46 protein-coding genes (1 of these 46 running past the window's edge) are annotated in these 57671 nt (G+C 48.7%); 18 read left to right on the forward strand and 28 right to left on the reverse strand.

From position 1 onward, the window contains the following. Nucleotides 1-846 precede the first annotated feature (846 nt). Nucleotides 847-1290, forward strand: a complete 444-nt coding sequence (locus FTO70_RS08300; RefSeq protein ID WP_255335282.1) for an NUDIX domain-containing protein — start codon at nt 847-849, stop codon at nt 1288-1290. Nucleotides 1291-1499: 209 nt separating this feature from the next. Here FTO70_RS08300 and FTO70_RS08305 read toward each other — a convergent pair whose 3' ends face one another. Further along, complete coding sequence (locus FTO70_RS08305) at nt 1500-2426, reverse strand: HEAT repeat domain-containing protein (protein ID WP_255335283.1); 927 nt, start codon at nt 2424-2426, stop codon at nt 1500-1502. Nucleotides 2427-2726: 300 nt separating this feature from the next. On the opposite strand from FTO70_RS08305, the gene FTO70_RS08310 reads away from it, so the two are divergent. Continuing rightward, complete coding sequence (locus FTO70_RS08310; protein WP_255335284.1) at nt 2727-4355, forward strand: aminoacyl-histidine dipeptidase; 1629 nt, start codon at nt 2727-2729, stop codon at nt 4353-4355. A gap of 721 nt (nt 4356-5076) precedes the next feature. Here the strand turns inward: FTO70_RS08310 and FTO70_RS08315 are convergent. Together FTO70_RS08315 and aqpZ are read right to left on the reverse strand one after the other, a co-directional pair. Then, on the reverse strand, nt 5077-5538 hold the full coding sequence (locus FTO70_RS08315) for a YqhA family protein (RefSeq protein ID WP_255335363.1): 462 nt from the start codon (nt 5536-5538) through the stop codon (nt 5077-5079). Between the two features lie 95 nt (nt 5539-5633). Further along, nucleotides 5634-6380 (reverse strand): aquaporin Z, encoded by a 747-nt coding sequence (gene aqpZ / locus FTO70_RS08320; protein WP_255335285.1) that lies wholly within the window; start codon nt 6378-6380, stop codon nt 5634-5636. A gap of 458 nt (nt 6381-6838) precedes the next feature. Here aqpZ and FTO70_RS08325 point away from each other — a divergent pair, with 458 nt between their 5' ends. Continuing rightward, entirely contained in the window at nt 6839-6997 is a 159-nt protein-coding gene (locus tag FTO70_RS08325) for a hypothetical protein (RefSeq protein WP_255335286.1), read from the forward strand. A gap of 8 nt (nt 6998-7005) precedes the next feature. On the opposite strand, the gene FTO70_RS08330 is transcribed toward FTO70_RS08325, so the two are convergent. From FTO70_RS08330 to FTO70_RS08395, 14 genes are all read right to left on the reverse strand, one after another. Further along, complete coding sequence (locus FTO70_RS08330) at nt 7006-7569, reverse strand: YqhA family protein (protein WP_255335287.1); 564 nt, start codon at nt 7567-7569, stop codon at nt 7006-7008. Nucleotides 7570-7848: 279 nt separating this feature from the next. Further along, the gene (locus tag FTO70_RS08335; RefSeq protein WP_255335288.1) at nt 7849-9174 is read right to left on the reverse strand and encodes a DUF1254 domain-containing protein; all 1326 of its coding nucleotides are present in this window, start codon (nt 9172-9174) and stop codon (nt 7849-7851) included. Nucleotides 9175-9264: 90 nt separating this feature from the next. Continuing rightward, entirely contained in the window at nt 9265-11622 is a 2358-nt protein-coding gene (locus FTO70_RS08340) for an arylsulfatase (protein ID WP_255335289.1), read from the reverse strand. 410 nt (nt 11623-12032) lie between these two features. Continuing rightward, on the reverse strand, nt 12033-12950 hold the full coding sequence (locus tag FTO70_RS08345) for an HAD family phosphatase (protein WP_255335290.1): 918 nt from the start codon (nt 12948-12950) through the stop codon (nt 12033-12035). 303 nt (nt 12951-13253) lie between these two features. Further along, on the reverse strand, nt 13254-14744 hold the full coding sequence (locus FTO70_RS08350; RefSeq protein ID WP_255335291.1) for an arylsulfatase: 1491 nt from the start codon (nt 14742-14744) through the stop codon (nt 13254-13256). A gap of 85 nt (nt 14745-14829) precedes the next feature. Next, nucleotides 14830-16188, reverse strand: coding sequence for an anaerobic sulfatase maturase (locus tag FTO70_RS08355; protein ID WP_255335292.1), 1359 nt, complete (start codon nt 16186-16188; stop codon nt 14830-14832). Nucleotides 16189-16337: 149 nt separating this feature from the next. Next, the gene (locus tag FTO70_RS08360; protein WP_255335293.1) at nt 16338-17474 is read right to left on the reverse strand and encodes an AI-2E family transporter; all 1137 of its coding nucleotides are present in this window, start codon (nt 17472-17474) and stop codon (nt 16338-16340) included. Nucleotides 17475-17498: 24 nt separating this feature from the next. Continuing rightward, nucleotides 17499-19853 (reverse strand): arylsulfatase, encoded by a 2355-nt coding sequence (locus tag FTO70_RS08365; RefSeq protein ID WP_255335294.1) that lies wholly within the window; start codon nt 19851-19853, stop codon nt 17499-17501. A gap of 196 nt (nt 19854-20049) precedes the next feature. Continuing rightward, nucleotides 20050-20484 carry a DUF1269 domain-containing protein gene (locus FTO70_RS08370; protein ID WP_255335295.1) on the reverse strand — a complete coding sequence of 145 codons (435 nt, stop codon included), beginning with the start codon at nt 20482-20484 and terminating at the stop codon, nt 20050-20052. An 831-nt stretch (nt 20485-21315) separates the two neighbouring features. Continuing rightward, nucleotides 21316-21864: a DUF1269 domain-containing protein gene (locus FTO70_RS08375; RefSeq protein ID WP_255335296.1), complete on the reverse strand. Its 549-nt coding sequence runs from the start codon at nt 21862-21864 to the stop codon at nt 21316-21318. Between the two features lie 1079 nt (nt 21865-22943). Continuing rightward, nucleotides 22944-24095 (reverse strand): AI-2E family transporter, encoded by a 1152-nt coding sequence (locus FTO70_RS08380; protein ID WP_369694350.1) that lies wholly within the window; start codon nt 24093-24095, stop codon nt 22944-22946. Between the two features lie 114 nt (nt 24096-24209). Beyond that, complete coding sequence (locus FTO70_RS08385; RefSeq protein WP_255335297.1) at nt 24210-25523, reverse strand: sodium:proton antiporter; 1314 nt, start codon at nt 25521-25523, stop codon at nt 24210-24212. 121 nt (nt 25524-25644) lie between these two features. Then, nucleotides 25645-26556 (reverse strand): bile acid:sodium symporter family protein, encoded by a 912-nt coding sequence (locus tag FTO70_RS08390; RefSeq protein WP_255335298.1) that lies wholly within the window; start codon nt 26554-26556, stop codon nt 25645-25647. 61 nt (nt 26557-26617) lie between these two features. Beyond that, a complete protein-coding gene (locus tag FTO70_RS08395) occupies nt 26618-27145 on the reverse strand; it encodes an LURP-one-related/scramblase family protein (RefSeq protein WP_255335299.1) in 528 nt (175 codons plus the stop codon). Between the two features lie 506 nt (nt 27146-27651). Between FTO70_RS08395 and FTO70_RS08400 the strand changes: the two genes are divergently transcribed. From FTO70_RS08400 to anfO, 4 genes are all read left to right on the forward strand, one after another. Beyond that, nucleotides 27652-28041, forward strand: a complete 390-nt coding sequence (locus FTO70_RS08400) for a phage holin family protein (protein WP_255335300.1) — start codon at nt 27652-27654, stop codon at nt 28039-28041. Nucleotides 28042-28231: 190 nt separating this feature from the next. Beyond that, the gene (locus tag FTO70_RS08405) at nt 28232-28519 is read left to right on the forward strand and encodes an acylphosphatase (RefSeq protein ID WP_255335301.1); all 288 of its coding nucleotides are present in this window, start codon (nt 28232-28234) and stop codon (nt 28517-28519) included. Between the two features lie 174 nt (nt 28520-28693). Continuing rightward, nucleotides 28694-29173, forward strand: a complete 480-nt coding sequence (locus tag FTO70_RS08410; RefSeq protein WP_255335303.1) for a hypothetical protein — start codon at nt 28694-28696, stop codon at nt 29171-29173. Nucleotides 29174-29553: 380 nt separating this feature from the next. Continuing rightward, nucleotides 29554-30183, forward strand: coding sequence for a Fe-only nitrogenase accessory protein AnfO (gene anfO / locus FTO70_RS08415; RefSeq protein WP_255335305.1), 630 nt, complete (start codon nt 29554-29556; stop codon nt 30181-30183). 52 nt (nt 30184-30235) lie between these two features. On the opposite strand, the gene FTO70_RS08420 is transcribed toward anfO, so the two are convergent. Beyond that, nucleotides 30236-31216 (reverse strand): cation diffusion facilitator family transporter, encoded by a 981-nt coding sequence (locus FTO70_RS08420; protein ID WP_255335306.1) that lies wholly within the window; start codon nt 31214-31216, stop codon nt 30236-30238. Nucleotides 31217-31413: 197 nt separating this feature from the next. Then, nucleotides 31414-32931: an alkaline phosphatase family protein gene (locus FTO70_RS08425; RefSeq protein WP_255335307.1), complete on the reverse strand. Its 1518-nt coding sequence runs from the start codon at nt 32929-32931 to the stop codon at nt 31414-31416. A 341-nt stretch (nt 32932-33272) separates the two neighbouring features. Here FTO70_RS08425 and FTO70_RS08430 point away from each other — a divergent pair, with 341 nt between their 5' ends. From FTO70_RS08430 to FTO70_RS08455, 6 genes are all read left to right on the forward strand, one after another. Continuing rightward, nucleotides 33273-34154, forward strand: a complete 882-nt coding sequence (locus tag FTO70_RS08430; RefSeq protein ID WP_255335308.1) for a DUF89 domain-containing protein — start codon at nt 33273-33275, stop codon at nt 34152-34154. Between the two features lie 729 nt (nt 34155-34883). After that, nucleotides 34884-35072: a CooT family nickel-binding protein gene (locus FTO70_RS08435; protein ID WP_255335309.1), complete on the forward strand. Its 189-nt coding sequence runs from the start codon at nt 34884-34886 to the stop codon at nt 35070-35072. 433 nt (nt 35073-35505) lie between these two features. Further along, a complete protein-coding gene (locus tag FTO70_RS08440; RefSeq protein ID WP_255335310.1) occupies nt 35506-36513 on the forward strand; it encodes a type II glyceraldehyde-3-phosphate dehydrogenase in 1008 nt (335 codons plus the stop codon). A gap of 72 nt (nt 36514-36585) precedes the next feature. Continuing rightward, complete coding sequence (locus FTO70_RS08445) at nt 36586-37389, forward strand: bifunctional fructose-bisphosphatase/inositol-phosphate phosphatase (RefSeq protein WP_255335311.1); 804 nt, start codon at nt 36586-36588, stop codon at nt 37387-37389. A 1-nt stretch (nt 37390) separates the two neighbouring features. Further along, the gene (locus tag FTO70_RS08450) at nt 37391-38215 is read left to right on the forward strand and encodes an NAD(+)/NADH kinase (protein WP_255335312.1); all 825 of its coding nucleotides are present in this window, start codon (nt 37391-37393) and stop codon (nt 38213-38215) included. A gap of 406 nt (nt 38216-38621) precedes the next feature. Further along, on the forward strand, nt 38622-39842 hold the full coding sequence (locus tag FTO70_RS08455) for a homocitrate synthase family protein (protein WP_255335313.1): 1221 nt from the start codon (nt 38622-38624) through the stop codon (nt 39840-39842). A 493-nt stretch (nt 39843-40335) separates the two neighbouring features. On the opposite strand, the gene FTO70_RS08460 is transcribed toward FTO70_RS08455, so the two are convergent. The 7 genes from FTO70_RS08460 to radC all read right to left on the reverse strand — a co-directional run bounded on the left by FTO70_RS08460 (nt 40336) and on the right by radC (nt 48680). Next, a complete protein-coding gene (locus FTO70_RS08460) occupies nt 40336-42765 on the reverse strand; it encodes a DUF3160 domain-containing protein (RefSeq protein WP_255335314.1) in 2430 nt (809 codons plus the stop codon). A 133-nt stretch (nt 42766-42898) separates the two neighbouring features. Beyond that, nucleotides 42899-43132, reverse strand: coding sequence for a hypothetical protein (locus tag FTO70_RS08465; protein ID WP_255335315.1), 234 nt, complete (start codon nt 43130-43132; stop codon nt 42899-42901). Between the two features lie 66 nt (nt 43133-43198). After that, nucleotides 43199-43492: a hypothetical protein gene (locus FTO70_RS08470; RefSeq protein WP_255335316.1), complete on the reverse strand. Its 294-nt coding sequence runs from the start codon at nt 43490-43492 to the stop codon at nt 43199-43201. A 520-nt stretch (nt 43493-44012) separates the two neighbouring features. After that, the gene (locus tag FTO70_RS08475; RefSeq protein ID WP_255335317.1) at nt 44013-45689 is read right to left on the reverse strand and encodes an indolepyruvate ferredoxin oxidoreductase subunit alpha; all 1677 of its coding nucleotides are present in this window, start codon (nt 45687-45689) and stop codon (nt 44013-44015) included. A 180-nt stretch (nt 45690-45869) separates the two neighbouring features. After that, a complete protein-coding gene (mmp11, locus tag FTO70_RS08480) occupies nt 45870-46790 on the reverse strand; it encodes a methanogenesis marker protein 11 (RefSeq protein WP_255335365.1) in 921 nt (306 codons plus the stop codon). 449 nt (nt 46791-47239) lie between these two features. Further along, complete coding sequence (locus FTO70_RS08485) at nt 47240-47818, reverse strand: flavodoxin family protein (RefSeq protein WP_255335318.1); 579 nt, start codon at nt 47816-47818, stop codon at nt 47240-47242. A 172-nt stretch (nt 47819-47990) separates the two neighbouring features. Continuing rightward, on the reverse strand, nt 47991-48680 hold the full coding sequence (radC, locus tag FTO70_RS08490; RefSeq protein ID WP_255335319.1) for a DNA repair protein RadC: 690 nt from the start codon (nt 48678-48680) through the stop codon (nt 47991-47993). A 426-nt stretch (nt 48681-49106) separates the two neighbouring features. Here radC and FTO70_RS08495 point away from each other — a divergent pair, with 426 nt between their 5' ends. From FTO70_RS08495 to FTO70_RS08505, 3 genes are all read left to right on the forward strand, one after another. Next, a complete protein-coding gene (locus FTO70_RS08495) occupies nt 49107-49943 on the forward strand; it encodes a molybdopterin synthase (protein WP_255335320.1) in 837 nt (278 codons plus the stop codon). A gap of 69 nt (nt 49944-50012) precedes the next feature. After that, entirely contained in the window at nt 50013-50687 is a 675-nt protein-coding gene (locus FTO70_RS08500) for a molybdenum cofactor guanylyltransferase (protein WP_255335321.1), read from the forward strand. 391 nt (nt 50688-51078) lie between these two features. Further along, nucleotides 51079-53637, forward strand: coding sequence for a COR domain-containing protein (locus FTO70_RS08505; protein WP_255335322.1), 2559 nt, complete (start codon nt 51079-51081; stop codon nt 53635-53637). Between the two features lie 217 nt (nt 53638-53854). Here the strand turns inward: FTO70_RS08505 and FTO70_RS08510 are convergent, their stop codons facing one another. Further along, entirely contained in the window at nt 53855-54385 is a 531-nt protein-coding gene (locus FTO70_RS08510) for a hypothetical protein (protein ID WP_255335323.1), read from the reverse strand. Nucleotides 54386-54933: 548 nt separating this feature from the next. Here FTO70_RS08510 and FTO70_RS08515 point away from each other — a divergent pair. Next, nucleotides 54934-55713: a DUF975 family protein gene (locus FTO70_RS08515; protein ID WP_255335324.1), complete on the forward strand. Its 780-nt coding sequence runs from the start codon at nt 54934-54936 to the stop codon at nt 55711-55713. A 92-nt stretch (nt 55714-55805) separates the two neighbouring features. Here the strand turns inward: FTO70_RS08515 and FTO70_RS08520 are convergent, their stop codons facing one another. Continuing rightward, on the reverse strand, nt 55806-56714 hold the full coding sequence (locus FTO70_RS08520) for a TIGR00269 family protein (RefSeq protein ID WP_255335325.1): 909 nt from the start codon (nt 56712-56714) through the stop codon (nt 55806-55808). A gap of 366 nt (nt 56715-57080) precedes the next feature. Here FTO70_RS08520 and FTO70_RS08525 point away from each other — a divergent pair, with 366 nt between their 5' ends. Next, on the forward strand, nt 57081-57671 hold the 5' portion of the coding sequence (locus tag FTO70_RS08525) for a pirin-like bicupin family protein (protein ID WP_255335326.1). 174 nt of this gene lie beyond the right edge of the window; 591 of the gene's 765 nt are visible here — the first part of the coding sequence; its start codon is at nt 57081-57083; its stop codon lies beyond the right edge, outside the window.

The raw sequence follows: 57671 nt of genomic DNA on the forward strand, positions 1-57671 counted from the left end.
AACATTTCCCGAAGAGAGTCTTCGAGAGTAGATTGGGGATGAGGCGACATAGACGTACTATTATTAAGTTTGTTAATATAAAAACACACACCGGGATGCTTGTCTAACGCTTAACCGATGACGCATGTATTTAAATTACGAATAATAGCATTGGAGTGACTGAAGAATACCGCTGCACAATGAAAAAGATCACTCTGGTAACTGACCTGATACATTTTCACAACTAAAAAGATCATTCTGATAACCAGTAAATACACCTGGACAACGGAAAAAATTGTAAATATTTGTATCCTTTTTTCATGTCGTGATTTTCTTTGTGGCAGCAAGTCGAAAGCAGAATGTTGAGAGCAGGATAGAAAACCAGAGTGAGGTGCTCTTTTTTCAATAGTTCTTTTCACCATTTTATTTTGCAAGCAATCTAGGACTATACGCACTTGAAATGTAAAATCAGGCACATGCGGACTCGTCAACACGATTTGGGTTTATACAGTTAAGTCTTTTCAGCTTGGGGTTTTCAGTCCAACTGCGTAAGTCATACAATCTTTCCCATTGAATTCGGAAAAGGCCGCCCGCTGAGGCGGGCGGTGAGTGCCTTGGGAATATTAAAAGATAACGACTGGCCTTAACCCGGGTCAGGAATTGCCACAATCGGGGGACCTTTTCCATAATACAACAGGATTTCTACGGATATGTATGTTGAACTGGATGATATTTTGAACTGGATGATATTTTGAACTGGATGATATTTTGAACTGGATGATATTTTGAACTGGATGATATGTTGAACTGGATGATATGTTGAAATTGATTTTTCCCTATCGTATGCTTTAAATAGTTACTAAAAAAATGTCAATAGATAATATATCTGGAAAATGTGATCTTTTCAAGGGGGTGACACGTATTTCCAGCGCATACGATACTCGTAGAGGTTCGGTAATAGTTGAAACTGATAAGGGAATTTTGCTCGTAAGCAGTTCGGGAGGTTTCTATCGGCTTCCCGGAGGAAAACCGAAAGAAGGGGAAGCAAGCATCCAGGCGGCAATCCGGGAGCTTCGGGAAGAGACGGGACTGCGGGCGCATGAGGTGAAGTATCTGTTCAAGTTTCATGCGTCCAAGATTTTCAGGATCAAGGCCAAAGGGGAACCGGTGCCGAGCAGCGAGATACATCACTTCGCGTTTTTCAAGCCCGGAAAGGATATGAAATTGAAGGTTTCCTATAATACATTAAAAATATTGGATAAGTATGATGGATTAAGAGAAAGGGGTAAAGAAATGGATAAAGAAATGTGAACGGAAATGGATAAAGAAATGTGAACGGAAATGGATAAGGAAATGAATACATAAATAGGGTATAAATAAGAGGTTATGTTTCAGTCGGGGATCAGCATCTGTCCGGAGATCAGGTTTTGGCTCTTCGCCGTTCTCTGTGGGTAAGATGGAGCCCAATTCAAGACCGTGTTGGTTTTTGTAAGGATAACCACTCAAAAAAGCGAGGTGCCTCAGTTTTTATCCGGGGCCAGAAGGTTCAGGTCTTCTCTTGCCTGTTCTTTATCCGGTACGTATTGAAACACATCTTTCAGGGCTTCGATGGCTTTTGGCTGCATATCCAGGTTGTTGTTTGATGCAAGGCCTGTAAGGTCTTTCCAGGCTTTTTGTTTGTCAGGGACGTGTTGAAATGCTTCTTTTATGCCCCGGAAGGCACTTATCCTCACATGGCCGTAGTCGTCTGCGGTCAGTTTGAGGAGGTCTTCCCATGCCTGCTGTTTATCGGGGGCATGTTGGAATGCCGTTCCCAGCACATCTGCTGCTCTCAGGCGTACATCCTGATCTTTTTGTGAAAGCAAGCGGCGCAGTTTCCTCCAGGCTTTTTGCCTGTCCGGGACATATTGGAGTGCGGTCCCCAGCACCTCTGTTGTCCTGCGTAATACCTGGAGATTTTCAGTTGAGTTTGGTTTGATAGCAAGGAGTAATCTGATCAGGTCTCCCCAGGCCTCCTGCTTTTCAGGGATCTGCTGGAATGCATCTTCCAGTTTCCCTGCTGCTATTTTGTTTACAGGGAATTCTTTTGAAGCCAGTTCAATCAGGTCTGCCCAGGCCTGCTGCTTTTCAGGTACGTGTTCAAATGCCTTTGGCAGAGCCTCTGCTGCCTTCCATCTTATATATAAATTTCCATCATATGCCATTCTACGCAGGTCTTCCCATGCCTTCTGTTTTTCGGGTATGTGTTCAAATGCCTCTTCCAGTGCCTCTGTTGCCTCGACTCTCACGCAATTGTCTTCGTCTGTGGTCAGTTTGAGGAGGTCTTCCCATGCCTGTTGTTTATCCGGTAATAAACTGAAGTTCTCTTTGAACTGGTTTGCGGCCTCCAGGCGTTCCCTCCGGTCACAACTAAAACATTTTTTATTAATTTCGTTCTGGTTCACCACAATCCACACCTTTAATGTTTTAGTATGCAAACATCTAAATCCCACATCTTTGTGCTTTAATTTACAAATATCTAAATCCCACACCTTTAATGTTTTAATGTACAAACATATAAAATAATTTTTCTATCACTTCTCCCACGCCTTAACTTTCAACTTTATCACCCTGTCCCCACAAAGGAGTAATAATTAATATTAATTAACTGTTCTACAATTTTCCCATAAATTAGTCCTAATTTTGGAAAGCATACCTAATTAAGGTATGATGCCAACTTTAATAAAAAGACTGAAAATTGATCTCCTATGCACCCGAAAACCAGGCAAATCCTTGAAACTTTTGAAGAAATCAACAAAATCCCGCGCTGTTCCAAACATGAAGAAAAAATCTCCCTCTGGCTGCAGGACCGGGCAAGAGCTAACGGCTTTGAGGTTAAGACCGATGCTGTCGGCAATGTCTTAATCAAAGTTCCCGCAAGCTCCGGGTATGAAAACTCTCCTACCCTTGTCCTGCAGGGGCACATGGACATGGTCTGTGAGAAGAAAAAAGACTCAAACCATGATTTTTCCAGGGACCCGGTTGAGTGTGTGTATGAAGGGGACTGGCTGATAGGAAACGGCACAAATATCGGGGCGGACAACGGGATTGCACTTGCCATAGGGCTGGTTGTGGCGGAGTCCGGAAAGGCGGGGGAAATCGGGCACCCGCCTCTTGAGCTGCTTTTTACGGTGGACGAGGAGACGGGGCTTACAGGGGCCCTGGCGCTGGAACCCGGGTTTTTTGATGGGAGAATCCTGCTTAACCTGGACTCCGAGGAAGAAGGGGTCTTTCTCGTCGGGTGTGCGGGAGGAAAGAATTCAAGACTCGCGCTGCCTGTGAAGTACGAGCATTTCGAGTACGGGAAAGAAGGGTTCAGGCTTTTCAAGCTCAGTGTGGAGGGATTAAAAGGCGGGCACTCGGGAGTCGAGATCCACAGCCAGAGGGCAAATGCAATCGGGATAGTTGCTCGCAGCCTTGACCTTGTAAGGAAGGAAGTTGGGACCTGGGGGTTCGGTTTGGTCATGGTTTCCGGGGGGAGTACCCATAATGCGATCCCTAATTCTGCGGAAGCGTATTTTGTGCTCGAGAGAAAGTGGGCTAAAAAAGTAGAAGAGCTTGTCTCAAAATTCGAAAAAACGCTCCTTAGCGAATTTGCAGAAAACGACCCGGAACTCAGGCTAAAAATTGAAGAAGCCAGGATGGATGCCGTGAGTGGTACGGGGACTGTAGCTGATCCGAAGGCCGCTTTCGAAACCTCCGAAAAGAAGGCTGCCGGGAATGTGTTTCCGAAAACGTTTCCGGAAAACCGGGTACTTACGGCCGGGAGTACGGAAAAAGTTCTCAACCTGCTCCTCGCCCTGCCCCACGGGGTCTACAGGATGTCGGACAGGATCCCGGGGCTCGTGGAAACCTCTAACAACCTGGCGACCGTCAGGACCGAAGAAAACGAGCTCAAAGTCCTGTCCAGCCAGCGCAGTTCCGTCATGAGCCGGCTTGCCGAAATCACCGGGAAAGTGGAAGCCGTGGCAAAACTTGCAGGGGCGGAAGTCCTGCACGAGCATGGGTACCCTGCCTGGGAAGCTGACCTTGAATCCGAACTCCTTGCCAGGTGCAGGGAAGTCTACGCCGCCACCTTCGGAAAAGAGCCGGTAATCGAAACCGTGCATGCAGGGCTAGAATGCGGGGTCATCGGCTCGAAGTGCGGCAGCCGGGTCGGAAGTGATGATGTCGGTGATAGTGGCGGAGAGGGTGGTGACAGCGGTGACGGTGGCATTGAGATGATATCCATGGGGCCGACTATCAAGTACCCCCACTCCCCGGATGAGAAGATCTATATCCCTTCCATCGAAAAAACCTGGACATTCCTTGAAAACCTGCTTAAGAGTTACCGCTAATTAATCAGCCTTTAAAAGTTGCGGTTAAAAGGATCTTTTTAAACGGTTCCGTAGAAATCCTGTTGTATTGTGGAAAAGGTTCCCGGGATGTGGCCGATTCCTGACCCGTGTAAGGCTGGTCTGTGTAAGGCTGGTTTTTATCTTTATATCGTTCCCGGGGCTCTCACCGCCCGCCTCAGCGGGCGGCCTTTTCCGAATTCACTGAGATAAAATGCTTGAAAAATAAACTGCTGGCGTAGGATGCCTGCACTCTGATTTTCCATCCTGCTTTCTCTGTTCTGCTCTCAACATTATGCTTTCGACATCCTGTCCCAGAGAAGATCACGACATGAAAACCAGGGGACAAATTAATGCAAAAGTTTTTTTAATTGTCCGTATGCTTTTCATTCAGTTATCGCAATGACTTTTTAAGTCATCCTGCTGTACTTTATTCAGTCACCACAGTAACTTTTTAAGTCATCCTGCTGTACTTTATTCAGTCACCACAGTAACTTTTTAAGTCATCTTGCTGTATTTTAGCAGTCACTGTAATAACCTTTTAAGTCATTCTGCTATACTAGACATTTTAATACTAATTTTTGTCATTAAAATTATTTTGTGGAAAAGCCGGTCGTCGAAGACGACCGGTGAGAGTGCCGGTACCTGAAAAACAAATTGAAAAAAAGGTTTACAGTGATAGCTCGTATAAAGGGGAATTACAGTTGCTCTGCCTGGATTATTTTTATTTTGAGTGGAAATTGTTTTCCCTTTTTCCGGTTTTTTCTTCTTTAGAGGGATAACTGGAAATTCCGGCTTCATCTCCTTTTTTGTACAACACCCAGTTCCCTTCACTGGCCTGAGATTTCATTTCGCTGCTTGTCGGCGGTTTTTCTCTCTCGCTGTCCTTTGTCTTCGAGCGTACCTTTATGAAGTAAGCCAGGGCTGCAATGGGCAGGGCGTAGCCTATTCCGTATAAAGCAAGGTTGTCATCCTGCTGTTCAAGGACCGCGCTCAGGAAGTTGACTGCAAGCACCACTGCCGTGAGCCCCACCAGGTTCAGCTCCAGTTCCTCTATGTCATTTATCTCCAGCCAGCCCGGTAAAGGGAGCGGCTGGATAAACAGCTGGTAGAGGCCGAATGAGATGAGGAAGAGTACTGTCCCGACCAGGAAAAGATGGACGATCTCCACAAGTTCGATGATGATGACACTTTTCGTATCCGCCTCCTCTGTTCCGGCAAGTAATTAGTCTCAATCTACTTTCTTCATTCCTTTTGAGAACCGGGACTGTCTTCTGAACCTTATCCTTCCGTACCCGATTCAGCCTCAGCTCCGACTGCACGATATGCGATGCCGGCAAGAGCCCCTCCGACTAGCGGTGCCAGCCAGAACAGCCACAGCTGCTGAATTGCCCAGCCGCCGACGAACAGCGCCTGCGATGTGCTGCGGGCCGGGTTCACCGAGGTGTTTGTCACCGGGATGCTGATCAGGTGGATAAGGGTCAGCCCAAGCCCTATGGCAATCGGTGCAAAACCCGGTGGGGCGCGGATGTCAGTCGAGCCGAGAATGATGAAGAGGAACATGAAGGTCATCACAAGCTCGCAGACCATTGCTGAGGACAACGAATACCCGCCGGGTGAGTGTTCCCCGTAACCGTTGGCCGCAAAACCGCTCTCAACCAGATCGAAGCCGGGCTGGCCGTTTGCGATAATCGATAGTACGAACGCAGCGATGATGGCCCCTGCCAGCTGTGCGATGATGTACGGGACGATGTCCTTTGCAGGAAAGCGGCCGCCTGTGAAGAGGCCGATCGTGACAGCCGGGTTGAGGTGGCAGCCCGAGATGTGTCCGATCGCAAAAGCCATCGTCAGGACGGTCAGTCCGAAAGCCAGGGCGACGCCGGCAAAGCCGATGCCCAGCTCAGGGAAGCCAGCCGCCAGAACTGCGCTGCCACAGCCCCCGAGGACCAGCCAGAAAGTACCTATAAGCTCTGCTGAGAATCGATGTATTAAGTTCATGAGAACCCCCCTTTTGATTATGAATGCCAATAGCTGTCTGGTTATGTAATTTCAGTCAACTGGATCCAGGAGATAAACACTTTGAACCTGCTTTACAATCTTGAGCACCGATTATCATAGGTCAGGTCTGGATGCTACCTGTCGATTTGGGCTCGGCAGGTGAGGGCTTGTCAAATGTTCTCCCGATAACGCACGGAAGAGGTATTTCGGGCCCATGTCCTATAAATTCAGGTATGTATTATCCCCCACTCTATTGGAACCTGCAAGACCACCCTCCCTGGCTTGAGGTTCAGCGCTTCGATCTTTACATTATTTGCTTTAATTTAATATAAATCCGTTATTATATATTCACTTGTATGCCTATTGGCATATTTCTCCAGTGTTTCTATTGCTCTCTGCTCCAGAAGACCGTTACAAGTTCTCTCGCCATATCTTTATCAGTTGACCGTAATCAGTTGACCGTAGTCTGAGAAATTGAATAATTCGATATGAAGGATTCCTTCTGCAGAAAGGAAAAAGACTGGTTCATCCAGCACTCAAAATATGATCTGGATTTTTCCGGAAAATTTATTGAAAAGGTATCATTGATTAAACATGGAAGCAAGGGAAGAGTAAGCTGGAAAGACGAAAAGTCGGATAATCATTGAACCCGACTTCAATCTTTATTTTCTTCTGGTAACCAGCTCGATTCACTTTCCGCAGAAACTGCCTCCCCGAGTTTCGTCAAGTGTCCCTCTTCCTCCTCACTCTTCTTGCTCATCATTGAACGTACCTTCATGAAGTAAGCCAGAGCTGCAATGGGCAGGGCATAGCCTATGCCAAAAAAAGCCAGATTTGTTTCCTGCGGTTCAAAAATAATACTTAAAAAATTAACTCCAAGCACGACAATGGTGAGCCCCACCAGGTTCAATTCCAGTTCCTCAATATCATTTATCTTCAGCCAGCCCGGCAAAGGGAGCGGCTGGATAAACAACTGGTAGAGCCCAACAGAGGTGAGAAAGAGTACCGTACCGACCAGGAAGAGATGGACTGTTTCTACAATTTCAACAATTATACTCGCCTCCGGTCCTGCAGCTTCCATCCCGGTAACCACTACTTGCATGAAGTGAACTAGGTCCACGCCACCTTTAATGAACAGGGCACAGGCAGCAATTGCCAGCCCTATGACCGGAATCAGCACGAAGTATCTTATACCGGCAATAAATTTCACGACTTTCATTGTAGATTCCCCCTCTCCCCTGGAGAGATATTTTTTGGTTTTTCTTTGTTTTTTCGAACACTTTTATGTCGGTGGCTCTAAGTTGCTGCAATCCCGGAGGGACCAGTATTCTGGAATGATACCACAAATTTACTGTTCTGTCATTATCCATTTATTCCAGGATTTTAGAGTCATTGTGCCCCCCTACGTTCAAAATACAGCTGTGCTTCTGTTGCTAACGATTTTTTTGTGTTGTCTATTTGTTATCTCCCTTAAATGATCCCCACTTCACTATCTTTGTTAAATCCGTCTAACCGATGGCGGCGTCCATTTGCCTTCAAAAACCTCTGGCTTGGCCCCATACAGGCGGATGATCAAGTAAAAACAGCCCTCGGGTGCAGGCAGCCAGTTGGATTTGTCCTCCGGCTCGGAGTGCCCGATGGTTAGGGTGAGTGAGCCGTCATCGTCAAATTTGATGTCTTCTGTGCGGTTGCCGATACTGTAGCGCTCGAGAGGGTTGGAATACATAGCTGTCGTTTCGGTGTCGTACAGCGTCACCGACCAGAACCAATTCACGGGTGGCAGTTCTCCGGCTTCGAAGCGCAACTTGTAGGTGTTTGTACCTCTCAGGGGTGTGCCATCCTGATCACGGTTCGCGGAGCCATAAATGGCATGATCCGGTGCATTTGGGTAGATATTCCGAAGGGATACGGCAGCTCGCGTGAGATAATCCCTGCCAAAACGGCTGATGTCTTTTATTGCCCAGGACCAGGATCCGATAAGCTCGCCAGCTCCCTCATTCGCCATTTCATTAATTATTGCTCTGGCTTCAGCAACGCCATCTTCCAGGGCACGAACATTCTCAGGCGATAAGCCCTCAGTGGTAAAGCGCCTGCCGGGAATCACGCCAATTCGAGCGAATTCCGCCATCGTATCCATTTCATAAATGGCCGGGGGATGCCAGGCAAGGGCCATGTTGATGTAATCAAAGATGCCCAGGCCTTCAGCGGCTTCGGGCTTCCATGGCAGGAAGTCGACTGGTTCTACTTCCCGTGGCGGCTCGCTGCCCAGGAATTGGCTCAAGGGCCGCATCTGCATCCCATCCTGAACAGCATGGGCCAGGGACAGGTCGTTAGGGTCAAAAACAACTGTGCGACCCAGCATGACCACAAACTGACCACGGGTGGTGATGACCCCCTCGAACCGCGGCGCGGGCAGATAGCCCTGGAAATCGGGGCCTACCAGCACATAATTGCCGGCCTTATTGCCGGTAGTCAAGGTGCTGATATAGGGCAGGCTTTCGGTTGAGGTATCGCCCATCTGGAGCATATAGACCTGCCCCTCCGGCACGTCCGGCACCGAGATGACCACCGGCTCCCGGCGCAGATCAAGGATACCCAGCGAAAAAATGGTGTCGCGCTGGGTGGTATCCCGCGTCTGCGGCGGGAAGAGTTGCCGGTTGTGGGCGAACTGATTAAAGCCGGCGCCCTGCATCAAGGGGTGTCCACTGATCAGGGGGTACATAAAGACCCGGTAATTGGCCACGAAGGGGAAGCCGAAAATGTAGGCTTCTTTGGCTATTTTTTTTGCTTCCTGGGGAGTAATCTTGTTCATCTGTTGTTTCATCCCTTATCTTCTTTCGATGTCCAGCAGTTAGAAGTTATTATCAAAGTATGCTTTTTCCGGGCCTTAGAAACGGAAAATCAAAACACAAATTTACTGTTCAGTCATCATCCGTTTCAGGTCAGCCTCATCGTCTTTGATCAGTTCTCCCGAGACGTCAAGTTCAACCTGCCTGATCCTGCCTGTGAAATTGAACGGTGCCCTGTATTCTTCGGGGTGGACACTGTCGGCTGCGTCGTAGCCGCAGCTCAGCCCGATGATGCCAAAGAGGTTGGGCACGGTGTAAGGCAGGTCCCTGCTGGCTACAAGCTCGCCGTTGATGTAGAGCTGGCTTCGCCCCGCAGAACCTTTTCCTTCCCCGAAATTTGGTTCGCCGGTCTTTTCAAACTCGTAGCGCAGGGTGACTTCCCCCTTCGGGATAGGGTCGGGTGAGCTTATCCTGAACTTTTCAAGCCCCGAATAGTTGTGGACGTGGTGCAGGTGCCCGTCCTTGACGTAGAAACTGTACCCCCCGTGGCGGTTTCCGTGCGCTAGCAGGACCCCTTCGGCTCCTTCCTCGGGGATGACAACGCGGGCGGTGATGCTCCAGGGCCTGTTGTAGACCCTCGGGGCGGCAGAGAACTGGACCGGGGCCCCGCCTCCATAATAGACGTACTTAGTGCGCGGGCGTGCAATGGTCGGCCTTGGCACGTTCATGCGCTCCAGGGCTGCTGTTGCCAGGGGCAGCACCCCGTACTTTCCGGCTTCGGTGTACCAGCGCTGGACCATTTCCTGCAGTTTTTCGGGTTTTTCTTTTGTTAGGTTATTCATCTCAGCCGGGTCTTCTGCCAGATCATAGAGTTCCCAGCCCTCGGAATCAAGCACCCTGAGCACTTTGCGGTTCAGGGGCATCCCGAAGAACCAGCCCTCTCTCAGGGGTTCGGCAAAGCTTGAGCCCGGGAAGGGGCAGACAGCCCTCCAGCCGTCGTGGTAGATGGAGCGGTGCCCGAACATCTCGAAGTACTGGGTAATGTGCTTTGTAGGGGCATCGGGATCATCAAAGGTGTGGGCGAAACTGACGCCCTGTATGGGAGACTGGGGTACCCCGCGGATGTTTTTTGGGGCATCCATGCCAAGGGCTTCGAGCACTGTGGGTACGAGGTCTATCGCATGGGCGTACTGGCTGCGGTTTTCTCCCCTTGTACGGATGCCCTCCGGCCAGGAGACAATGCAGGCATCGCTTATCCCCCCGCGGTAGGTCTCGCGTTTCCAGCGGCGGAAGGGAGTGTCTCCTGCCCAGGTCCAGCCCCATGAATAGTGGTTGAAGGTCTCGGGGCTCCCCCATTTATCGATGCGTTCAAGGTTGTCTTCCAGGGTCTCCTCCACGTTGTTGAAAAAGAGCATTTCGTTGAAAGTCCCGTGCACACCACCCTCGGCACTGGCGCCGTTATCCGAGAGCACGATGACCAGGGTATTGTCCAGTTCTTCGATCTCCTCAAGGAAATCGAGGATGCGGCCGAAATGGTAATCGGTCTGCTCAATGAAGGCTGCAAAGACCTCCATCTGGCGTGCATAAACTTTCTTTTCGGTTTCTGAAAGAGAGTCCCAGGCAGGCACGTCGGGGTCACGCCCCGAGAGCAGCGCATCAGGCGGAACAATCCCCAGCCCCTTCTGGCGTTTGAAGACCGTCTCCCGGTATTTGTCCCAGCCCATATCGAACTTGCCTTTGTATTTCTCTATCCACTCTTTTTCGACATGGTGCGGGGCGTGCCCTGCTCCGGTGGCATAGTACAGGAAGAAGGGTTTGTCCGGGGCATTGTGATGGGCGTCCTTGATAAATTCGATAGCTTTGTCCCCAAGGTCGATGTTCAGGTGGTAGCCCTCTTCAGGGGTCGCAGGGACCGGCACCGGGTGGTTGTCATAGGTCAGGTCGGGATGCCACTGGTCGGTGTCTCCTCCCAGGAAGCCGTAGTAGCGTTCAAAACCCCTTCCCAGGGGCCAGCGGTGGAACGGGCCTGCCGTGGTTGTCTCTTCCGGCGGGGTCAGGTGCCATTTGCCTACGGCAAAGGTGTTGTAGCCCTGCTCCAGCAGGATTTCCGAGATAAAACCGTGCTCAAAGCCCATATACCCGTTGTGTGCAGGGTAGCCCATGGAAAGTTCGGTGATAGCGGAAAGCCCTAAAGTATGGTGGTTCCTGCCCGTCAGTGCACAGCCCCGCGTAGGGGAGCAGAGCGCCGTGGTCTGCATATTGGTATAGCGAAGGCCCCGGTTCGCCAGCCGTTCCAGGTTGGGTGTTTCGCATAGCCCTCCGAAGACTGACATCTGCCCGTAGCCCACATCGTCCAGAATAAAAAATATCACGTTCGGTGCACCCTCTTCGGCTCGTGTAGGTCTGGGCCAGGCAGGTGAGGATTCTTCAAGTGTCCTTCCGATAATTCCCGGAAAATGTGTTCCGGGCTCGTATTCTATCAATTCAGGTATTATTATCCCCCCATTCTTTCGGAACCTGCAAGACCGCCCCCTGGCTTGCGGTTCAACGCTTCGATCCTTGCTTCGATCTTTAACTCATTTACTTGCCTGTAAATATAAATTTACTTTTATGTATATCATTTTATACATATAGGTTTATTTCTTCCGGTGTTGAAATAAGAAGCTTTTAAAACCGGTAGCTTACGATTCATCTGGTTAAAACAGATTCTTCCTGCAAACTGCCTTTGCCCTGCCGATAGTCCCGTAATAACCAGAAACCGTAAATGAACATTACCAGGGCAAAGGGAAAGACCAGCACTCCTCCGAGGAAACCTGTGAGAAAGAGCAGGCAGTCCCACAGCCAGTGAATGATGAATTAAGTGTCAGCCTTAAATTTCCTGACCGATTATATCTCAGAACACAGTCTTCCAATCGTCCTTCATGCTGACCGCGATCCAGCCCCGTTCCTTTGCCATCTGCAGCGTTTTCTCGCTTCCCTCATCGTAGGCGTACTCGCGCTTTGCGTCATCATGGCGGAGCAGCAACGATAGAGAGCGGTAACCACTTTTCTGTGCCAGCCACAGCATATGCAGATCTCCATCCGAATTGCCGGCGGTCAGGACGGGCTTGCGGCCAATGTGCAGCTCGATATTGACCGGCTTGCCTGCTCCGTCGTCGATGGGATCGACCAGCCCTTTCCTGCGGAAAATTACCGGCCCTTCACCAGTCATCCGGGTCTCAAATGCGATGTTACTGCCGATAACCCGCTCTCTTGGGATGCTGTAGATCTCCTCTGAGACCGCACGCAAGAAGCTCATACCGCCCCCGGATGCCAGGAAGACTTTAAAGCCGCTATCGTCCAGGTAGTGCGCGAGCTCAACCATCGGCTTGTATGTCAGATCTTTGTACAGCATGCCAAAACGGGGATGTCTGGCAGTCTCAAGAAACTCTTTAGCCATGAGCATGAAATCGTCCTGAGACATGCCGGCGTGAGAATCAAAGACAGTCTTCATCAGCTCTTTAACATCGCCGCCAGCATGGGGATCAAGCCTGAAAAAGTAGGTCAGGTCACCCGCTGCCGCTGCCTTAAAATGTGGCCGGTCCAGGAGTGCAGGGTCTGCCTCACCCATCTGTTTCAGCCGGTCTACGACAAAGAAAAGCTGAACATACATGGGCTTCTCAACCCACATGGTTCCATCGTTGTCCAGGATGGCAATTCGCTCGACCTCTGGCACAAAATCAGCGCTCTCGGGATTTGTGATTGCGTTTACGTAATCAATGATTGCCTTCTTAGCTGGTGTTTCGTTCCATAAGGAGAGAATTTCGGACATTATCAATCCCTCTTACTTTATTTCAAACGAAGTCGGAAAATACACCGTCCTCTGCAGAGGTGCAGGTAAAGTGCCGGAGTGAGCACTCGCTGGTAAAGGCTGAGGCTTGCCCCGTCGATTTGACATTCTCCGTATGGAACACCTGCACCGCGATCGCCCATCCGACGTCCTGTACGGGCGTTACAATCCCGTTTCTACCGCCGTTGAATCGGAAGTCAGTTCGTTTGGAAAGCTGGCTGAATACTCATATTACTGAACATTACCTTGAAGGAGTAAAATGTTCCAGATAGAGAAGTTAAACCTTCAGGTGCTCCCGATCCCCTGCAAGAGCTTTTCCATTACCTGGTCCACGGTAAAGCTTGCCGCTTTCTGGCGTGGGGGAAACTCTTTAAACGTTGCTAAAAAGTCCCCGACAACACCCTGAGCAGGAACGACCAGGAAGGCATGGTCGAGCAGCCAGTCGTAGTAAGTGTTGGATGTCTGATCTGCTCTTTCATACGGGTCGGTACGCAGGTTGAATATTTTCGGTACACGCAGCGGGACAAAAGGTTCTGCCCAGACCAGGAGTGTGCCGACTGCGCGCTGCTCCAAAAAGACCATTTTCCAGTTGTCGTACCGTAGAGCTACCAGGTCTCCGTCATCAGAGAAGTAAAAGAACTCAATCCTGGGTGATTTCTTCTCCTTTCCGGTCAGGTAAGGAAGCAGGTTATAACCGTCAAGGTGCACCTTGAAAGTTTTGTCTCCTGCTTTGTGGCCTTTTTCAAGTTTCTCTTTAATATCCGGCTCCCCTGCTGCTGCAAGCAAAGTGGGCAGCCAGTCTATATGGCTCACAATCTCGTTAGAAATCGTGCCTGCCGGGATCTTACTTGGCCAGCGCATTAACTCAGGAACGCGGAAAGCTCCTTCCCAGCAGGAGTTTTTCTCATTGCGGAACGGGGTCATAGCTGCATCGGGCCAGGAGTTCATATGCGGTCCGTTGTCCGTGCTGTAGATAACAATGGTATCATCCGCAATGCCCATTTCGTCCAGCAGGTCGAGAAGCACGCCTATCTGCCGATCGTGCTCGATCATGGCATCATGGTACGCGGATTGCCAGCGTCCCGACTGTCCTCGTATCCTTTCCGGGATGTGAGTCCTGAAATGCATCCTTGTGGTATTGAACCAGACAAAGAACGGCTTTTCCGCTTCATGCTGACGTTTGATAAAATCAATGGTCGCATCCAGAAATTCCTGGTCTACGTCTTCCATCCGTTTTTTTGTCAACGGGCCGGTATCCTCGATGCGGCCATCGGCATAGCTATGGATTACGCCCCTGGGGCCATAGTTCTTCCGGAAATTAGGAAAATCTTTTGCAGGTGGATAATCGCGTTCTTCAGGCTCCTCTTCAGCATTCAAATGATAAAGATTGCCAAAGAATTCATCAAAACCATGGTTAGTGGGCAGAAACTCGTCAAGGTCCCCTAAATGGTTCTTTCCAAACTGACCGGTAGCATAACCCAGCGGTTTCAGCAGTTCGGCAATTGTGGGGTCTTCAGGCTGAAGTCCTATTTTGGCTCCGGGCATTCCCACCTTGCTCAGCCCGGTGCGGAAGGCACTCTGCCCGGTTATAAACGAAGCTCTTCCGGCAGTACAGCTCTGTTCCCCATAAGAGTCAGTAAATCTAATGCCTTCATTTGCGATGCGGTCAATGTTCGGTGTTCTGTAGCCCATCAGGCCGTCAGTATAGCAACTGAGGTTGCTAATGCCAATGTCATCTCCCCAGATGATCAGTATATTCGGTTTCTTTTCCCCCATTGTTTTACCTCTTTCAGATTGATTTTTTGTTGATTTTTTGTTTATTTCACATCCCTGCTGACCTGTCATCCCCTTCCCATTCCTTTCAGGAACGTACAGAAGGTCCGGACTGCGGCTGAGTCCTGTGTTTTACTTGCTTCTGTTCCTTCCTTTCAGGTCCTTTTTTCTGGCGACCGTGACAGCGTTTGAACTTGAGCCCACTGCCGCAGGGACATGGGTCGTTTCTTCTGGCTTGTGCAAAAGTCTCTTCCAGAGCCAGGACCCGCATCACCTCTTCTGCCGGGTAGCCCCGCTGCATCAGCCAGGCAAGGACCTTCAGGGGATGGTCGATGTGCCGGAAGAAGGTTTTCCACCCCTCACAGAGATAGTTCAGGCCGGGTTCCCCTTCCGGGGTTGTAACAAATCGGTTTTTAGGGCAGTCTCCCCTGCAGGCAAAGAGTACTTCACATTCCAGGCATACCTTCGGGAGAGTGCCCCGTTTGTCCTGCCCGAACCTGTACTGCTTTTCCGAGAAGGCAAGTTCTGAGATTTCCTTTTCCATGATATTGCCCAGCAGGTATTCCGGCTCCACAAAATGGTCGCAGGAGTAGAGGTCTCCGTTGTGCTCCAGGGCAAGCCCCATCCCGCATGTTTCCTCAAAAACGCACATGCCTGAAGGCAGCCCGAGCCATCGGCGTGCAGAAGCCTCAAAGGTCTGCACAAAGATCCGTCCCACATCCTTTCTCACCCACTCCTCGAAAATGAGGCTCAAAAAACGGCCAAACTGTCCGGGCTGTACCGAGCGGTCCGAAACTCTTTCCCCTTTCTGGTAAAGGGTACGTCCCTCCTCATTGATTCGCTCTACAACCGGAATAAACTGAATCCAGTCTGCTTTTGCTTCATCCCGGAGGAAGCGGTAGACTTCCAGCGGATACCCGGCATTGGCCCTGTTTACTGTTGTCAGGACGTTATATTCCACCCCGTGTTTTTGCAGGAGGTGCAGTCCCCGCATAACTTTATCAAAACTTCCTTCCCCTTTTTTGTCCACCCGGTAGGCGTCGTGCAGTTCCTGAGGGCCGTCGATGCTGATCCCGATAAGAAAGTCATTTTCCTTAAAGAACCGGCACCACTCATCGTCCAGCAGCGTGCCGTTGGTCTGCATCGTATTTTCAAACGTCATGCCCGGTTTTTTGTACTGTTCCTGAAGTTCGATTGCACGCCGGTAAAAGTCGATCCCCATAAGCGTGGGTTCTCCCCCCTGCCAGGCAACGGTTACTTCCGGGCTGTGGTGGGCTGCAATAAGCTGCCGGATATAGTTCTCCAGCACTTCGTCTGACATGCGGAAGCTGCTGCCCGGATACAACAGCTCTTTGTCCAGGAAGAAGCAGTATGAACAGGCCAGGTTGCAGATAGCTCCTGTTGGCTTTGCCAGCACATGGATTCGGGGGGGCAGAGAGTTTGTCATTTAGCACTGCCTCCATGAGCCTGGATTTCCGGGTCGATTTTTAACTCCATGATTCGGACAACTATTCGGGCCATTATTCGGATTTCGTAAGGTCTGCCTGTATTTTCTGCCATTTGATATTCTCCTTTTGTCCGATGCATCCGGTTTTTTCAGTCCTCCGCAAAAACCCCTTCCTCACGCAAGCGGTGCACCGTCTGTATCACGACTGCAGTCAGCGGCACGGCCAGTATCATTGCCAGGGCTCCCCCGACAACCCCGGCTGCGATCGTAACCAGGAACACGAGCAGCGGGTGGACCTTGAGAGTCGTCCCCAGAGCCCAGGTATTTATGGCATTCTGCAGCGCCCCGTTGGATATGGTCACCGCCACCGCGATAATCAGCGCCGTTTCTGCTCCCCCGGAACCAAAGGCGATAATCACGGCAAAAGCCCCTCCAATGAAGGCGCCTATGTAAGGGATGAATGAAGTAAAAAAGTAGAGGATGAGAATCGAGCCCACCAGGGGCACTTTGAGGATAATCAGGGGGATGGCCACCACAATCGCCGTTATCGCCGCAGTGAGCGCGGTGCCCCGGAAATAAAGCCGTATGGAACGGCTGATGTCGGCAACGATAGCCGTACCGGTCCCGGGTTTTAACTTGAACTGCCGGGCCAGCCAGGCCTCCATTTCAGGCCCGTCCCGCAGGATGAAAAAGAGGATGAATACACTGAAGTATACCCCTATCAGAAGCGCTGCAGCACTAGTAAATGTGCTGCTGAGGAGCCCTATAATTCCCTGGCCCAGCGCAGGCAGGGCGTTCGAGACTGCGGAGCTGATGGAATTGAGAGTCTCCTCTTTGATCTGGAACTGCAGCAGCCAGGCTTCCAGGCTTTCCCATCCGGCTTTGAGCTGGAATACTATCTCGGCTCCCTGGTCAATGAAACCCTTTACAAGGATCATGAACAGGGCGGCGGCACCCAGAAATATAAACAGCATGGTCAACACCGTGCCAACACTGCGGGGAACCCGCCGCCGCTCCAGCATGTCCACCAGCGGCCGAAAGACGATGCCGATCACCACCGCAACGAGCAGCGGGACGGTGATACTGCTCACTGTCGCAATGACGCTGAGGACGGTGCTGGCGGCGAGCACTATGCCCAGAAAGAGCCAGCTAACCACACCTGCGCGGCGCAGCCAGTACGGTGCGCTCCGGGCAAAGTCGCTTCGAAGTTGTTTGTCCGTAATGTTTCTCCTCCCGGGATAGGACCGGAAGTTCCCGGGTCGCCGGTTGCCTGCCAGTCCCCCCATCCGATCCGGTCTTCCGTCCTATCTTCACTGCCTCGCCATGAGCATACGGATCTCGGCTTCCTTGTCCTCTATCAGCTTGCCGCTCACATCCACGGTCACACTGTACATTTTGCCGGTGAACTCAAAGGGAGGCTGGTAGTCGGGTGTGACCGGAGCCCCGGGAGCCGAGCCGCAGGTAACTCCGCTTGTCAGTCCAATTATAATCGGAGTCGTCACGGGAACCTCAACCTGGCCTACTAATTTTCCGTCTATATAGAGCTGAGCCCTGCCTGGTGAACCCATGCCCTTTGCCACATCCGGCTTACCGGTAACTTCGAACTCAAAGCGGAGTTTATGCCTACCCTCCGGGACATTTTCCACGGACTCGATATGATAGAGGGTCCTGGCTACGTAGTTGTGAACCCAGTGCAGCTTTCTACCTTTGATGTAGAAAGAATATCCTCCGTCGATACCCCCGTGGGCAAGCAGGACTCCTTCAGCCCCTCCCGGAGGAATCTCAACATCGGCAGTGATGCTGTGCGGGCGGTTGAGGACCCTGACCGCTGCATTCATGGGCACGACCTGGGTCCCGGGGTAATAGGTGTAATGTGTCCTTTCAGCGGCAATCTGAGGCCTTTCGTCGGCAAGGCGCAGCACTCCGCGGGCATCGATAGGCAGCACGTTGTATTTTCCGGCTTCCACATACCAGGTGGCAATCATCTCAATCAACTTCGGCCGGTTTTCCGCAGCCACATTATGGTTCTCGGTCCAGTCCTTCTCTATGTGATAAAGTTCCCAGCTTTTTGCATCCAGTTCGGTCAATTTCTCTGCCGGGATCGGTTCCCCAAAGGACTTTCCTGCTTCGGCGAAAGAGGGCCCTGGCCACGGACAGACCGCTCTCCAGTCGTCGTGGTAAATGGAGCGGTGCCCCATCATCTCGAAGTACTGGGTGTGGTGCTTTGAAGGTGCACCGGCATCATCGAAGCTATGTGCAAAACTGAAACCTTCTATGGGCGACTGGGTCACCCCTTTGATAACAGTCAGGGGCTCAATTCCCAGGCACTCAAGGACTGTAGGCACCATGTCAATAGCATGGGCGTACTGGGTGCGGACCTCACCCCTGCTCATTATTCTTCGGGGCCAGTGGACAATGAAGGGGTCGCTGATGCCGCCGCGGTATGTTTCTCGTTTCCAGCGGCGGAAGGGTGTGTCTCCCGCCCAGGTCCAGCCCCAGGCATAGTGGTTGTAAGTTTCCGGGCCTCCCAGCTTATCCAGGGCTGCGAGGTTTTCCTCCAGCGATTCGGGTACATTGTTGAAGAAGAGGTTCTCGTTGACCGAACCCGTGGGGCCCCCTTCGGAACTTGCCCCGTTATCGGAAATCACCATGATCAAAGTATTGTCAAACTCCCCGATATCTTTCAGGAACTGCAGCAGCCTGCCGATGTGGTAATCTGTATGTTCCAGGAAACCGGCAAAGACTTCCATCATGCGGGCGTAGAGCTTCTTCTCCTCAGGCGAGCATTCATCCCAGGGTTTGACATCCGGGTCGTGACGGGATAGCTCGGCGTCTTTAGGAACTATGCCCAGTTCCTTTTGCCGGGCAAAGGTCTTTTCCCTGTAAGCCTCCCAGCCGTCGTCGAACTTGCCTTTATATTTGTCCGCCCATTCTTTGGGGACGTGGTGAGGGGCATGCATGGCTCCGGTGCAGAAGTACATGAAAAAGGGCTTGTTGGGTGCGACCTGCTTGGCGTCGGCAATGAACTGGATTGCTTTGTCCGCCAGGTTCTCATTCAGGGTGTAGCCCTCTTTGGGAGTTTTGGGAGGGTTAACGGAGTGGTTGTCGTAAACCAGTTCAGGATAATACTGGTGGGTTTCGCCTCCCAAAAAGCCGTAGAAGCGCTCGAACCCTCTTCCTAAAGGCCAGCGTTCATAGGGTCCCGCTGACGAGATCTGGTCTGCCGGTGTCAGGTGCCACTTGCCGACGGCATAGGTATCGTAACCATGTTCCAGAAGCATCTCCGACAAAAAACCGTTTTCAAAAGGTATGTACCCGTTGTAGCCGGGATATCCTGTTGATCCCTCGGTGATGCAGGCCATGTTGTTAGAATGGTGGTTTCGCCCTGTCAGGATACAGGTGCGGGTGGGAGAACACAGCGCCGTTGTGTGCATATTGTTGTATACAAGCCCTCCCTCTGCCAGGCTGTCCAGATTGGGTGTATTAATGGGTGAGCCGTAGCAGCCTAGCTGTCCAAAGCCGGTATCGTCCAGCACGATAAACAGAACATTTGGAGCGCCTTGTTTAGCTCTCCGGGGTTCCGGCCAGGCTGATTCGGACCGGTCTGCCGTCCTTTCTATGATTCCGGAGAAGGCGGTTCCTGGTTTGTATTCTTTTAATGGCATTTATCCTCCTCTCAGTATTGGGATTTTCTGAAAAATGCAAAAAAATGCTAAAAAAATGGGGAAAGGAACCGACTTTCTGCTCCTCTCCCCCCATTCATTTTATTGAAGAATCTCTTGCAAGAATCGCTTTTTTCGCTTTTCCGGCAATTTCCGGAAATATTTCCAATTCCCGGAGAGGTGTTTTTCCGGTCAAAATTCAGTGTGCCGGGATAGCTTCTTCTTCAGCGAACATCTCGCGCAGTTTGTCTTCTTCTTCCTTGGACAGGTTGGAAGCAATAAGTTCAAACTTCATCCCTCTGGCAGCTTCAAATACCTTGTCCTGTACGGCATCGCTGGTAAGCAAAAAGAGGGCTGAGGTGCCTTCGGTCACTTTACTGCGGACCGACTTGATGAAATCATCACTAATACCCACGTCGGCAAAGGAGCCTGCCAGTGCCCCGAAAGCTGCTCCGACTACCATCCCGAAGATCGGAACCAGGAAGATAAGGCCGAACAGCATACCCCAGAATGCGCCGCTCAGTGCGCCTACTCCGGACATGCTGGTTAATTGCTTCGTTTTTGGCTTCTTTTTGCCCATAGGCCAGGAAACGATTGCTGCGTCCTGCAGGTTGATCAGCTGTTGCTTGCTCAAATCCTCTACCACTTGAAGTCCATGTTCTGCACCGCCAGGGGTGTCAAATTTTAAAACTGTTAGAGTTGCTATATTCAAACCTCCTTTTCGGTCTGGAATTTTTTTTCTTTCCAGAGATTTCTTACTGGCCCGCATTTTCTTCAGTTTCGACGGCTGCAGCCTCCCAGGCCCGATAATGGTGAACCGGAATGGAAATGCAGCAAATCATATCAGGGAAAAAGCCCTGCTCAAAGACAGGGGGCTCTTTTGGACCGGGATTTGAGGAATAGTAAAGTTATGACCGGGACATCGACCGTGTGATAGACAGGGATGTTTCGCATCTTCTGCCAGACGGCTCTCTAGAGCCTGCCACAGGCAGTAAACAACGTTCTCAGACCTAAGAATGATAACGCCGGAAAATGTAGTGCCCTGTGTGCCAGTTATGTCCCCTGTCAATTTTTATGTTGTTACCCCCAATTCGCGGAACCTGCAAGATTGCCCCCGAGCTTGCGGTTCAATAATTTACTTTTATATAATTCCATTTTTATGTATATTTCTTTATGCATGTTGATTTATTTTATCGGGTCTGCTGATACGGGTTACTTCTAAAAATTTAATGCGTACCCTTTCTTTCGAGGGAAGAAATAGACTACTAAAAGGAAACATAAATAAAGAGGCTTGAAAGCCTTTCTTCCCATGAGGCAGGATGAGAAAGCAGTATGTTGAAATCAGGGTCCCGTAAGTAAGGTGTAGAAATCAGAATATCAAAAAAGAAGGATGAAAAAATCAGAGGGAAGGGCTTCCTCTTCACCAGTTTATTTTGCAAGCAATTTTTCTCAGGGAACACTGATTTTACCATGCAGTTGCTGCCGCAGGTTTTCGCTCATTCTTCTCAGCGGCTTCAACTGCTTCTGCCAGCTCCTGCCCAACCATGGCAAGCAGTTCGGGTGTGATCATACCCTGGGAAACCAGCACTCCTCCTGCATCGTGGATCGCCTGCTTAAGGCTCTTAGCCCAGAGATGTTCGATGATAAAGATGGCAGCTGCGGTATTCTCGGGGACAGCTTCGGTTATCTCCATGATATCTTTGTCAGTTATTCCGTAGTTTTCCTGGGCAGCTGCCAGGGCTCCTGCTTCCATGCCTGTCAGTGCTCCTTTTTCCCCCCCGGCCCCAAAACCTATAATCCCACCTATGACGGCGCCGAAACGCATTCTCTCCTCTTCGTCCAGCTGTGTTGCCTCCAGAGTAGCGATATTTCCATCTTCATCTTTCCACAGGAACAGCAGGTCAATAAGCCGTATCAGCTTTTTTTCCATGACTGATTCAAGTTCACGGCGGATCTGGCCGTGGAAGTCCGGGTTATCGAATACGATAACTAAGAGCTGCATAGGTCCATACATTACTTTAGACATTTGTTTTCCCCCATTGAAATTTTTCTTTTTTCTTCTTCTCTCTTCTTTTTCGCTCTCTTTTTTTCTCTTTATTCTTCTGCTGTCCCGCTCTCCGTCTACCTCCCCTCCTTTTTGCCGTTCTTCATAGACGGCTCAGGGTTATCTGTATAAGCCGGGGAATCTACTCACATTTCCGACGGCTATCTTACCCTTTCCCCCCCAGAATTTTGCACTCGAAAAACAGTTTCAGCAGTATTGGCAATTCGATATATAACATCCAGTTTATATAAAATTGAGCACATATAATAATACACGTAAGATCGGCTCCGTAGAAATCCTGTTTTATTGTGGAAAAGGTCGCCGGGTTGTTGCCAATTCCTGGCCCCAATTAAGGCCGGTTGTTATCTTCATATCGTTCCCGAAGCTCTCACCGCCCGCCTCAGCGGGCGGTCTTTTCCGAATTCACTGAGAAAATTGCTTGAAAATAAACCGGAACAAAGAACTGTTGAAAAAAGAGCATTTCACTTTGATTTTCTATCCTGCTTTCTACGTCCTGCTCTCAACATTCCGCTTTTGACATGCCGCCACAAAGAAAATCACGACATGAAAAACGGAGAATAAATTTATAAAAAAGTGTTTTTAGTTGTCCATATGCTTTTATTCAGTCATCGTAATGACCTTTTTAATCAACCTGCTGTATTTTACTCAGTCATTGTAATAACCTTTTTGGTCGTTTAAATGTAGTTATCCCGTTATCGGAGTGACCTTTTTAGCTGTCCAGCGGTATTTTTTCAGGCACTTCACTACCATTTTTCGTCCTTTAAATATATTTTATGAAAAAGCCGGTCGTCTTCGACGACATGTGAGAGTGCCGGTACCTGAAAAGCAGATTGAAAAAAGGTTTCAAGGAATAATTAACAAAGGAATTACAGTTTTTTTATCCTATCTAATCCTTTTGAACTTGTTGACATTCCAGTATGTTTTGAGTGCAATTTTGGAATCAATGCACCACGTTCCCCGAAAGCCTGAGGAGGGCAGGTAGGGAAATTAACCACCCTCTGTCATGTTGATGGCTCTTAAGGGTCTTTTCATTCTCCAGAGTTCCCGTTTCCTTCTCCCTGCTCTTCAGTTACCTCCTCCTTATCTCTATCCCCGCTTGATTCCATCAGTTTAGCAATCAAGCGTGTATCTTCGGAACTTTCCAGAATTATCTTTACAACTATTGTAAGGGGTACGGCAATCAGCGCCCCTGCAGCTCCCAGTATGAAGGACCAGTAAAACAGGGAAAGAAATACTATCGTCGGGGATAATTTAAGGCCTTTTCCTGCAAGAGAGGGGAAAAGGACATTTTCTACGAGCATATTGACAAGACTGATACCTGCAAGGACAGCCACTGCCCCTATAGGCCCATACTTGAACAGGCCAAGGAGCATGGGTGGAATAGCGGCCATATAAAAGCCCAGGTAAGGGATATAACCGAACAGGAATGTAAGAAATCCCCAGAGAAGGGCAAAATCTATACCTCCGATAAAGAGCAGTATGGCAGTTCCGATTCCCCCAAGCAGGTTTGTCTCAGTCCTCAGGAGCATGTAATTTATGACTTTGCTGCTTAATTCGGTAAATTTCGAAAGACTTACCTGTTCATCTTCAACTTCTCTTTGCACCCTTTCCGGTGCACTTGCAGCATCCAGAAGTAAAAACGTTGTTGTGACAACAATGAGCACAATTGTTGAGCCGGCACTTAAGGCTCCTGAAATAATTTCCCCGGACACACCGAAAGCAAATGCTGCAAGGCTTCGAAGGATCTCTTCAACGGAAACTCCAACTACAGGCAAATATGCTGAAATACTGTCCAGAACACTCTGAAACTGGGTTTCATAGTTTGGAATCTGGTCACTGAGCTGGATTAGAGAGTTTACAAACAGAATTGCGGTCCCAAAAAAAACAAAAATGAAAAAAAGGATTACCAGAAAAACGCTAACGGTTCCCGGAACCCTTTTCCTCATGAGCCAGCGAACCAGGGGGGCAAAGATTAGAAAGGCAAAAAGAGCAAAAAAAACCGGTATAAGTATAATTGAAATCGCCTTCATACCTAGTGTAAGGAGAACCGCAGCAGTGCTGTATATTAGAACTTTGGCTGGTGTTGAACTAGTATTTGCATTCATATACATCCCCCAATCTTTCTTACCCCGAATTTTTCTTTTACTGCCTACTTTTTTTAAATTTTTATAGGCATGCATCCCTGTCTTAATTAAGGTATTAAGTTACTGAATTGGCACAATATGTATTAATATATAAATCCTATAATATATAAATTCACATATATATTTTTGGGATTTTTCCTCTTTTTCTCTTTACTTCGTTCTCTCCCTGGAGTTTTTTCTCACGCTTTCAGCAGCTATAAATCCGAGCCGTGAAGGGAGTTCCTTCATTTCACCCAGTTCCGGTGCGTCCTCCGGCAGTGCAGCTACTTTCCGTGAGTACCATTCGCTTGCAGGGACTGCGGAAATCCCATGGGCAAAGACACTTATAAGGACAGTGGTTGTTACGACCAGGCTTATCGTCTCAAGCCCCGGAATCCCCTCCGCGTCCTCTATGGCAAGGAGCAGCAGGACGACCGATGCCAGGCCTCTCGGGCCGAACCAGCCCAGGAAGAGTACAGTTTCGCGGTGCAGTTTCGAACCTATCAGGGAGATTGCAACCGGTACCATGCGGATGGCAGTGAGGCTCAGCCCTGCATAAACGACTTCGAAAAGCCCGATGGATGGAAGCCTTGTTGCGGCTACGACCCCCAGGATGAAGAAAACCGCAAGGCTCAGCAGGCTCCCTTCGGCTTCCGTAAGAATGATTTCCTCCTCTTCGATCCTTCTGCCCACAGCCCCGCTGGCCATGCCCGCCAGGAAGGCCGCCACAAAACCGCTCCCTCCAACCGCATCAGCCGAAAGCCAGGAGAGAATTGCCAGGGCCAGAAACTCTATCCTGTGGTAAAGCCCGGAAGTCCATCCTGCCATGGAAGCCCTGCCGGAAAGCCATCCGCCAAGCAGTCCGATGGCGATTCCCACCAGGGCTCCAAACCCTATCTGTTCAAGTGCCAGGGAGAGAATGGTAGCTATCGGCTGGTTAAGTTCCTCTCCGGTAGCCAGCACAAGAAAGAAGATGAAGAGCGGGATTGCACCCCCGTCATTGAGCCCGCTTTCGATGTTCAGGGCCTGACGTACCCGGACCGGCACTTTCGGGTTGCTTACGATCGCCTGGCCCAGCCCGGCATCGGTCGGGGCAAGGATCGCACCAAGGAGCGCAGCTTCGGCAAGGGTCAGGTCCGTAAAAAGAAATGCCGCAGTGGCAGCCCCTACGCCTATGGTAAGCGGCAGCCCCAGTAGAAGGAGGCGGTTTTGGAGTCCCCCCTTCTGGCCCAGTGACCCCAGTTCGATCCTGGAAGCATCGGCGAACAGTGTGAGTACCAGTGCCGCCTCAGCTACCGTGAGGACGAAACTGCTCCGTTCAGGAAATTCGACCAGGTCGAGCCCTTCCGGGCTTAGCAGCATTCCGGCCGCCACAAAAATCATAGGGGCGGTAACAACGGTTCCCGAAATTTTTCGGGACGCAAGGCTGAAGGCAAAGAGCAGCACTGAAAAGGCAATGACAAAGCTTGTGGTTTCTGATGTCATGGAAATCCTTCTGCATTCGGTGATGCCTGTCACTTTTGCGTCATCAGCTTTTTCTGGTTCATCAACTGCTTTTTTACCATCAACTTTTTTGAGTCATTAACTGCTTTTTTGCATCTCCCTTTCACCTTGAAGGTGCCGTGGGAGTTTTTTCCTGCTCATGGGAATCTCCTGCCGCCGCTTCTGCACGTTTGCCCAGTTCTCCCCCTATAAACATCAGCAGTATGAGGCCTGCCAGTGACACCACCATGATCATGACCATCACGTCGGGGTCCGTAAAATTAAGCGCGGCAATTGCCAGGGCTGCCGAAAGGTTGCGCTGTGCGGTCCCGAGGCCGAGCACGCTCCTGATAGCTCCGGCGGAGCCTCCGAGGAAGTAGCCGATGATAAACGAAATAAGCAGGAAGAGCACCGCCGCAACAATCGCGGTGCTGCCGATAACGCCTAGCAGGTCGGAGATGTAGACCACAAAGAAAGCCACGAAAAGGACAAGGAGGGAGAGGCTGGTAGCCTGGTTCATCAGGGGCAGGAGCCCATTTGCCACTTCCTCGTACCTGGCCCGGATAAACAGGGCAATCGCAAGCGGTATGAGCATCAACAGGATAAGGGACCTCGCTATGTCCCAGGGGTTAATGGTGACCCCTGTGAGCAGGAGCGGCAGGACGATCGGCACGTAAAGAATCGTCACCATCATCAGGAGCACCATAAGCCCTACGGAAAACGCAGTGTCCCCCTTTGCTACCTGTGCGAGCTTAGGAAGGAACGGGGCGCCTGCGGCAGTGCCGACAAGGAAAAGGCCGATGGAAAGCCCTTCCGAGAGCGGGAAGATCAACAGTATCCCGACAGCAAGCAGCGGGACAAGTATGAAATTGGCCGCCAGAGAGAGGAGCACAAGCTTCGTGTTGCGCAGCGGGGCGATTATCTGGGGTACTGTCAGGGAGAAACCCATGCCCAGCATGCTGGTAAGCACGAAGACCAGGGTAGCAAGGACGCCTATAGTCTCAAGGAAATTTGAAAAAGAAGTCGTTTCAACCATTCTTCCCCCCTTCTTTCAAACCCCTCACCTCAGTTATCCCTCACCTCAGTTATCCCTCACCTCAGTCGTGAGCCATCTGGTCGACTGCAACCGTAATTGCCAGGATCAGTGCGGCATCCTGCCCGGGAGAAATCTCCACTCCATATGTATCCCGTACACGGAACCACTTTTTTGAGACTTCTGCAACATTATCTCTCCCTGACTCAATTTTGTACTCGTGGTCCAGGATGTTTCCATGAATTTTCATTTCAGACCCGTCCGCTAAATCCACTTTCCAGCGGTCTCGAAGGGGTGTGATCAGGGCTTTTTTGATTGTTGCAGCCGTTCTGCCCTCTCCATCCTGGATTTCCAGCGTATCCCTGACCCGAAGCAGTTTTTCCTTGAGTTTGTACCTCTCGTTTCCCTGCGCATCCTTTATGATCAGGGTGTCGCGAATACGGATAGCTTTGCCGTCCACATAGAATGCCTTCTCTCCAGCTTCGTTTTCAATCCAGTAGTCATCTCCGATGGAAATGAGTTTTTCGTGCATTTTGTAGCGTTGTATGCTTTCTGCTCCACGGCCCCTGAGGCCGCCCAAAATCCTTCCCATTAAAAATCACTCCGTTTGTTTATTGCAGTCCAGGTCCCTTCTATTGCGGGCCGCCTGATCTGATATGAAATAAAGGAGGATAATCCCGGTTAGCTTTCCAGCCGGGAAACTGCAGTAACACTCAAATCTTCTCTCCATTATGGTCCGGACTGACGAGTCCTCTAAATTTTCCAGACCTGTTCCCCCCTTATGAGTGCATAAATATGTAAAATATATATTCAAATCGATTTATAATTTTAGTCTCCATGCCTGAACTTTTTTCAGGTCGTATGGCTTTCCCGGAAATTTCAATCACATCTTCTTTTGAGAGTTCTCCGAAATCTGGTAAGCCAAAAACATGAAGTAGGCTGTTTTTAAGCGGGCTTTCTCAAAACTCGTCCTCCCCACTCGCCCTCCCCATATGATTGGATAACTGGGACCTGGTCTGGTTCAAGCTGACGAAGGCACGTTAAAAGAAAAATATTTTTAATATATATGCCATATTATAAAATAGGGAGGGAATTTTCATGGCTGACGTAAGCCTCGCTGGTACATTCTTTGGGTTAATCTTAGGAATACTGATCGGAACATTGTTCGCCGCATTGATTATCTGGATTGTGGGCAAACTGGGTATGGGGATCGAGGTTGACGGCTTTGGTCCTGCTTTCATTGCCGCGATCTTTATTGCAGTACTGAGTAATGTGATTATCTGGGTTTGGAACCAGTTAGGTTTCGGTGCCCCTGCTGGTTTAGTGGGCTCCATTATCCACTTGCTTGTTACGGCGGCTATTTTAATGACTGCGGGAAGTTACATAAAAGGGCTCAGGGTCAAAGGCTTTTCTGGCGCCATAATTGCTTCGATAGCAATCGCAGTAGTGGCCTGGCTGGTCAACTGGGCAATCGGGCTGGTAACCTGATCTTTCGGACGCGTTTGGATGTGGGATTTATTCCATATCAAACATTTTTAACTAAATAATAAGGTTCAGAACACTTTACCCATTTTCCTTCTATCTGGCGGCTTTTTTTATCCTGAAAACCAGTTTCCGTCTAATTTTACCACCCGGAATAACCATAGTTATATATCATGGTTATTCAAAATAGCCATTTGTGACCTCTGGAAATATTGTACGTGCGGAAATATACGTTTCCGGAAGGGTGCAGCATGTGGGTTTTCGCTGGTTTACGAGAAACGCTGCAGAAAAGCTGGGGGTGAACTGCAACCCCATAAACCTCAGGGACGGCAGGGTTTTCGTGATTGCCGAGGGGCACCGGGCAGCCATTGAGCTCCTGATAAAAGACCTGTGGGAAGGGCCCACTTTCGCCAGCGTTGAAAATGTGTATTACACTTTTATGGAGCCTACCGGCAACATGGATGATTCTTCACTTCAGTATTGAGTTTAAACCAGAGCCTCTTCAAACAATACAAAGGATTTCTATGGAACCGAATTTTCTACAGGATTTATTCTGGTTTGAGATAATGAGAGGAAATATTATTCGGATTTAACGGAGCTATTTTGTGAAACCTTCAGGAGACAAAATTTATCATGGATCAGGAAAAGTAATTGCATAATGGCAATAATGGGTGGAAGGGAAGCAGGAAGGGGACCTCTGCAACTGGACATAGGTATAGTCTTATCAGGCCTTGGAGGAAACTCCAACGAGGAAAGGAACCAGTTCAATGGGCTTTTTTCCTTTTTTGGCATCGATTTTGGACTTTATATCGGACCATCATATAATCCGTTTCAGACTATAGGGCCCAGTATCGGCATTGGTCTGGTCATAGGGTCCAATGGTTTTCTGGCTGCAAAATTAGGCATCCATTTCAGAAGAGTGTTCGGTCTGGCTATGCTGTTTCCTATATTTCCTATTTATGGTGTCACTGGAGCGAGCTTTTTAGCTGCTTTGCCTGTTTCGGAAGGAGCCAAAGCTGCAGCAACTATCCCACTGCTGTTAGTGCCAGCAGCTGTTGTATACCAGGAAGATCTCACAGAATTACGTAAGCGTGGAACAAAATTTTTAATGAAATTGAGATCGCATATTCTGGGATAACCAGTAATTTATGACATTAATTCTGATTGAGATAACACCCGTGAATCTTTTCTCCAGCATTATCTTCAGGAATCCTCTCGTTCTTTTATATAGCGTTTCCAGGCCACTAAACTCTTTAGCGGGTTTATTGATCTCAGCAATCCGGGCGGTTAAGGCATTGCCTTTAAAGGGCAGAGATCTCTTCTCTACCATATTTGCGGGCTGGCATTTTGTGAATTCTTCATAGGGAAAATCAAAGCTGGGTGTCCGTAAATACTATATTCCTTCAATTGCAGAAATAATTCCACAGCATTAATCGAGCAGATATTTCCGATGGCAGCCGGTTGTTTTAATCACAGCCTGAAATTATCATGAATTGTAAACCTGAAGGAGAACGTGCCTTGAAAATCGCAGTTGTGGAAAACGATGACCAGCGAACGATTTCTATATTTGAACCGGGATTCATTGCAGTATATGAGGAAGACGGCGGGGGATGGAAAGTCCTGAACCGCTTTGAAAATCAAGTTTGCAATGCGAAGGGTATGGCTGCGGTACGCATGGCTGTGGGGGATGCCGTAAAGCAGCTTGGAGATGTAAAAGTAGTGGTTGCAAGTGAAATCCCGGGGATTGCGTCCGGTACTTTTCAGGCAGCGGACTTTGACATATTCCTTGTGGACAGCAGAGTGCTGGATGTCCTTGATTCGATCAAAAAAGACATGCTTGAGGCAATTGAGAAGCGGAAGGAAGAGCCCCACAAGTTCGATATTATGGAATTTCTGGAACCCGGTGAGAACAAGGGTGATTTTTCGATTAACATAGAAGAGATCATGTTTAAAAACCCGGAGTTGACTTCCAAGAAAATTCTGATCCCCTATCTGAAAAACGGAGAATTCAACAGGCTGGACGTCTTTTGCAGTCACGTTCCTAAATGGTTTGTCACAGATTTAGGGGTCATGGGATTTGAATACGAAACTGTGAATGAGTCGAGGAATAGAAAGACCGTCAGGATTGTTCGTGTTCATACTCAGTAAAAGGTGGGTTTCGTCCGGAAACGGAAGCTCCGGTTTCATTCTTCCGATCGTTTCATTCTTCCGATTCCCGCTCTTCTGGCCCGGGCCCATTTTCATGCCTCAAGCACCGGCCTGTCTTTTCGGGGTGTGCCGGAGGCTCAGGGACATCGGGTTCGGCTTTTACCAGGACGTATGTATAGGGGCCGAAGACTTTTTTTAGGGAGTGTTCTACGTGAAGGGAAACCCTGTCGGCTTCGCCGATGTTCAGCGCGCTGTCCACCTTTATTTCCACGTCCACGGCGATTTCGCTCCCTATCCTCCGGGTTTTCAGGTTAGTAAAGTTACGGACCCCTTCGGTATTCCGGATGATCTGTTTTATCTTTTCCAGAGTTTTTTCGTCAAGGGAAGCTTCGATCAGCTCGTTTATGCTGCTTGAGGAGACCTTCAGGCCGACTTTGAAAATAAAGAGGCTCAGGATAACTGCCATTACGGGGTCAAGCACCACCCACCTGCCGCCCAGGAAAATGGCACCTCCGACCCCTGCCATTGTGCAGACCGAGGAAAAAGCGTCCGAGCGGTGGTGCCAGGCGTTGGCTTTCAGGGCAATGCTGTTGATCTTCCTGGCCTGGCGGATCGTGTACTGGTACATCAGTTCCTTGGATACTATTGAAAGAAGAGCGGCATAGAGAGCTATCATACCCGGTTGTTCGAGGCTTCCTCCGTTTGCGACCAGCAGGATCTTCTGCATCCCGTAATAGAAAATTTCCCCCGCTACCACGAAAAGCATGAGCCCGACCAGGCTTGCGGAGAGGGTCTCCACCTTCCCGTGCCCGTAGTTATGGCTTTTGTCTACGGGCTTCCGTGCGATCTTAAATCCGAAGATCACCACCAGGTCGGTCAGGAAGTCCGAAAGGGAATGGACAGCGTCTGCAACCATCGCTGCACTGTTTCCAAGGACTCCTGCAAATAGCTTAAAAATCGTCAGCCCAAGGTTCACTAACAGCCCGGCGCCTGTAACCCTCACCGCCTGTTTGAACCTTTCCTCCTGATTCATTTTTCTACACTTCCGCTTCAGGGAATAGACGCAGAAGGCCGTTTTTTCCACCTGCCCCTGCAGGCAGGAAGTTTACATACGGTTCCTGACGGGTTTCCCGGGTTTTACGATCTCAAGAAGGTTCTATATACAGATGTTATATACGTTTCGAGATATAATAAAACCCTACATTTGTACTTTTTATATCTGGTTGATTTTTATTGTTTTTTCAGTACCTTCGCAATAATTACAAGCCCGGCCAGGTTGATCAGCCCTATGAAAAGGTACCCGATCAGCTGCTTCGGGTCTATGCCGAAAAAGCCGGTACTTTCGCCTCCGGGCCCTGACTGGGACCCGGTTTTATCCTCCTGCCCGTTCCCGGGGACTGTCTCCTGCATGTCCAGCCCTTTTTTATTGAATTCGATTACGGAGTCAGTTCCCAGAAATACTTCTTTTTCCTTTCCTTCAAGCCTGTCTCCGTTTTCAAGGGCGGCTCTGACCGTATAGGCAGATTCAGGCTCAAGCCCGAAGAATACGAATTCGTTGTCGTTACCTGCAGATGCTATGAGCTTTCCGTCTTTTAAGAGTTCTGCAGTCCCTTCCCCGGGGAGTTCCACTTTCAGGTTTACATGCCCTGTAAGCAGGATCTGTTCCCCGTCTGCAAAACGGGGCCTTTCGGGGACGTCCAGGACTCCAAGCAGCGTGGGGGCGAAATCTTCCTGCCCGAATTCTCCCCTGAGCACTCCCCTTTCAACATCCCTGGCATGCACGATAAGAGGGACCATCCGGGCTTCGTCCGTTACCGAATATTTCTCGGACTGGTGCCCTCCCTTTGAACCTTCTGAAGAAAAGCCCATCCCGTGGTCAGCTGTCAGGATAAAGGCGATGTTGTTTTCCCTGCAGAGCCCGTAGAGCGGGGCAAGTTCGGCATCCAGGCTTTCAATGCAGTCGATGTACCCGTAACTTCCCCGGTAGTGCCCGCTCATGTCAACGGCTCCCACGTTGACCGTGAGCAGGTATTTTTGCCCCTGCCTGTTTTCTGCCATGTACTCCACAATTGCGCAGGCGGCATCAAGCCCCCACCGGTTATACCCGCTGTACCTCTCCCTGGTCTCTTTTGAACTGACGTATCCCGGGGCTTTTCCAGCTTCCTCTTCCATGAGGGCTATAAGCCCCGGTGGGACCCGGGGAGCTTCGGGGCTGTGGTCGTACTGCTCTAGCACGATCTGGAGGTCTTTCATTGAGTTGTTCTTATCCCTGAGAATTGCGTCCTGCTCGGAGCATATCGACCAGGAATCCCCTTTTTCCATAACCGCTATGCAGAGGTACCCTTCTCCGTGCAAAACATCAAAAACGGTTGCGTCCCTGAAACTCGCCATCTCGCTGTCAGCTTTTGAATTTCCCGTAACCAGGACTGAATGCCCGCCTTCTGTAAAGGTCTGGGGGGCCCGGAACTCAAGCACCCGGGCGCTGTCTTCACCGATTTCGGGAATGGTTTTGAGAAGAGCTTTTTCGAGGGGGTTGCCGTCAATAGCGTATGGGGTCAGTTCGGGATAAATGAAAGGTGCGCTCATCCCGTCCGCGATCAGTACGACTGCGCCGGCCGGGCTGTTTACAGGGTTTACTTCCACTTCGGTCAGGGCTGAGGCAGGAGCTGAAAAAGCCGGAAGGAAGATGGGAAGGGCTGCAAGAAGAATAAGTATCGTAAGGGAGGATTTCCTGGTTTTGCCGATCATTGGAAATTATTTTAGGCCAAACCTATAAAGAATTTACCTTCACCGCCTGCCCATATCTTCCTGCTTCCGTTTAAGGCCGGCTGCAGGAGTGAGCTGCAGAAGTGAGCTGCAGAAGTGATATAGCTTTCTTCTCCTGTCTCGGTGTCTTTACTTCTCAATGTCTTTACTTCTCAATGTCTTTACTTCTCCCTATCTCAATGTCTTTTTATCGTGCAATTAAGTTAGCTTTTTAAATGTTTATTTTTCTTTAGGTGGAGTAAATTCTTATTATATTCGCCGCAAATAGTAATTAACATTCATGATAAATCTACCCCAAAATCCAAAAAACAGGAAAAGTTCTCATGAAGATGAACCCACGCTGTACTTACTGCCTGCTTTCCAGAGTGCACTTCCAGTCAAAGCTGTCCACGGACGATGAAGACCTGATAAGCAAGACCCTCCATGAATGCCTGGGGGTTATGAACAAACACTATCACCCTGAGGCAGTATCCGCCTCAGTTGCCACTAAAGTCCACCGGAAATGTTACGAAATCCTGGAAGACAATGACCCTTACGCAGTCACAAAGAAACTCATCAACCAGGCTTCACTTAAAGTCCTGCCCTTTGCAAGAGAAAAGATTTACGAAGGCAACCCCGACGATGGGGAACTTTTCAAGAGGGCTGTGCTGGCCTCGGTGATTGCGAACTACTTTGACTTCGGGATCATGGGGTTTGACGCAAGTGAAGACAAATTCGAAAGTGCTTTTATGAAATTTTTTGAACAGGGGCTTGATGTGGACGACACCCCTAAGATGCTCGGGCTTCTGGAAGATGTTGTCTATATCGCCGACAACTGCGGAGAGATACTTTTTGACATGTTTGTGTTTGACGTGATCAAAAAGTTAGGCGGGAAAATCACCCTTGTGGTCCGTGGGGGGCCCATACTCACCGACGTGACCATGGAAGAGGTCCGGGAGTTCGAAATCGATACAAAGGTTGATAAAGTCATAACCACCGGTTCCAATGCAGTGGGCGTTTTGATTGAAGAAGCTCCCGAAGAACTTCTGAAAGCCATGAAGGACGCAACCCTCATCATCAGCAAAGGCATGGCCAACTACGAGACCCTCTCGGAACACAACTTCGGGCCCATCGCCTATATGCTCCTCACAAAATGTGAATGCGTGGCAGAAGACATGGGGCTTGAGGAGGGCTTCGCGGTTGCAAAACTGATGAACTTCCCCTGAGAAGGGTTTCCCGGTGTGAATACCTTAGGAGTTTTTCCCTGTATGAATACCTGAGAATAGAATTCCTGGGAATATAATTAACCTGAATGATATAGAAAATACCCCCTAAGGTCCGGAAAATACTTTCCTTAATCCCGAAAACCTCTTTTCAATCCGGAAGGTATGGGGGTGGGGACCCCCACCAGCTTTCCCGTAAAGTGCTTCCGTTGACCCCGAAAATCTTTTTTCAGTCTAAGTGATGACAGGAATAACCCCGCCAGCTTGCCTGGCGGCGCCTCCCTAAAAGAATTTAGAAATTGCCAGCAAGAAATCGAAAAGAGCCGCGAATAAGAGTATTTTTCAGGTTGTGACTGCCAGTGCACTAATTTCAAATTGGATCCTTGTATTTTTTTCAGAACTCTTTCATTCAGTCAAACGGTGCCTTTTTTGTCATCACAATTCATTTCTCAGTCAACCAGGTGACATTTTTGGTCATTAAATCGTACTTTTAAGTCAAGCGGTGAAAAGTCCCGGTTCTAAGGTCATAATTCGGGATTTCGAGCTGGCTGTTTTTTTCTTTTTTGCTTTTCGGTCAAAAACACCAACTATGTAACTGTGGACGACCCGGGGTTTAATCGGCAGCTTTTTATTTATCAGGGGAGCAAATACAATACAGTCACTATAAAATCTGACTGAATATAAAATACAGCCACAACCTGGCTGAAACAGAATTTAAAGGAGAAATCGAAAATGTGTGAACTGAACGTCATCCTGCTTCGTGGAGACAGCCGCGAACAGGTCATGGATTCCGTCGCAAGAATCGTTGTGGAAGGAGACTCAATCGAACTTACCGGGATTCTCGGGGAGCAAATGACAGTTGCAGGCTCAGTCAAGGAGATTAACTTTTCAAGCGGCGAAGCCCTGATCCTTGCAAAGTGAATTTTTTATTTTTTACTCTTTCTATTTTCTTGCCCTTTTCCTGCCTTCCTGCTTCCCTCACTTTCCTGCTTTCCTATTTTCTTACCCTTTGCCTGCGTTCCTATTTTTCTTTCGTTACTTTTTTTTCAACTTCATTTCATCCGATGGGCTTTTTTGGGAAAATCCTCTCCAAAAATATTAATAACTGTTCCGTATATCTCCCTTTACCCTGACATCAATGCAAAGGTTTGAGATTTTTGAAAGCTATCTTTGCTTCATAATGTATTTAACGATTAAATTAATATCTTAGGTCAGGAATCGGGTAGTTTGCAACAGGCATTCTGGATTTATGCGATCCGCTGCCCGGAATCACAGATCCGTAAAAAATTTATTTTTCAGTAATTTAAATTAATTCCTGATTGGGTAGTACAGGATAAACAGGACAGGATAATAAATGGCTAAAGTAAAGATTGCAGTAAACGGTTACGGAACAATTGGAAAAAGAGTTGCAGACGCCGTACAGGCTCAGGATGACATGGAAATCACAGGCATTTCCAAGACAAAGCCTAACTATGAGGCTGCAGTGGCCCACCAGCTCGGGTATGACATCTATGCCCCTGCCGCCAATCTCGGAGCCTTTGAAAAGGCAGGAATACCTGCCGCCGGAAGCATTGAGGAAATGGTAGAAAAAGCCGACCTGGTAGTGGACTGTACCCCCGGAGGGGTGGGGGAAGCAAATAAGGCCCTGTACGAAAAATCCGGGGTAAAGGCCATCTGGCAGGGCGGTGAGGAGCACGAGCTTGCAGGTTATTCCTTTAACGCTGTCTCAAACTACGAAGGGGCCCTGGGCCTTGACTTCGTAAGGGTGGTTTCCTGCAACACCACAGGGCTTTGCAGGGTCATCTATCCCATCGACAAAGCGTTTGGGGTAAAGAAGGTCAGGGTAACCCTTGCCCGGAGGTCAGCCGACCCCAACGACGTAAAGAAGGGGCCGATCAATGCAATCGTGCCGGACCCGATCAGGCTGCCTTCCCACCACGGGCCTGATGTGAAGACCGTTATTCCTCACATCAATATCACCTCAGCAGCCATGAAAATCCCGACGACCCTCATGCACCTGCACACCGTGAACATGGAGCTTAATAACGAGTGCACTTCCGAAGACGTCAGGAATGTGCTTGCCTCCCAGTCCAGAGTCCGTTTCGTAGGGCAGGGCATATCTTCCACGGCCGAAATCATCGAAGTTGCCAGGGACATAAAGCGCCCCAGAAACGATATGTGGGAGAACTGCGTCTGGCCCGACTCAATCACCATGCACGAAGGGGAACTCTACTTCTTCCAGGCTATCCACCAGGAGTCCATTGTGGTCCCTGAAAACGTGGACGCCATCCGGGCCATGATGGAGCTGGAAAGTGACGGTGCAAAGTCCATCGAAAAAACAAACAGGGCACTTGGGCTCTGAGCCCTTCAAAGGGGCTCCTGTTTTCCGGGACCCGGAAAGCTTGAGACCCGGCCCTGAAATTCAGACCTTTCTATGACCCAGAATTTTGAATTTTTAAAACTTTGCCGGGAAGCTTTTAAAGCTGCTTCGGATGCCACTTCCGGCCTTGCAGGGACAGAAGCTGCCGGCAATTTTGTCTGTATGGGGGCCGACGGGACCCCCACCACGGAGATCGACCTTGCAGCCGAAGACGCTATCCTTGAGGTGCTGAAAGCCGACGGCAGGCCCATGAAGATCATCAGCGAGGAGCTTGGCGAACTTGTGATAGGTGATTCCCCGGAGTTTGCTCTTGTCCTGGACCCACTGGACGGGACGTATAACGCCTCGGTCGGGATTCCTTTCTATAATGTCTCGATAGCTGTTACGTCCCCGGACCTCTCCGAGCTGAAGTTCGGATATGTTAGCAACCTTGCCGTGCGGGAAGAGTATTATGCAGAAGCCGGAAAGGGAGCTTACCTGAACGGAAAATCGATTGAAACTTCCCGGGAGCAGGACTTACAACAGCTCTGCATCAGCGTGTACGGCTACCGGAAGAACGTGAAGAGGACAACCCGGCTCTACAGCAGCGTCCGGCGGGTCAGGCTCTTGGGGAGTGTGGCGCTCGAACTCTGTTATGTGGGCTCGGGCAAGCTGGACGCTTTTATTGACGTAAGAAACGCTTTGCGCGTGACCGACATTGCAGCCGGGCAGCTCATTTTGACAGAGGCCGGCGGGCTTGTCACGGACGGATTCGGAAATCCTTTAAGGCTTCCGGATAATGTACTGAGCAGGGTGGAAATGGTTGCTTCCAACGGACATGTACACGGGAAACTTCTAAAGCTTCTTTCAAGGGGATAACTTGTCTATCAAAAAAATAGGGATTGCGTCGCGCTGCGACAGGCCCGAAGTAATTGAAATGGTCAGGGCAATCCTCGACCACTTCAGCTCAATGGTTGAAATTCTTGTTTCCACTTCCACGGCTGATGTGCTGGGAATCAAAGGGGTGCCCGTTGAAAGGATGAGGGATGAGGGAGTGGAACTTATCATCAGTGTGGGGGGTGACGGGACAGTCCTGCGGAATATTTCCAGGATGAAAGATCCCCTCCCGATACTCGGGATCAATATGGGCACTCTGGGTTTCCTGGTGGACGTGGAGCCGGAAGAAGCCATCGAGACCATAGAAGAAGTGCTTTACGGTTTTTCCTACATCGAAAGGATGCGGGTCGATGTCTTCCTTAACGGGGAAGTGCTCGAGACCGCCACCAACGAAGTTGCGATCATGTCAGGAAAACCCGCAAAGATAATCCAGTTCAAGGTCTACGTGGACGACTGCCTGCTCGATGAGATGCGGGCGGACGGTGTGGTCTTTGCAACCCCAACCGGCTCTACGGCCTATGCCATGAGCGCTGGAGGCCCTATCGTAAACCCCCGGGTCAATGCGATAGTGGTCGTTCCCATCGCCCCTTTCAAGCTGTCCTCAAGGCCCTGGGTCATCCCGTCAGATAGCGAAATTACGGTAAGGCTTTCAATCTCCAAAGAGGCCGTCATTGCCATTGACGGGCAGAAGTCCTACCGGATCCGGCCGGATGACGTGGTCAAACTGAAAAGGTCAAAATACCCGGCCCGTTTTGTGAAGACTTCGGATACCTGTTTTTATGAGCGGGTCCAGAAGAAACTTTCCTGATGCCGGAGCATTTTTCCGGAAATTTAATTTTTTTCTCATCCTTATGGATTTTTTTTCTAGAGCCCACATTTTTTATTGATTTAATTTTCATTCAATTATATAATTGCACATCAAATATTCTCTTTCCTGCCCCTTAAAATTCTGAAAAATGGGGCCTCCTGATGTGAAAATGATGGAGATGTTGTCGCCGGAAATTATTTTCCTTCAAGGAAAACATTTATACCTATGAAGGTTAAGCTATCCTTAATCTTACTAAAAAGTATCACATTTTCTGACTTCTAAAGGACTTTTCAGCCCTGATATTCCTTATTTGAGCATTCGGGTTGTTTCCCGGGTAAGTCACCAATCTATCATTATAAATAATAAAAGAATGCCTCACATACAGAAAAGCACAGGAAGCAGTACCATGTCAGAGAGCGAGCAGTATTCCAGAAACACGCTGATGGACTATATCGATTATCGGCCCCTCGATATCGAAATCTGTGACGTGACTCTCCGGGACGGAGAGCAGACTCCGGGAGTTGTATTCACGCGGGAGCATAAGCTGGCAATAGCTAATCGGCTTAATTCCATGGGAGTCGAGGTTATTGAAGCCGGTTTTCCTGTAGTCTCAGCAAACGAAAAGGAGATTGTAAAGGAAATTGCAGCTCAGGGTTATAATTCAAGGATCTGCTGCCTCTCCAGGGCCGTAAGAGGAGATGTGGATGCTGCCCTTGACTGCGACGTTGATATTGTGAGCATTTTCATTGCCATGTCCGACATGCACCTCAAGTACAAATACCACAGGAGCTTTGAGGAGATGCTCGGCTGCGCCAAGGAAACCATTGAGTATGCAACGGACCACGGCTTAAAAGTGCGTTTTGCAGCCGAAGACGCAAGCCGGACCCCGATTGACCGCCTCAAGCAGGCTTTCCTGGAAATGGAAAAGGAATATAAAGTGCAGTATGTAAGCCTCGCCGACACCGTGGGTATTTTGAACCCGACTACCACCCACTACCTGGTAAGCGAGATCTACAAAACCGTTAACACTTCGATCTGCATCCACTGCCACGACGACCTCGGCATGGCTACCGCAAACACCCTTGCAGCCGCCGAAGCCGGGGCAAAGCAGCTCCATACCACCGTCAACGGGATCGGGGAAAGGGCCGGCAACGCCTCCTTAGAAGAAGTGCTGGTTGCTCTCAGGGTGCAGTACGGGATCGACCGCTATGACACTACCAGACTGACGGAACTCTCACAGCTTGTCTCCAAATATTCGGGGATAACCCCTTCCGTGAACAAGGCCGTGGTCGGGCAAAACGCCTTCACCCACGAGTCCGGGATCCACGTCGCCGCAATCCTGGAAGAGCCGCGGACTTACGAACTCTTCCTCCCTGAAATGGTGGGCGGAAAGCGCAACCTGGTCGTAGGCAAGCACACCGGCACAAAAGCCCTAAAAGGCATCATTAACAGCATTGGCTTCTGCCTTGAGCGGGATGAACTCTGTGCCCTGATCGATAAGGTAAAGGTCTGCACGGAAGAAAAACATAAGAGCATTTCCAGAGAACAGCTCGAAAAGCTGATCACTCAGGTCAGGCAGGAAACTAAAACCGGTAAGCCTGAAGGGGAAGAGAAGGTTTCGATCTGAAACGTATAAGAAATGAGAATGTTTCTAACGATTCATTCTAACTTTTTTCTAAATATTCTGCATAAGAAAAAAAGCATTATTAGACTTCTTTTTGATACATTGGAATTTTCCTGTCGTTTATTATTCTTATAAGGGCTCTGTAGAAATCCTCAATCAATGTAAGTTATTTTGGAAATATAAAATTTAGATATAAGGTCTGAAATTTAGATATAAAGTCGGAATATTGACGAGAAGTGAGTCAAATAAAAGTAAAAGTTAATAATGGCAGTTTATTTTCCAATCAATTTTTTTTCAGCAATTTCGGAAAGGCCGCTCGCTTACGCAAGCGGTGAGGCCCCTGGTTCTCTATACTAACAGAGCAACAGCCAGGATTGAAATCAGTACTAAATCCAGCTACAAACCAGGGCCTTTCCATGTACTATGATTAGATTTCTACAGGGCCACCTATGGGCCACCTATTCTTCTTCCTCTTCCTCTTCTTCCTTTTTTTAATTTAAGAAACGTAAGTGGAGGTCCACTCCGGCCTTTCAGGCGGCTTTTCCTCCAGCATTTCTCTCCATTTTTCGTCGGTCAGGCGGTCGTCCATGGGCTGCTTGAACTCGTAGTGGCTGAAGACCGGGCCTGCCCCGATAAGGACCCTGCCGTCGGGGAGTTTGTAGGCAACCACTATCATGTCAACATACCCTACACCTTCTTCGAGTACAGCTTTCGTGTTGCTGTCCGTGTGGACGTCGGCTACGATCGTTGTTTTCTTAGCCCTGTCGTCGACGTCGGCTATGACACCCTCAAGCTGGTCCCCGAAATTCTTGATGGATTCGTAGTCTTCTTCTGTCAGCTCTTCGTTTTCAAGTTCCCTTTCCGAGATGTCCAGGAGCTTCTCCAGGGTGCCTTCAAGGCTCGTAAGCCTTGCTTTCGAAGAGGAGTCAAGCACATCCGTTTCTTCCAGGCCCTGGTTTGTCATCCTCGTCAGAGCCAGCAGCCGGGCGTAAAACTCAGGTACGGGTTCCACATAGCCTACAACAGGTCTTTCTTCCGGGGGCATGGGAGCTGCGGACTCGACCATTGTGTAACTCTGTTTGGCATAGAGGATCGTGTCGTGGCGGAGTTCGGTCCAGGAGGCAAGGGAGGTGCTCAGCTCCTTATCCTGCCAGGCTCCGGTCTGCATGAAGGTCGGATAGCCGTCGCCGTAGGTTTTCAGGAGGGGCTGAAGCGAGTAAAGCCAGGCCCAGTAAAGGTTCCGGTTCCATTCGGCGGCGCTGAAATTCGAAAACTCCGATTCGAGCTTGCCGTACTGGCTGCTGTAGTTCCGGTACTCGGAATCGTCCAGTTCGTCAAGCCAGTACCCTGCCCGTTCCGAGCCCAGGAGGGCCATGGTGTCGAGACCGCGCGGAAAACCACGGATCGGCCTGCCTGCTCCTGAGATCACAAGCGTAAATGGAGTTTCCAGGTCTCCTCTGTATTCGCCTGTGTATGCTCCCACAAGGTTGGAAAACATGTAAGAGTCAGGGATGAAGCGCTGCCCCATGAAGCGGAATCCTCGGGTGTTTTCCAGGCATTCGTCGGCCTGTGCCGGGGTGAAGGGCGGCTCTATAATGCAGTTTCCTGTGCCTCCGTAGATCCGGGGCCCCTGGTATTCCGCAAGTCTGGCTTTCAGTTCTCCGACTGTTGTCTTGTTAAACTCCCTGTCCCCGCTTCCGAACACCGAATCCATAGCTTCCATATATTCGTAGGGCCCCAGGTCATCCGAAAAGCCCACATAAAACGCCGTAACCGAATAGATCCTGTCCCATTTTTCAAGGAGTTCCGGCTCATTTTCGAGCTCTGAGGCGATCAGGCTGGCCTGGATGGTCTGGATGCGGGCTTCTTTTTCCGGGTCCCCGGCCTGGATCAGTTTGCCCTTGAGGAGCATGCTCACCCTGCCGTGCCACATGAAGGCCCTGAAATAATTTTTCAGCATCTCCGAACGGGTATAATGGCCCCTGGGCACGTACTGGGAGTAATCTTCTTCGTACAGGAAAATCGGAGAAGGGGCAAAGCCTGCGTGCCCTTCGATGAGGGCCAGTTCGGAATCGACCTCTTCTTTCACAAACCCGGGGACCTCAAACTGATACTTTTCTTCTGCCCCGGCAGGAAAAAGGGACTCATCGTATTCGGAGGAGTAGGGTTCAGAGAAGGGCTCATCGGTCTTTTGGACCTGTTCCGGCTGCGGCTGGAGCAGGCTCAGGGCAACGGCAAAATAGGCAGCATTTCTCCGGGCAGCTTCCTTTACTTCTGATGAGCTTGCGTCTGATGAGCTTGCGTCTGATGAGCTTGCGCTGTTGTACTCCTCCACGGATGCATTCAGCAGGGCCCTATTTATTTCCCAGAGCAGGTCGTAAAATTCCCGCTCCTCTACCTGCCGCAGGGTCTCATCAAACTGGATGTGGTAGAGGTGCAGCAGGGAATCGGATGTGATAAAAACCGGGACCTCCTCTTCTTTCAATGTTACGTACATGGAAGTTATGTCTTCTTCCCCGGGGTTGTAGGGGTTTTTGATTACCACAAAACCGTTAGTTTTCAGCTTTTCAAGCGCCTGTGCGTCCAGCGGGATTTTTCCTGAAAAGCTTTCGTAGTTTGAGATTCCGGCTTCTTTCAGGGGCAGTTCATAAGGAGGAACCTTTAATTCGATATCAAGGGCTTCTAAACTGTAGTTTACGGGAAAAAGGATATTTCGGTCCCCGGCCCCAGAAAAAGTTACAGCTTCGGTTTCCAGTTTGCCTGCGGCAGAACTGTCTGTTTCCTGCTCTTCCTGTCCTTCCTGTCCTTCCTGACCTTCCTTTTCTTCCTGCTCTTCTTGATCTGTTCCCCGGTCAATGCAGCCGCAAAGAAAGGTAAAAAGCAAAAGCATCAAGCAAACTGCAGTGATTCTGATTTTCCGATCCATCACCTGTCACCCCAACCTCTCGGAGTCTAATTAAAAAATCGTAAAAAATATTTAAAAACATTTAAATAATTTAAAAAGTTCCCCCTTAAATGTTTAATCCTTGAAAAAAAGAACCGGCTTTCCAGCATACCTTTTATTTTTCACCAGGATTCAGAGGGTCCATGGTGAAAAGCAGGACCATAAATAAAGCTGTCACAGTCCCCGTGCCCCATAGGAGCGGGTTGCTGGTTATGTTAAGGAGCGTACCAATAAAAAGCAACATAGCCATTGTTGCCAGTATAACCTGGAATTTTCTAGTCAACCGACTTTCTCCCCTTTCCCTTCCCCTTTTGACTTCGAACACTTTCTGTGGATCGGTCTCACGCACAAAACGAACCTTCTTTACCCTTGTTCTAAATTGTTTTCTTTGGTTATGTATTTTTTCACAAAACATTTATATTTTTATTAAGGTTCGAAATGATTCGAAGTTATGCTTTTGATAAAACAGGCCTACTAATTGCGATAAAAAATAATTCCCCAGTCTTTCCCTTTCTGGTTTCCTTTTTGATTTCCTTTTTGATTTCCTTTTTGATTTCCTTTTTGATTTCCTTTTTGATTTCCTTTTCTGGATTCTTTTTTGATTTCCTTTCTGCTTCCTTTCTGCTTCCTTTCTGCTTCCTTTCTGGCTTTTTTCTGGTTTCCTTTTTTCCTTTCTGGCTCCTTTTTTCCTGGTTGTTTGTGTAACCATGTAAAATCGAGCTCATCAGATAGAGTCCGGCGTACTCATCGGTTGCGCTTGTGCAACCGGCTTTTTCCCGAAAAAGACTAAAGTAAAAAAGTAGAAATCGAACATTAAGGTGAACTTTCTTTTCACTTTCTGCCCAACTTAAACGTGTATCTAAAAAGTGATTCTTTAGTGGGGTTTTATCATGGTTTGGGTTTTTAGCATGGTTTTTTAGTGGGGTTTTTAGGTGTATTTTTTAACCCTTATTTCCAAGCTTTGTTTTTGAGTATTTTTGAGATTGTCTTTTAGTTTGATTTTCAAGTTAGTTTTTAATTGTGATCTTCAGGTACTTCATGGAAATGCCGGTCGTGCGGGCAGACCGGTGAGAGTCCGGGGTTCTGCAAAGTGATGAAAAAAGAGAGTTGGGTGAAACCAGCTAAAACCATGAAAACAAAAGTTGAGCGAGAATTTGAATTGCAATTAAAATGTTTGCAATTGAGACGGTACTTCGGGTTTTGGAAAAAGTTTCTGCAACGTCCGGATCTCAATATCTTCTGCATTTCCCTTTTACAAAAATCACGGAAACTTCGGGACATGCAAGTTTTTGAGCAATCAGGTCCGATAGCCCTGAGGCAGGGATTTCATTTTCCTTTTCACTTACGGTTTTGCCTTCCCTTCTTCCGGCTTCCCTGTCAATGTCAAAAACAGAAACATCCGGAACGATTGCTTGCACAACTTCCTTCAGGTCCGGGACTTCCTGTCCTCCGGTCATGGCTGCAACCTCGTTCTGGAGCACGAGCACGAGCACTTCGTACCCGGAGTGTACGGCAGTGAGGAGTCCGAGGATGCCGGAATGGGCCAGGGCAAAGTCTCCTATTACGGCTATTCCTTTTTTCTCAAAGCCGCAGGCAACCGAGATGGCCGATCCCAGGGCAAAGCTGACGTTCACGGCAGCAAGGGGTTCAGGTGCGCTCCGGATTGAGCAGCCCATGTCCCCTGCCACCCGCACGTCGAGTTCCCTGAGCAAACGGTAGAGGGGAAGGTAGGGGCAGTCGTCGCAGATGGAAGTCCTGCCCTTTTTAAGGGCTTCTGGGTGGACAGAGTCCGCAGGTTTTGCAGCCCGTTCTTCTCCTATATGTTCCAGGGCAAATTCGATGTCTTCAGGCCTGACCTGGCCGTATGGGATGTGCCCGGTCTTTTTTCCGCAGACGTTTCCTGCGATGCGTACCTGCTCTTCGATGAAAGGTTCGGACTCTTCGACAACGAGTACCCTGTGGTGTCCTTTCAAAAAAGCCTCGATTTTCCGGAGGGGAAGAGGGTTTACAAGGTTGAGGGATAAGTGAGATACTGGATGGGATGTTGAGTTGGATGTTGAGTTGGATGTTGAGTGAGATACAGCCGGGTATTTTTCCCTATTACTTTCCAGCACTTCTTCAACAAGGGAAGAAGCAAAACCCGAGGAAATGACTCCGATTGCGCCTGGACTTTTTGGGTTTCTTATTTCTCCAGCCTTCAGCAGGTTCAGTTCCGTATTTTCGGCTTCCTCTTCGAGCAAGGGGTAAACTTCCTTATGGAAGCGCTGGTGTTTTTCAACCATCCTGATTTCCCAGATCGAGCGGTCGAATTCCGGGTGGCTCCCTGATGCAGGGGGAAAGCGCCTTATTTTCTCTCTGCTTTTTTCAAGGCCTGCAGTGACTCTCAGGATTACCGGGGTCTTTGTCTCTTCCGATAACTCGTAAGCCCGCCGGAGAGCCCCGTAGGCGGCATCGGGGCAAGTCGGGTCAAATACTGCAGTCTCTGCTATTCGGCCGTACCAGCGGGAGTCCTGCTCGTTCTGGGAGCCTTTTACGCCGGGGTCGTCCCCTGCAAGAACCACAAGCCCGGCTCCTATGGTGTGCGTGACCGATGTAATAAGAGGGTCGGAAAGCAGGTTCATCCCCACATGCTTTACAATCACCAGGGACCTTTTCCCCGATACCGAAGCACCCAGGGCGATTTCAAGGGCTACTTTTTCGTTCGTGAGCCACCTTGCGTTGTAAACTGCTTCATTGCGATCTGCTTCGCTGTGATCTGCTTTGGAAGCTGCACCGTGTTTCAAAAAAAGTTCCATCAAAGAGGTGATCGGATACCCGGGGACGCCCGTTATTACATTTACGTCGCTGTCAAGGGCGGCAAGGTAAAGGGCCTCAAATCCGCTGCATTCTGTTGCTTCTTCGCTCACGGGTCCCATCTCGGTGCAGGAGTTTTTTATAATTGAGAATTAGGTTTAGAATCTGTCGCTTTTAGCCTTTTTCGGGCTTGCCTTTTTTGTACCTTTTCAGGCTTGCCTTTTTCAGTATATACCCGTTTTTTACTGGCTGAGGGCCGGGCTTAATCTATTAGATAATATTGGATAAAGGGTTTAGATGAAGGGTTTGATTTCGGTCCCGGGGACGATTGATTCTTCCGGCCTCCCGAACCAGGGCAGGGAAGCGAGGGCTCCGATCACGCCGTTGCCGTCCAGGATGACCTCAACACCGTTTTCTTCGGCACAGCGGAGGGTGTATTCTTTCGAGACCCTTTCGGTCCGGCAGCGGGTACTGTATTCGTATAACCCTTTTGCATAAAAGTCCTTAAGGACGACCATCCCGGTTTCTTTTGAGGCGCTGTATTTCAGGAGGGCCTTTTTGAGGGTTTCTACAAGTTTTGTTTTTGCTTTTTCGTCCACGCACCCGAATTCAAGCACGGTGGACATGCAGTTCTGGGTCTTTTCGGGGACCGGAAAGAGCTGGACAAGGGCATGGGAGAGGTAGACGGCTTCGGGGCAGTCCAGTTCCTTTGCTATGTTGTGGGTCAGGGTCCAGGTGGCTCCCGTGTCCTTTGAGTCCGTATCATCGATCCCGATCAGGATGCGGTCCCTGCGCGGGATAACTACGGTCCCTTTGGCACAGCGTTCTCCGCCTGATTCGGAAATCCTGTAGCGTAAGACCCCGTCGGCAAACGCCCGGCAGCGGGTTGCGCCAACGCCTCCGCCTCCGAGCCCTGCGTATGTGATCTCCACTTCGTCTCCCTGCACGAGCACGGATTCGATGCCTGCGGCTGCAACCGAGGCTTTGAGTTCGAGCTTTGAAGTCCCGGTTTTCACCAGGTAGCGGATCATGTTCCCTGTCGGGCGGGCTTTGAGGATAAGGGGAGCTTTTGCGTAGTGGTAAAGGGACCAGGCCGCCCCGCTGTAGCAGTTGGAGTGTTCGATTATCTCCGCGTATTCATTCTTTGCGTCACAAACCGCGTAGATGCCCCGGTAAGGCACGGTGTACGGGTCGTCCAGGGTCAGTTCTTCGATCTGTCTATTGTCCAGCGCACAGGCGTTTATGTGTTTTGTAATTACAAAGCCCTCCTTTTTTTGCTGCAAGGAAAGAGAAGTGGGAGGATATGATCTTTATTTGAATCCTTATTAAATCCGAAGTGCCCATTTCTTATAGCTATATAAAGTTATCGTATCTTTAGCAAGTTATATAAGGAAAGAACCTGCCCGGCTAAACCGGGCTGAACATAAGGATGAACATAAACATTTAACAATACAAGTATCTAACTGTGCTATTTCAATTATTTCAATTATTTCGATTACTGTGAATATTATTTCGATTACTGTGAATATTATTTTGATTACGGTGAATATTATTTCGATTACTGTGAATATTATTTCATTCACTGTGTATATTTTATTTCAATCGCTATGAATAATACTTCAATCACTGTGTATATTTTATTTCAATCGCTATGAATAATGCTTCAATCACTGTGGATTTTTTTTAATATCCATGCCATATTTTGCCCGAGATTTTCCATGTTTTCAATGCCTTCCCGGTCATTTTCGACTTCTCCTATAGCGTTTCCGTAAGCCATGTTCCAGTAACTTGAGCCTACCAGAAACATTTCTTTGCTGTGCAGAAAATGATTTAGGGTATCAAAGGCACTGATTGCACCACCGCGGCGGGCGGCCACAACGGATGCCCCTACTTTATGTTTTAAAAGCCCTTTGTTTCCTGCCAGCACCATACTGGCACGATCAAGCAATGCTTTCATTTGGGAGGTCACATTAGCGGAATATACCGGAGAACCAAGAATGATTCCATCCGATGCCGCCATTTTTGCAAGGCACTCATTGAAAAAATCATCGGTAATGACACATTGTTTATTTTTGTTTTTATGGCATGCCCGGCAAGCTTTACAGCCTTCGATGTTTTTCTCTGACAGTTGAATGAGTTCCGTTTCAATGCCCTGTTTCATCAGTTCATCAAACACAGTCCGGATCAGGATTGAAGTATTACCGTCTTTTCGTGGGCTTCCGTTAATGCCAATAACTTTCATACTTTTCAACTTCGATTTTATCATTTCAAGTTCTATTTTCTCTTTTTAAGTTCTATTTTCTCTTTTCAAGTTCTATTTTATTTTTTCAAGTTCTATTTTATTTTTTCAAGTTCTATTTTATTTTTTACCGTTTTTTCCGCCCTTCATGTCAGGTACTTTAAGGGGTATATTTTTACCTTACAAAGCCCTCGTCCTTCAGGCTAACGTACCTGCCGTCCCCGATGATTATGTGGTCAAGGACATCGATTCCCAGGAGCTTTCCTCCTTCGACCAGCTTTTCCGTAACCATGATGTCCTCCCTGCTGGGGCTCGGGTCCCCTGAGGGGTGGTTGTGAATCATTATTACGGAAGCCGAGGATTCCAGCAGGGCCGACTTAAAAACTTCACGCGGGTGTACGATGCTCGCATTCAGGCTTCCGATGGATACGACTTCTTCTTTAAGAATCTGGTTTTTTGTATCCAGATAGAGTGTTATAAACCTTTCTTTTTTTTGTTCACGCATTTTCGGATACATAAGGGCATAGACGTCTTTTGGGGAGCAGATTTTCCGTTTCGGCTCTTCCACAAAAGTCTCAAGCCTCCTGGCCAGCTCGAAAACAGCAGCAATTTGCGCCGCCTTTGCCTTTCCCACCCCGTGGACCTGCATGAGCCTCGAAACGTTTGCAAGGCTGAGCTGCTTGATGCTGTACTCCGATAAGATCCGGCTGCACAGGCTGATAACATTCTCTTCCCTCGACCCCGTCCGGAGGATGATTCCCAGCAGCTCAGCGTTGGAAAGGGACTCCGGCCCGTTCCGGATAAGCCGTTCTCTCGGGCGCTCCTCCTCGGGAAGGTCATGTATCCTTACTTTATTTACTTCCATATTCTACCCCCATATTACTGTCATCCACTCAGTTGCTTTCACTCACTTACCTTCACTCAGTTGCTTTCACTCACTTACCTTCACTCAGTTGCTTTCACTCACTTACCTTCACTCAGTTGCTTTCACTCACTTACCTTCACTCAGTTGCTTTCACTCACTTACCTTCTCTCACTTACCTTCACTCACTTACCTTCACTCAGTTGCTTTCATTCACTTTCTGCCAATTACTTTTTATTAAAATTCAAATTATTCGATTTAAGATCCGACTTTACATTTAATATGTATTAATGGGGTCTGAATATTTCAACTTTTACACTTATACAATAAAATGACTTTTTTTCAGGAAATTATCGGGAAATGTTTGTAAAATCCCGTCCTCCGGCTCTCCGACCCTTTCTTATACCGGGAAATCCATAACGCTCCCTGATGAAGGTCATTTCCGTAGTAGGGTACAAGAAATCAGGTAAAACAGCCCTCGTCTCCGCCCTGGTCCAGAAACTTTCCGGGTTCGGGTCAGTGGGCACGGTAAAGCACATGGGGGAATTCCGTTACAACCCCGAGGACACGGACACCGGCAGGCATTTCGATGCGGGTGCGGACACGGTAATAGGGCTTACTAATACCGAGATGGTCAGCTTTTCAGGGGACCCTGACCTGGAGAGGGCTCTTGACGCCCTCTGCGACCGCGGCCTTGACTTTGCGGTGGTCGAAGGCTTCAAGCAGAGCAAGCTCCCTAAAATCGTCCTCGGAGACCTTGATGGTGTCTCCAACGTCCTTATGAGGCTTCCGGAAAACCCGGACCTGCACGAGACCCTTTCAGCCTCCATCTTCGGCCTGATCCTCGCCCAGCCCGACCGCTACACCCTTGACGACCTCATAAAGCGAGTCCGGCAAAACCCGGATATCAGGAAAGCCGGCGCAATAGGCACATTTACCGGCATCGTCCGCGAACTTGCAGAAGGCACGAAAACCGAAAGGCTCGAATTCGAGAAATACGAACCCGAAGCCTCAAAAGTCCTGGACAAGATCCGCGAGGAAATCAAGCAAAAAGAAGGCATCCTCGAAGTCCTGATCCACCACAAGACCGGCGTCATCGAAGCCGGGGAAGACATCGTCTACATCGTGATCGCATCCGCCCACAGGACCGAACTCTTCCCCGCCCTCAGCGAAGCCATCGAAAGGGTAAAAGCCGAAGCCCCGATCTGGAAAAAAGAGTTCACGGAAAAAGAAGAGTTCTGGGTCCACGACCGGGAACACGCCTGAAGGGGAATAGAAAAGGGAAAGGAAAGCTAAGAACAGCAAAAAAGCAGCAAAAATCGGGATGGAATTTGAATGAGCAGAAAAACAGAACTTAAGCCTGGGAGAACAAAATCCAGAAGCGCAATCGTCCTTGCAGGCGGCAGGGGCCGCCGGATGGGCATGATCGAAAAAGCCCTCCTCGAATTCGAAGGAAAAACCATCCTCGAACGCCTGCTCGATTCCCTTTTCCAGGTCGTGGGCGAGGTCGTCCTCTCGGTCAGGGACCGCACTCAGGAAGCAATGCTCATGCCCGTACTCGAAAATTACCCTGACCGCAAAATCCGCTTCTGTTTTGATTCCATCGAAGACGCCGGCCCCCTCGAAGGCATCCGCGCCGGCCTGCTCGAAGCAAGCTCCGAATACGCCTTCGTCTGCGCCGGGGATATGCCATTCGTAAGCTCCGGGGTCGTGAGCCTGCTGTTTGAAAAAGCAGAAGGGCATGATGCCGCCATCCCGAAATACGAAGACGAGATGTATGAGCCCCTGCACGCCGTCTATTCAAAGAAGCTAATTCCTGAGATCGAAAGGGCTTTTGAGAGGGGGAAGCATTCGGTGCTTTCGCCGGTTTTTGAGATGCAGGACGTGGTGTTTGTTGAGGTATCGGAAATCATGGGAATTGATCCTGAATTGAGGAGTTTTGCGAATATCAATACGGTTGAAGATCTTGAGCTTATGAGCGGGTCTGCGGTGGAAAAGGGGATGCTGTGAGAAAGTTCCGGGTAGCCGTTGTTGATCTGTTTATTTTAGGACTTACGCAGTTGAATTGAAAACCACGAGCGGAAAATACTTAACTGTACAAACCCGAATACTGTTGACGAGCCTGCATGTGCCTGATTTTACATTTCAAGTGTGTAAGTCCTATATTTAATTGTCAAAGTAACCGGAATAGTATATTTTACCTTTCTTGTCCCGCGCCTCTGCGCGGTTTTTTCTTCAGGAAATATTAAAATCGAAAGCTATTTAGTCAGCAACACCTTCTATTTTTTAGACTTAATTATTTTATTATGTAGAGACTATCTCTGGGTAACGGCTTCAATACAATGAATTTTTCATTGATTATAGTGGAAAACTCGTGAGGAAAGTGAGGCAGGGATTATATATGGGATCGAACGAGATTAAAAAACTGATTATAGAGGCTCAAAGAAATAAAGTAACTGCATTAAATCTGTCTTCCAAAAATCTCACTTCACTGCCGCCTGAAATCAGTGAGTTGAAAAATCTTACTCACCTCTACATATTTAATAATCAACTTACTTCGCTTCCGTCTGAAATCAGTGGGTTAAAAAATCTTACTCACCTCTACATATCTCATAATCAACTTACTTCACTGCCGCCTGAAATCAGCGAGTTGAAAAATCTTACTCACCTCTACATATTTAATAATCAACTTACTTCGCTTCCGCCTGAAATCAGCGGGTTGGAAAACCTTACTCAACTTTACATCTCCCATAATCAATTGACTTCACTTCCTTCTGAACTTTCTGAATTGAAAAATCTTACTATACTTGACATATCCTATAATCAATTGACTTCGCTTCCTTCTGAACTATCCAAATTGAAAAACCTTATTGAACTTGATATGATTAGAAATCAATTGACTTCACTTCCTTCTGAACTTTCTGAATTGAAAAATCTTACTCAACTTCAAATCTCTGGGAATCAGCTTACTTCGCTTCCACCTGAAATCTTTGAATTAGGTATGGAGATTAGATGGGTATATCGTTTTGGATCAAAAGGATTACTTATAAACAATGATAGAAGACTTTTCGGAGTGAAAGGAATATTTTTAGGAGGGAACCCTTTAGAAAATCCACCTGTAGAGATTGTGAAACAGGGTCGTGAGGCAGTTCTTTACTATTTCAAGTCTTTGGAAGATGAAAAGGAGCCATTAAATGAAGTAAAAGTATTATTAGTGGGAGATGGGGGTGCAGGCAAAACTTCGCTAGTGAAGAGGCTTTTCGGAGATGACTTTGATGAAAAGGAACCCCAAACTCGTGGGATCAATATAAGAAAATTGGATATTGAAAACGGTAAGAGGCTTTTCGGAGATGACTTTGATGAAAAGGAATCACAGGCTCGTGGGATCAATATAAGAAAATTGGATATTGAAAACGGTGAGCGGGAAATAAAAGCTAATTTCTGGGACTTTGGCGGACAGGAGATCATGCACGCTACCCACCAGTTCTTTTTATCAAAAAGGAGTCTTTATATTCTGGTGCTGGACGGGAGGAAGGACGAAAAGCCTGAGTACTGGCTCAAACTCATAGAAAATTTCGGTGGAGATTCTCCAGTTCTGGTTGTGATCAATAAAATTGATGAAAACCCTGCTTTTGAACTGAACAGGAAGTTCCTGAGAGAGAAGTATCCTTCAATAAGGGGTTTTTACAGGCTTTCCTGCATGTCGGGTGAGGGGATAAAGGAGTTTTCGAATATTTTGGAAGAAGAATTGAAAGCAGTCAAGCACCTCGAAATCAAATGGCCGAAAAGCTGGTTCAATGTAAAAAGCAAACTTGAAAAAATGTGTCCGAGTTGTACTTCTGATTATGGGGCTGAGGGTGAGTGCGAACAATGCAGCTTCATCCAGTACAATGAATATAAAATGATGTGTGATAAAGAAGGGATCAGTAGCGAATCGGAACAGAATGCTCTTGTCGACTTTCTTCATGATCTGGGCGTGATACTGCATTTCAGGGACATACCTCTCCTGAATACGCATGTCCTTGAACCCGAATGGGTAACTAACGCGGTGTATAAGCTGGTTAATTCGAAGGAGATTGCAGAGTCCAGAGGAGTTCTGAAACTTGACATGTTCGCTGAGATTTTAAAGCAGAGAACTGAAAGAGATTTCCATTATCCTCCAGACCAGTATGGCTTTTTTATCAGTTTGATGAAGAAATTTGAACTCTCTTATGACCTTGATGGCAACACTGTGCTTCTCCCCGGTTTGCTGGAAATTCAGGAACCCGATTTTGAGTTTGATTATGAAGGGACTCTGAGGTTTATAATTGACTATGATTTCCTTCCACCTTCGGTGATGCCGCGCTTTATTGTGAAGATGAATAGGGACATAAAAGACGATCTGCGCTGGCGTACCGGGGTGGTTCTGGAGGATAAAGGCTACCATTCTACTGCGGTGGTCAGAGCAGACATTGAAGCAAGGAGAATAAGCATTTACGTAAACGGGGATCAAAGAAGGGATTATTTCTCCATTATCCGCAAAAGGTTCCGGGAAATAAACAGCAGCTTCGAAAAGTTAAAAGCAACAGAAAAAATCCCGTTGCCTGATGATCCTGAGGTAACTGTAAGTTATGAGCATTTAATCAAACTGGAGTTGAAAGGAATTGAAACCTACATGCCCGATGGCTCCGACAATGAGTATAACATAAGTGACCTTCTTGGAACAGTTATCAATAGGAGTAGCGAGAGAACATTACTGGAAGAAATACTGCGAGTAACGGAACTGAATAGAAGCACCGATAATGAGATACTCAAGATTCTTAGGAAGCTGCAGGAAATTGAAGAGGCGTCTGATACTGAGGATACTCTACTAGAAAAAATTACTAATGTTGTTTCAGTGAATCCAACCTTTTTTGGTGTTGGTTTTGATCTTGGTGAAATTGTCAAATTATATCTAAAAAGGAAAAGACGGCGGTCTTAAATATGCTGAGATTCGGGTAGTTGTCACATGAAAATGAATTCAATCAACCACGAATCTGGACTGTTCATTTTTCATGTTTTTTCCTATTAATTTTCATGGAAAAGCCGGTCGTCTCCGACGACCGGTGAGAGCCCGTGGTTCTGCAAGCCGATGGAAATCCGGTTAATCTGCTGGCTGATTTAAAAGTAGACTCTAATTTTCAGGCTGGCATTTCTACTTAATTTCTTCCCTGACGGGCATCCTCTATCTCAAACTCAACCCCGCGCTTCTCGAGCTCCTTTTTAATTTCCTCCATAAACACGCCCGAGCCTTCCACGTTTGTATGGTGGAACTCCTGTGTTTTTCCGGGCTCTCCGCCGATGCTGGTTATTTCTACGCCGCAGGAGGGGCTTTTCGGGACTCCGAGGATTTTGATTTTTGCGCCGCCGGCTGCGAGGTCTTCGATCAGGTCGGCGTAGGGGGTGAAGAGTTTACGGCAGAAGCGCCTGTAGGCGGGGTAGTCGAGCTGGTCTTTGGTAATTTCCCGCCGGTTCATGCCCAGGTACATGGCTTCGGGGCAGGGGAGCTGGATTACGTTCATGCCTGTAACGTCGAGGGGGGGTTTGGGTCTTGCACCTTTGATCCTGGCAAGGGGGTTCAGGAGGCAGTGGCCTATTACAACAACTTCGTTCTCAACTTCGTCCTGGATGTCGAGCAGGTCGCATTTTCTGGGGGCCGGGGTGGGCTCGTAGTTTTCCAGTTTTTTCATTCATTCACTTCCTGGTTTTATTTATACTGGGATAAGAGATTATATATTTACCTTCTACATATGTATCAGAAAATGATACATGTGAGCCTGCATACTAACTCGAGTTTTGCGGCAGGTCTTCGGGGCTGAAATTTGCCTGTGCCTGTTGTGTGCCATTCATGGCCCGGTGGACTGAATATTGGACTGAATATTTTTCTGTGCTCCGGGAAAGCTGGCTGAAGTCGGGTTCTTTTGCAGCTTTTGACTTTCAGGAACAATCCTTAACTGAATTCTTTTAATAAATCCGTTTAATGAATTACTTGAATAACCCTTAAATAACCTTTAAATAAATTCCCTAAATAACCCTTAAATAAATTCCTTAAATAACCCCCAATAATACCAACCCCTGTAAAACCGGAAGGTCCTGTCACATGCATGAAGATTTTGGAACAATACTTAATAAAGGATTCAAAAACTGGGTTCGAAATCTAAACATCTGCATTCCTTTTGTCCTGAATTTCGCTCTGACTTTGCTGCTTTATTTCTTTTTCTTCGGGCTCATGGGAGTTATGCTCCTTTCATCCAGGGTAGAAAACGGGCTTGACCCTGCTGCCCTTTCCACGGAGGAACTCTACGCTTTGTTTGCGGGGGCGTTTCTTGAAAACTTCGTGCCGGCCACGATAGGATTTATAGCATTTTTCCTGCTGATAGCGTTCTTGCAGGCTTTTTTCACGGCAGGAGCAATCGGGATGGCAAAGAGGGCTGCTGAAACCGGGGATACCGTGCTCTCGGAAATGGTAGGCGCTGGCTCGAAAAACGCTATCAAGCTCTTTTTAGCTTCCCTGCTGATCGGGCTCATGGTGCTTGCAGGGATCATATTCGTCGTCCCCGGAGCCCTCGCAGTTGGGGACCTGGGTGCGTTGATCGAAAACCCGGAAGTCCCTGTCCAGGGCCTGGGACTGCTGGCCATCGGGACCCTTATCTGGGGAGTCTATATCATGGTTATAAACATCGGGCTTTCCCTTGCCCCTTATGCCCTGGTAATAGACGAACTTGACCCGCTGGAAGCCATAAGTACCGGTTTCCGTTTTTTCATGGAAAACAAGCTGGATGTATTCTTTATCTGGGTGATTTCAATTGCCCTGACTTTCGTCAACAGCCTGGTAAGTGAGCTACTGGGCTCGGTGAGCGACTTTGTCGTCCTGCTGACCGTCCTGTTCCCACTTCTTGTCCTGCAGCCGCTGACGACCGTCTGGTGGACACGCCTCTACCTCAGCAGGAAAGAAAAGAATCTCTACGACCACAACGAACTGCTCTGCGACCCTGATGAATTCATGAGCAGCTGTTGATCTACTGTTGATCCACTGATCAACTGTTGATCAACTACTCTGCTCTACTCCTTCTTTTCCTCTTCCTTTTTTTTCTTCTTCTTCTTCTTCTTTCAGGCCCTGCCGAGCAGTTTACAGGCCTGGCAGATGTCTTCCGTACAGGTCTCTCCGCAGATCCTGCATTTTTCGATTTTTGCGGGTGGGAGTTCTTTTGCAAGGGCTCCTACAAGCTTGTCAAAGCCCCGGAGCAGGGAATATTTGGTGCCTGGGTGCTTTGTCTCAAAGTCATTCAGGAGTTCCCTGATTTCCTTTCTCATGGCTTCTCCTGCGTAGGGGCATTCGCTGAAGTCCACGGGCAGGCCGTTCATCAGGGCGTAGAGAGCTACTTCTTTTTCGGGGATGTTCCTGAGGGGTTTTGCCCGGAGCACCAGCCCTTCCACGGCTGCCGGAGGGGAGAGCCTGACCATGCGCTCCATGTCTCCCCTGAAGTGGTTCAGGAGGATGGTCTGGGCCTCGTCGTCCAGGTTGTGCCCTGTGACCAGTTTCGTTGCCCCGATCTCCATTGCGACCCTGTTCAGGATGTTTTTCCTGAGGACTCCGCAGTAGCTGCAGGTGCCTTTTTCCCTATCCATTGCAGCAATCTCGTCCATGGTGGTCCCGTGCTCGGCACTGAAGGACTTTATGATGTGGCGGACCCCGAGCTTTCGGGTCAGTTCTTTTGCGGTTTCAAGGGACTTCGGGCGGTACCCCTCGATCCCCTCGTCCACGGAAATTGCCACGAGCTCTATGTCGGGCCTGTCCCCGAGGATCTTGTGCATGATATAGAGGGCAACGGCGCTGTCCTTCCCTCCGCTCAGGGCAACGGCGATGACGTCGTTTTTATTTATGCTGTAGTTTTTCCGGACGGTCAGCTTGATCTTCCGCTCAACATCCTCGATGAAGTGCTTCCTGCAGAGGTGCATCCCGGAATATTTCTGAAAAATAATAGCTTCATGGTTGCATTTTTTGCATTTGATGGTCATGGGAAATCCTTTTTTCTGCCGGTCCCCGGTATCGCTTGAAAAACGGGTAATTTTTTAGTATGATGGGTTTGCCTGTAGAAAAGAGAGTGATCGTATATATGGTTTTTTCCATGCTTTTCGGGGAGGCAGCTGTTTTTTTGGTCGTCTTCCTTCCGGCCTGGTGAACGTTATTCAGAAACTTTGTTTCCAAAAGTATATCCTTTTCAGCCGATAAACCTTACGTATTATCCGGCAAATTATATATTAAATCCTGTAAAAAATATAATTGTACTGGAAAATAACTGGAGAATAACTGGAAAATAACTGGAAAATATAATCATTCCGGGAAAATACCATAATTCTGGAAACAGGGGACTGAGGCTCTTTATGATAAGAATCATTCCGGCAGAGATGAGGCATTTTTCAGATTTCGGGTGGCTTAAGAGTTACTGGCTTTTTTCTTTTTCAAACTACTATGACCCGGACAACATCCAGTTCGGGGACCTGCGCGTTTTTAACGATGATACCGTAGAACCGGGGAAGGGCTTTCCGTCCCACTCTCATTCCGGGATGGAAATTGTAACACTGGTGCTTGAGGGAGAGATCACCCATGAAGACAGCATGGGAAACAAAACTGTTCTCAGGGAGGGGGAAGTGCAGTGCATCTCTACAGGCCCCGGGATAGAACACTCGGAGTTCAACTCCGGTAAAAAGCCCCTGCACTTTTACCAGATCTGGATTTATCCTGACAGGAACCCTCTTTCACCGGCCTATTCGCAAAAGAAGTTTGAGGAATCTGCCTGGGAGAACTGGCTTTTGCCCCTTGTTTCCGGACAGGGTCTTCCGGATACCCTGGAAATGAATGCAGATTCCACTATTTACCGGGCCAGGCTCGAAAAGGGAAAGATAATGCACTTTGATTCCGGGGAGTGCCGCCGCATCTTCATTTATGTCACTTCTGGGGAAATATTCGTAAAC

Origin of the sequence: Methanosarcina sp. KYL-1, assembly GCF_024372725.1 — an archaeon.
Taxonomy (GTDB): domain Archaea; phylum Halobacteriota; class Methanosarcinia; order Methanosarcinales; family Methanosarcinaceae; genus Methanosarcina.

Excerpts from the sequence above, each read along its gene's own strand:
- FTO70_RS08300 (WP_255335282.1), top strand. The coding sequence starts at position 847 with ATGTCAATAGATAATATATCTGGAAAATGTGATCTTTTCAAGGGGGTG.
- FTO70_RS08310 (WP_255335284.1), top strand. The coding sequence starts at position 2,727 with ATGCACCCGAAAACCAGGCAAATCCTTGAAACTTTTGAAGAAATCAAC.
- FTO70_RS08325 (WP_255335286.1), top strand. The coding sequence starts at position 6,839 with ATGAAGGATTCCTTCTGCAGAAAGGAAAAAGACTGGTTCATCCAGCAC.
- FTO70_RS08330 (WP_255335287.1), bottom strand. The coding sequence starts at position 7,569 with ATGAAAGTCGTGAAATTTATTGCCGGTATAAGATACTTCGTGCTGATT.
- FTO70_RS08335 (WP_255335288.1), bottom strand. The coding sequence starts at position 9,174 with ATGAAACAACAGATGAACAAGATTACTCCCCAGGAAGCAAAAAAAATA.
- FTO70_RS08345 (WP_255335290.1), bottom strand. The coding sequence starts at position 12,950 with ATGTCCGAAATTCTCTCCTTATGGAACGAAACACCAGCTAAGAAGGCA.
- FTO70_RS08350 (WP_255335291.1), bottom strand. The coding sequence starts at position 14,744 with ATGGGGGAAAAGAAACCGAATATACTGATCATCTGGGGAGATGACATT.
- FTO70_RS08355 (WP_255335292.1), bottom strand. The coding sequence starts at position 16,188 with ATGACAAACTCTCTGCCCCCCCGAATCCATGTGCTGGCAAAGCCAACA.
- FTO70_RS08360 (WP_255335293.1), bottom strand. The coding sequence starts at position 17,474 with ATGGGGGGACTGGCAGGCAACCGGCGACCCGGGAACTTCCGGTCCTAT.
- FTO70_RS08365 (WP_255335294.1), bottom strand. The coding sequence starts at position 19,853 with ATGCCATTAAAAGAATACAAACCAGGAACCGCCTTCTCCGGAATCATA.
- FTO70_RS08375 (WP_255335296.1), bottom strand. The coding sequence starts at position 21,864 with ATGTATGGACCTATGCAGCTCTTAGTTATCGTATTCGATAACCCGGAC.
- FTO70_RS08380 (WP_369694350.1), bottom strand. The coding sequence starts at position 24,095 with ATGCATGCCTATAAAAATTTAAAAAAAGTAGGCAGTAAAAGAAAAATT.
- FTO70_RS08385 (WP_255335297.1), bottom strand. The coding sequence starts at position 25,523 with ATGACATCAGAAACCACAAGCTTTGTCATTGCCTTTTCAGTGCTGCTC.
- FTO70_RS08390 (WP_255335298.1), bottom strand. The coding sequence starts at position 26,556 with ATGGTTGAAACGACTTCTTTTTCAAATTTCCTTGAGACTATAGGCGTC.
- FTO70_RS08395 (WP_255335299.1), bottom strand. The coding sequence starts at position 27,145 with ATGGGAAGGATTTTGGGCGGCCTCAGGGGCCGTGGAGCAGAAAGCATA.
- FTO70_RS08400 (WP_255335300.1), top strand. The coding sequence starts at position 27,652 with ATGGCTGACGTAAGCCTCGCTGGTACATTCTTTGGGTTAATCTTAGGA.
- FTO70_RS08410 (WP_255335303.1), top strand. The coding sequence starts at position 28,694 with ATGGCAATAATGGGTGGAAGGGAAGCAGGAAGGGGACCTCTGCAACTG.
- FTO70_RS08420 (WP_255335306.1), bottom strand. The coding sequence starts at position 31,216 with ATGAATCAGGAGGAAAGGTTCAAACAGGCGGTGAGGGTTACAGGCGCC.
- FTO70_RS08425 (WP_255335307.1), bottom strand. The coding sequence starts at position 32,931 with ATGATCGGCAAAACCAGGAAATCCTCCCTTACGATACTTATTCTTCTT.
- FTO70_RS08430 (WP_255335308.1), top strand. The coding sequence starts at position 33,273 with ATGAAGATGAACCCACGCTGTACTTACTGCCTGCTTTCCAGAGTGCAC.
- FTO70_RS08435 (WP_255335309.1), top strand. The coding sequence starts at position 34,884 with ATGTGTGAACTGAACGTCATCCTGCTTCGTGGAGACAGCCGCGAACAG.
- FTO70_RS08440 (WP_255335310.1), top strand. The coding sequence starts at position 35,506 with ATGGCTAAAGTAAAGATTGCAGTAAACGGTTACGGAACAATTGGAAAA.
- FTO70_RS08445 (WP_255335311.1), top strand. The coding sequence starts at position 36,586 with ATGACCCAGAATTTTGAATTTTTAAAACTTTGCCGGGAAGCTTTTAAA.
- FTO70_RS08455 (WP_255335313.1), top strand. The coding sequence starts at position 38,622 with ATGTCAGAGAGCGAGCAGTATTCCAGAAACACGCTGATGGACTATATC.
- FTO70_RS08460 (WP_255335314.1), bottom strand. The coding sequence starts at position 42,765 with ATGGATCGGAAAATCAGAATCACTGCAGTTTGCTTGATGCTTTTGCTT.
- FTO70_RS08470 (WP_255335316.1), bottom strand. The coding sequence starts at position 43,492 with ATGGTTACACAAACAACCAGGAAAAAAGGAGCCAGAAAGGAAAAAAGG.
- FTO70_RS08485 (WP_255335318.1), bottom strand. The coding sequence starts at position 47,818 with ATGAAAGTTATTGGCATTAACGGAAGCCCACGAAAAGACGGTAATACT.
- radC (WP_255335319.1), bottom strand. The coding sequence starts at position 48,680 with ATGGAAGTAAATAAAGTAAGGATACATGACCTTCCCGAGGAGGAGCGC.
- FTO70_RS08495 (WP_255335320.1), top strand. The coding sequence starts at position 49,107 with ATGAAGGTCATTTCCGTAGTAGGGTACAAGAAATCAGGTAAAACAGCC.
- FTO70_RS08500 (WP_255335321.1), top strand. The coding sequence starts at position 50,013 with ATGAGCAGAAAAACAGAACTTAAGCCTGGGAGAACAAAATCCAGAAGC.
- FTO70_RS08505 (WP_255335322.1), top strand. The coding sequence starts at position 51,079 with ATGGGATCGAACGAGATTAAAAAACTGATTATAGAGGCTCAAAGAAAT.
- FTO70_RS08510 (WP_255335323.1), bottom strand. The coding sequence starts at position 54,385 with ATGAAAAAACTGGAAAACTACGAGCCCACCCCGGCCCCCAGAAAATGC.
- FTO70_RS08515 (WP_255335324.1), top strand. The coding sequence starts at position 54,934 with ATGCTCCTTTCATCCAGGGTAGAAAACGGGCTTGACCCTGCTGCCCTT.
- FTO70_RS08520 (WP_255335325.1), bottom strand. The coding sequence starts at position 56,714 with ATGACCATCAAATGCAAAAAATGCAACCATGAAGCTATTATTTTTCAG.